We start from the raw sequence: 44,860 nt of genomic DNA, 5'->3' as shown, positions 1-44,860 counted from the left end.
TCAGGCGTATCGGAGCCAGAACCTTCGACCAGATGTTCGACGCGCTTGCCGAAGTCTGCGACCTCTTCACCCCAGACGAATGCTACAACTACTTCTGCGATGCAGGATATGCCTCAACATAAGGGCTCAATGCATTAGGGTCAGCAACCGGACGAACGCTGACGTCTCGCCTGACAGGCCCAGACAATTGGCAAACCTTACGTCTGCGCCACCCGGCGGGTTTCGCTATCCGGCACTTTTCACCAGTGTTCTGAACGTCTGCAACGTCAGCCCGACGCTCCCTAGTGGCGCGCCAACAGCACCTTAAGCGTCGCGCGCCAGCCGTTGTTCCAGGACGTCAAACGGCACACCGGGTTCGTCTTTTGCACCGCGGATCACAAGCGATGTTTTCACGCTTGCCACATTCGGGGTGGTCAAAAGATCATTGGTCAGAAAGCTCTGGAACGTGCTGAGATCAGGCGCAACGCATTTCAGAATGAAGTCAACTTCGCCGTTCAGCATGTGACATTCGCGAACCAGCGGCCAATCACGGCATTTGCCTTCAAACGCGCTCAGTTCCGCTTCTGCCTGACTTTCCAGCCCGACCATCGCAAACACCTGAACCTCGAAGCCCAGCTCTCGCGAGTTGACCTCAGCATGATAGCCGCGGATCAACCCCGCCTCTTCGAGCGAGCGGACCCGGCGCAAACAGGGCGGCGCGGAAATTCCAACACGTTTGGCCAATTCAACATTGGTCATACGACCATCAGCCTGCAGCTCCGACAAAATCTTGCGATCAATCGGATCAAGACGTGTTGTGACCATATGAAGACTCCTGATTTCTTATTGCGTTTATTATAGCCACATCGACAAAGTGCGCAATATTGTTTCAAAACTGCGCAACATTCTTCTGCAGCTGACAGGATTTAGGCGAAAGCGCCGCGGAAACAAGACGCGCTGCTTTGATTTGTGGAATAACCGGCTTTGCCTTTGCGGGGCTTTAAGACGGTGCATCCTGCAGCTATATGCTTTGCCTGACGGCGGCAAGACCGCCTATGCGTCTATTGGGGATATGAGATGAGCGAAACGCGCCACACCAAGGTTCTGATCATTGGGTCCGGCCCAGCCGGATATACAGCCGGCGTCTACGCCAGCCGTGCCATGCTGGAGCCGATTCTGGTTCAGGGCATCGAGCCGGGCGGGCAGCTGACCACCACCACCGAGGTGGAAAACTGGCCGGGCAACACCGAAATTCAGGGCCCAGACCTGATGGTCAACATGGAAGCCCACGCCCGCGCCATGGGCACCGAAATCATCGGTGACATCATTTCGTCCCTCGACACCAGCCAGCGCCCCTTCGTGGCCAAAGGTGACAGCGGCACGACCTACACCGCAGACGCAGTCATTCTGGCGACGGGCGCACGGGCCAAATGGCTCGGCCTGCCATCGGAGGAGAAGTTCAAAGGATTCGGCGTTTCTGCCTGTGCCACCTGCGACGGGTTCTTCTACCGCGGCCAGGAAATCGTTGTCATTGGCGGCGGCAACACAGCGGTCGAAGAGGCACTGTTCCTGACCAACTTTGCCTCCAAGGTCACTCTGATCCACCGCCGGGACGAACTGCGGGCAGAGAAAATCCTGCAGGACCGGTTGATGAAGAACGAAAAGATCGAGCCGCTGTGGTTTCATGAACTGGATGAGGTCTATGGCTCCGAAAGCCCGCTGGGCGTCGAAGGCGTTCGGGTAAAACACGTCGAAACCGGTGAGATCACCGATATCCCCTGCAAAGGTGTGTTTGTCGCCATCGGCCACGCGCCTGCCAATGAACTGGTCAAAGATGTTCTGGAGACCCACAACGGCGGCTACATCCAGGTCACACCTGGCACATCGGAGACGTCGATCCCCGGCATCTTCGCTGCGGGCGACCTGACCGATCACAAGTACCGTCAGGCTGTTACATCCGCGGGCATGGGCTGTATGGCTGCTCTGGATGCCGAGCGCTTCCTAGCCGAGCAGGAGTGAGCGCAGTGTCGCATGATTTTGACACCCAAAAGGCCGAGACACTCTCGGCCTTTTCTGATTTGCAAGCAGAAGGCCCGATCCCTGCTGAGGCGGATCTGGATCTGTTTTTCCTGCCCGGTGCAGGCGATACGGATTGGCAACCCCTCGCGCACGCCCTTGCTGATCTTGGCTTTGTCACCCAATGGGCCGAGGCGGAGGGCGATGAGCCTGCGACCCTGATCGCGACAATGCCCGATCAGATCCTGTCGGGTACTGCCATTTGGATGGTGGAAGAACTGGCCACCCGCACCGCACTTGAATTTGGCTTCCGACCTGATGGCTGGGGCTTCGCGGCTGAGTAACTGGGCCTGAACGCACATTTTTTGGCAAACCACTGTTCCACCCACATGCGCAATGACTGATCGCTGTTCTTTGGGCGTTGCAGATTGGGGACAGCAGTCTTTTTCACACACGCCTTGGTGGAATTATCTTTGCCACCAAGGCAATTCGTGAAATGTGTTCACGCATGAACACACTCTGAGTCGCCGCAATGACGCCTAAACCCGCCCAACCAAGCCTGGAAGACGAAGACCTGCTCTTTCGTATTCTGGCACAGCTCGACAAAGCGCCCGATGCTTCGCAGCGGGCCACGGCTGCTGCATTGGGCATTTCCCTTGGGCGACTGAACGCACAGCTGCGCGCAGCAGCGACGGCCGGACTGGTCAAAATCAGCGAGCGGCCCGGCCCAGATCGACGCCAGCGGTTTGCCTATGCGCTCACCACCCGTGGAGCGGCTGAAAAGATCCGGCTGACCGACCAGTTTCTCGCCCGCAAATTTGCCGAATATGACGCCCTGCATGCCGAACTCACTGGCACAACCAGCGGCCTCGCCCCTTTCAAATACAGGACCAAGTTGATGCAAAACAACCTTGCCCCCATCCCCGAGCTTTATGTGTCTTATGACTCTGCTCAGAAACTGAAAGTCGAGGCTGCCGCCTTGAAAAGCCACGATCTGAGCCCGCGCCAGATCTGCGACCTCGAATTGCTGATGAACGGCGGCTTCAACCCGCTCAAAGGCTTTCTGAGCGAAGCCGACTACAACGGCGTCGTCGACAACATGCGCCTGGCCGACGGCACCCTGTGGCCGATGCCAATCACCCTCGACGTATCCGAAGACTTTGCCGCATCGCTTGAAATCGGTGAAGACATTGCCCTGCGCGACCAGGAAGGCGTGATCCTGGGCACGATGACCGTGACCGATCGCTGGGAGCCAAACAAATCCCACGAAGCCGAAAAAGTGTTTGGCGCCGACGACGATGCCCATCCGGCAGTGAACTACCTGCACAATCAGGCCGGGAAAATCTATCTCGGTGGCCCGGTGACCGGGATCCAACAGCCGGTCCACTATGATTTCCGTGGTCGCCGCGACACCCCCAACGAGTTGCGCGCCTATTTCCGCAAAATGGGCTGGCGCAAAGTTGTGGCGTTCCAGACCCGCAACCCGCTGCACCGCGCCCACCAGGAGCTGACGTTCCGTGCCGCCCGCGAAGCCCAGGCAAACCTGCTGATCCACCCGGTTGTCGGCATGACCAAACCTGGTGACGTGGACCACTTCACCCGCGTGCGTTGCTATGAAGCCGTGCTGGACAAATACCCGGCGGCCACAACCTCCATGTCGCTGCTGAACCTGGCCATGCGCATGGCAGGCCCACGCGAAGCCGTCTGGCACGGCATCATCCGCCGCAACCACGGGTGCACCCATTTCATCGTGGGCCGTGATCACGCGGGTCCGGGCAAAAACTCCGCAGGCGAAGATTTCTATGGTCCCTATGATGCCCAGGATCTGTTCCGCGAACACGAAGATGAAATCGGCATCACCATGGTCGACTTCAAACACATGGTCTACGTGCAGGAACGCGCCCAATATGAACCGGCTGACGAGATCGAGGACAAAGATTCCGTCACCATCCTGAACATCTCGGGCACCGAATTGCGCCGCCGCTTGGCCGAAGGCCTGGAAATCCCGGAATGGTTCTCCTTCCCTGAGGTTGTGAAGGAACTGCGCCGCACCAAGCCACCGCGCTCACAGCAGGGTTTCACTGTGTTCTTCACTGGCTTTTCCGGTTCCGGCAAATCCACCATTGCCAACGCGTTGATGGTGAAGCTGATGGAAATGGGCGGCCGGCCCGTGACGCTGCTGGACGGCGACATCGTGCGCAAGAACCTCAGCTCCGAACTCGGCTTTTCCAAAGAGCACCGGGATCTGAACATTCGCCGCATCGGCTATGTGGCGAGCGAGATCACCAAGAACGGCGGTATCGCCATCTGTGCGCCGATTGCGCCCTATGCGACCACCCGTCGTGCAGTGCGTGAGGATGTTGAGAACTTTGGCGCATTTGTGGAGGTTCACGTCGCCACCTCGATCGAGGAATGCGAGCGCCGCGACCGCAAAGGGCTCTACAAATTGGCCCGCGAAGGCAAGATCAAGGAATTCACTGGTATTTCCGACCCCTATGATGTGCCCCAGAACCCGGAGCTGTCGGTCGAGACCGAGAACGTCGATGTCGACAACTGCGCCCATCAGGTTCTGCTGAAACTGGAAAACATGGGGCTGATCGCCGGGTGATCCCCGCTGGTTTTGAAACAAGAGAAGGCCGCCCTGATGGGCGGCCTTTGCTGCATTTGGACCAATGCAATAAGCGGTGCGGCTGATCCCCTGTTCTGTGCAGCTATCGCGGCAGCTGATCCGGCAGATCGACGCTCCCGCGCATAAGCACGAAGCCCTGCCCCGCGACTTTGACACCTTGGATATCATCTGGCGTGCCAACCCGCGTCACCTGCGCCTGTCCAGGGCGACCAAGCCCATGCCCCTGCTCGGCGACAAACTGCGCTTTCTCCATCAGGCCATGCCGCCAAAGATAAGCCGCCATTGCCCCTGTAGCCGAGCCGGTAAATGGATCCTCAGGCGGGCTTGGCGGGGCCATCAAAAGACGGGAATACGTATCACCGGCCGCTGTTGCGCCCCCAAGAGCCACCAAAAACGGCTCCATCATATCGATGCCACTGGCACCGATAGACTGACCCAGTCGCGCCATGGCCTCCAGATTCAAACGCGCCGCCGCCAGATCCTCATGGCTGCGCAACACTGTGATGCAAAACGGCAGGCCAGTAGACACTTTCTGTGGTCGGCCCAAAATCGCCTCGCGTGGCAAGGAAACAGCGGCAGCAACCAGCTCTAGGTCGGCAAACACCCCAAACTGCGGGGCGATCTGGGTCATTTCGAACATACCGCCATCAGCAACCACCCGGACCAGCCCCGCGCCGGTTTCCAGCGTGATCTCATCGCCCTTCATAAATCCGCGATCCCGCAGCGCGGCCACCGTTGCGAGCGTCGGGTGACCCGCAAATGGAATTTCACGAGAGGCCAGAAAGTAACGCACTTTGACGTCGGCAATAGTCGAAGGGCCGGTAAATGTGCATTCAACCAAGGATGTCTCACGCACATAGGCGGTGCACACCTCCTCTGGCAGATGCGCTGCCTCATGCACAACGGCGCAACCGTTGCCGCCAAAGGCGCGGTCCGCAAAGGCATCCACCCAATCAAACGAAAACTGCATTGTAGCCCCCATATTTGTTTTGTCGTCAAACTTATCGTGCCGGGTATCACCACGGGTGACCGGCACTCTGACATAACGCACTGGTGTCTGCCCAACTAGGCTCAGGTCCGGGCGATCTGGGGCCGCAACTGGCCATAGCTGCGGAGGCTAAGCTGCGCGCCATACCGCAGGATCAAAGCATCAAAAAAGGGCGCTGAACCTGCGCCCTCAACACTCTTCGAGATCAGAATACGAGACTAAGCCCGCAGCAGCAGGTCAGTGCACCGGCACCGGCGCGTAATCATGCTGACGCGCCAAGACAAACGCCATGCGCCTGTCGCTTACCAGTGCGAGCTGCGCGCCTGCCGCATCATGCAATGCATAAAGCTGCGTTTGCCCATTTGCGCCTGCCTGCACCTCTTCGGGGAGATCGGCAACCTCAACCGTTTTGACATAGACAACGCGGCTGTCGAGATCCTCTGCGAATTTTGGTGTCTGCATATCAATTACCCCTTTCTGATGTTTATGGTCTGCACAACGGTCTCTGGCCGAGCCCGTGTTAGATCAACGTGCAACAGACCGTTTTCCATCACCGCCTCACCAACTTCGACACCATCGGCCAGCACAAACATGCGCTGGAATTGACGGGCCGCGATGCCACGATGCAGGAACACACGCCCCTCGCTGTCATCGCCCTGACGGCCACGGATCACCAATTGACGGTCCTCTACCGTGATCGCGAGATCCGCCTCTGCAAATCCGGCGACGGCCAGGGTGATCCGATAGGAATGATCGGAGGTCTGTTCGATATTGTAAGGGGGATAGCCTTCGTTGCCCGACTTCGCCGAGCGCTCCAAGAGGCGTTCCAATTGCTCAAACCCCAACATATGCGGGTACGAGCCAAGTGTAAGTTTCGACACGATGTTCGTCCTTGATTCCAAAGCGACGTCTGTTGTTGGCCCCAATTTGGCAGCCACATGGTTAAGAATATGGGTGTTTTCAGTATTTTCACAAGCCCAACACGTTGCAACGCTAGCGCAAATGGCCTCAAGAGCGTATCTTCTGCCAAAATCACAGCCGCCGCCAAACGAGTCGCTTATGAACGCCCCCACCGATGTTTCCATGAAAACCGACGAAGTTCTGAAGGTGGAGCTGGAGGTTTTCCGCACCCAGCATCGCGATCTGGACGAGGCTATCACAGCGCTGCAAGAGCGCGGGACCAGCGATCAGCTGACGATACAGCGGCTCAAGAAACAGAAACTGGTGCTGAAAGACAAGATCTCGATCATCGAAGATCGCCTGACACCGGACATCATCGCCTGATTCTCTTGGCGGGAGGCAGAACCAGGTTGGCTGCAGACCAGGCGCCCGGCAAAACACCCCACCGAACGAACGACCGTGACACGCCGGAACCGCAGCGTGAATTGCCCATCTGCTTGCGATAACATGCGCTCGCAACGCCGCAGAATGCCTGTCGCATGCATTGCTGCATTGCGTGATATGACTCACCCACTATAGTGCGCGCTTCCTCCACCTGAGCGGAATAACGCTCCGCCGCATGACAGGATTCGCGCCGATGGCAGAGACCAGCAACGACATCAAAGTAGGCATAATCATGGGCAGCCAGTCAGACTGGCCCACGATGAAAGAAGCGGCGACCATATTGGGCGAGCTGGGCATCACCTATGAGGCAAAAATCGTATCGGCCCACCGCACGCCAGACCGGCTGTGGGACTATGGTAAGACCGCCGCAGATCGCGGCCTGCAGGTGATCATTGCGGGCGCCGGTGGTGCCGCGCATTTGCCGGGCATGGTTGCCTCCAAAACCCGCGTGCCAGTGGTGGGTGTCCCGGTTCAGACCCGCGCGCTGTCTGGTGTTGATTCGCTCTATTCCATCGTCCAGATGCCAAAGGGGTTCCCCGTCGCAACCATGGCCATCGGCAGCGCTGGCGCCGCAAATGCAGGATTGATGGCCGCCGGAATTCTGGCTCTGCAGGATGCAGCCCTGGCAACGCGCCTCGACCAGTGGCGCAGCGACCTGTCGGCATCCATTCCGGAGGAGCCAAGCAATGACTGATGCGCTGACACCCGGAGCAACCATCGGCATCCTTGGCGGTGGACAACTTGGCAGAATGCTGTCGGTCGCAGCCTCGCGACTCGGTTTCAAGGCGCATATCTTTGAACCCAGCGCGCAATGCCCGGCCAGCCAGGTTGCGGACCAGGTCACCACCGCGAGCTATGAAGACCACGCCGCGCTGACAGATTTTGCTGCCGCCGTTGATGTCATCACCTATGAATTTGAAAACATCCCGACATCTGCACTGGATCTGCTGGAGACGCTGAAACCGATCCGTCCGGGCCGCGAAGCGCTGCGCATCAGCCAAGATCGCCTGACGGAAAAGACGTTTCTGCAAGATCTCGGCCTGAAAACCGCGCCGTTTGCTGCGGTTGACGATGACCAAAGCCTGGCAGCGGCGCTTGCATCAATTGGCGCCCCATCGATCCTGAAAACCCGCCGGTTCGGCTATGATGGCAAGGGGCAGGCTCGGATCAAATCCGCCGACGAGGCTGAAACCGCGCTCGCAGCGATGGCGGGTGCGCCTTCGATCCTGGAGGGGTTTGTGGACTTCAGCCACGAAGTGTCCGTGATTGCAGCCCGCGGCGTGGCCGGTGACATCGCCTGTTTTGATCCCGGCGAGAATGTGCACCGCGACGGCATTCTCCACACCACAACCGTGCCCGCCCGGTTGAACACCAGCCTACGGATGGATGCCGTGCTCATGGCCGGCAAGATTTTGAACGCGCTTGATTATGTCGGCGTTCTGGGGGTGGAACTGTTTGTGACCCCTGCGGGCCTGATCGTGAATGAAATCGCACCCAGGGTACACAACTCCGGCCACTGGACGCAGAATGGCTGCTGCGTGGATCAGTTCGAGCAACATATCCGCGCTGTGGTCGGCTGGCCGCTTGGGGACGGGCAACGACACAGCGATGTGGTGATGGAAAACCTGATCGGCGCAGACGTGGACCGTGTTGCAGAACTGGCGGCAACCGCTGACTGCGCCATTCACCTCTATGGCAAAGCCGACGCAAAGCCTGGGCGCAAGATGGGCCATGTGAACCGGGTCAGCCGCACCGCCAACTGACCCTTTCGTCCACACAACACAGATAGGCTGTGATGGCGTTGGCTGGTCGGCCCACCGGCCAATGCCCATTCGGTGCCCACGAGGATCGCTCTCGCAGCGACCAATGGCACCTTGCGTTCGGCCAAGGCAGCGATCAGGACATAAACCGCGTGGCAATCTCGCCGGACATATAGCTCACACGCCCGCCAACGATGGTGGCTGCGATTTGACCGCTGGCATCCAAAATCACCAGATCCGCCCGTTTGCCAACCTCAAGCCGCCCGCGGTCTTGAAGGCCAAGTATCCGGGCAGGCCCTTCTGAGATCAACGCCCACGCCTGCTCAATCGGCAAGAGCCCCGTGGCCGCCAGCATCAGGGCAGCCCGCCGCGGGCTTGGGTAGTGGTAGTCCGACGCCAGCGCATCACAAAGCCCCATTGCGATCAGATCAATGGCCGAGGCATTGCCCTTATGGGAGCCTCCGCGCACCACATTCGGAGAGCCGAGAATGATGGCATCCCCACCATCGCGGGCCGCAGACGCGGCCTCCAGTGTTTCGGGAAACTCCGAAATCGATACTCCGCGGTTGCGCCATGTCGCGCGATCTGCCGCCCCCTGATCGTCATGACTGCCGAGGCACACACCATTGGCCCGCAGCTCCGCCGTAAGCTGGTCCAAGGCCGGTGCGACCTGTGATTTCTGCGCATGGAGGTCCTTCAGCATTTGCCAATGCACCTCCGGATTGCGACCGGCCTTCAGCGCCTGACCGGTCAACCGTGGTGGCTTTTTCCCCGCTGCCAATCGGTCATGCGGGAGATGATCGTTGAACACGACATAGGGAATGTCCCAATGCGCGATCTGCGCGGGCAACGTGGCATAGGCGTCCAGCAGGTGAATTTCGAACCGCAACTGCGGGATCAGCTCCGTCACGACCTTTGGCCGCGCGGATTGAATGCCCTCGAACACCTGCCCAGCAAACTCGGGCCCACGCAGCCCACCCTCCCAGGAATAGAACTGCGCCAGAACAGCGGTAGTGATGCCGTTTGCCGCCAGCTCTGCAGCGGCGGCAATGATGCCTTCGCCCATCTGTTTCATGGCACCGCGGCGCGGAGCGAGATGGCGTTCGAACCCATCACCGTGCGGATCCACAATGCCCGGCATCACACGAAACCCGTGCAGATCGACACAGCGCGCCGCACGGTCCGGTTGGATGAGACCGTCTGCGAAACTGATCTCTCCGCCATGCTCCAGCCCGTCTGGGCGCAGGATATCCCCACCCGTCAGCGTCAGCGCCAGACTGCTCGTGTTCATTCCGTATCGCTCCTGTCCTGATCCTCTGAACATGGCCGTCTGTCACAAGCTTCGCTCTCTTGTCCAGCCACTGAATCAAACCAGGTCATGTTCGGATCAAAGCGGCCGTGTTCAAGAAAATGAATCGTTTGCGCAATGACCTGCGGGTTGTTCATCATGAAGGTATGGGTCACGGGCAGCACGAGATGATCCGCCATGCCTGCGACCTTTGTGCTGGTGACGGACACCTTACCATCATCTGGCCCGGGGATAATGTTCGAGAACACAGGGTTCAGCGACACATCGCCTGCGATGACCCCAACGGGGAAATCGACATCGGGCAAACGCTTGGGAACGCTCTGCTCGCCTGTTCCCAACTGCAAACCTGCAGGACCGTTGATCAGACCAAACACCTCCCAATCGCCCAACGCGTCGACCAGTTCGCTGCCCTGATTGGGCGGTGCCAGCATTACTGTGCGACCCAATCGATCGGGTTTTGCGCTCTGCAGCCAGTGGCGCAGCAAAATCGCGCCCATGGAATGGGTCACCACATGGATCGCCTCGCCCAGCTCCAGCTCTGCCTCGCAGCGCGCAAATGCGGCGGGCAAAGTGCTGTCTGCCAACGCGGCGACCGCCTTTTCCGTTGAGGGATAGCCCGGCGTTACAACGGACCAGCCCTGCGCCTCGAGCACGGTTTCCATAACCGCAAGGGAGTATTCGCTGCGCGCCAAACCATGCAGTAAAACAGCACAATCCGCCGCCGCAGATACGGGCAGCACTGTCGCCGCGAGCCCAATAACGCCGGTCAGCGCGCGTCGAAGGGCCAGGAACGAATTTGCAGGAACGGGTTTTGTCATGCCCCCTGACATAGGTCGCCGGTTGATGGATCAAAAGGGGAAATGATGGCACCCGCGCGCCAGCTCTCAGCGTTTCACCATTGCCTCAGGTGAGACAGGCTTTGGCTTCGGTGGAGCAAGCCGTATGACGACAGCGATCCCGCCTAGCACAGCAACAGACCCAAGCGCCAGGCGCAGACCGATATCTTCCCCAAGCAACAGCGCTCCGGCCAGAATTGCCAGGACTGGCACCGACAGCTGCACGGTTGCCGCAACAGCGGCGGAAAGCGCAGGTAACACTGCATACCACAGCGCATAGCCCAGCCCAGATGTCACAGCCCCCGACAGCAGGGCGAGCAACACGCCCTCGACAGAAACAACCACGTCTGTCGCCAGCACAAAGGATAACGGCAGCATGATCACGGTCGCCGCAGCAAAATTGATCGCTGTTGTCGCCAAAGGCGCCGTGGCACTGCGCCCAAGAAGGCTGTAGGCAGCCCAGCCGATCCCTGCCAATGTCATCAATACAGTCGCTGTAAACGGAGCCACGACCGCATCGCTGGTGGGCCAGACCACAATAGCGAGCCCCATAAGAGCCAATACCGCGCCAGCAATCTGGCCAGCAGAGACCACAGCCCCGCGCATTGCCCCCCAGCCGAACATGGCCACCTGAACAACACCAAACAGGATCAATGCGCCCAACCCAGCGTCGAGATCCTGATACGCCATCGAAAACCCGACAATATAAAGGGTCAGTGCACCGCCCCCCCATAGGGTCTGCACAGGTGCCCAGGGCAGCGCCACGTTTTGCAAACGACACAGCAGCAACAGAACCCCTGCCCCAGACAACAGCCGCAGCAAACCGAAGAGGTTGGCCTCCATATAGCTGCCACCGATGGCCAATCGGCCCAGCACAGAGTTCGCGGCAAAAGCCACCATGGTGAGAGAGACAAGAGAGATCAAACGCATATGGCGCAGCTACCGCCTGTGCCCCCGTCACGCCAGAGAAAAATACGCGGGGCAGCGCGTATGCCAATGAACATGTCGTGGTCATCCACGCCCGACAGTCTGCCTGGACGCAGAATTTACAGGCACGCCAAATTCCCGGCCCAAGGACGCCCAGCCCCACAAAACCAAAGGACCACAAATTGACAAGTACCAAAGTTGACAGGACCTGAAACAGAAAAAGGGCCGCCCGAAAGCAGCCCCAAATCTTGCAGTCATTAGCGGTGGGCACCTAGCGAGTTGACCTTCTGGCCAACCAGCTGTCGCCGCATCACAAATCCCGTTGGGATCCGTGATTACATCATGCCGCCCATGCCGCCCATGCCGCCCATGTCGGGCATGCCGCCGCCTGCTGCGCCACCGTCTTTGGACGGTTTGTCAGCAACCATGGCTTCGGTGGTGATCAGCAGGCCTGCAACCGATGCCGCGTCTTCCAGAGCGGTGCGGGTCACTTTGGCCGGATCGATCACGCCGAAGGAGAACATGTCGCCATATTCTTCGGTCTGAGCGTTGAAGCCGAAGGAAGATTCGCTGCTTTCGCGGATCTTGCCTGCAACCACGGCACCGTCGACGCCTGCGTTTTCTGCGATCTGACGCAGAGGCGCTTCGATTGCCTTGCGGACAATTGCGATACCGGCGTTTTGGTCGGCGTTTGCTGCTTCCAGACCGTCCAGCGCTTTGCCAGCCTGAACCAGAGCAACACCACCACCAACGATGACGCCTTCCTGTACCGCAGCACGGGTTGCGTTCAGTGCATCGTCAACGCGGTCTTTGCGCTCTTTCACTTCCACTTCGGTCATGCCACCGACGCGGATCACAGCAACACCGCCTGCCAGTTTGGCAACGCGCTCTTGCAGCTTTTCACGGTCGTAATCGGAAGAGGTCTCTTCGATTTGGGCACGGATCTGACCCACGCGGGCTTCGATCTCTGCTTTCTCACCGGCACCGTCCACGATGGTGGTTTCGTCTTTGGTGATTTCGACCTTCTTGGCGGTGCCCAGCATGTCCATGGTGACATTTTCGAGCTTCATGCCCAGATCTTCGGAGATGACCTGACCACCGGTCAGGATCGCGATGTCCTGCAGCATGGCTTTACGGCGGTCACCGAAGCCAGGTGCTTTCACAGCAGCGATTTTCAGGCCACCGCGCAGCTTGTTCACCACGAGGGTTGCCAGCGCTTCACCTTCGACATCTTCTGCGATGATCAGCAGCGGCTTCTGCGACTGGATCACTTGCTCCAGCAGCGGCACCATTGCCTGCAGCGAAGACAGTTTCTTCTCGTGCAGCAGGATCATGCAGTCATCGAGGTCCGCGACCATTTTGTCTGCGTTGGTGACGAAGTAAGGGGACAGGTAGCCACGGTCGAACTGCATGCCTTCGACAACAGTTGTCTCGGTTTCCAGGCCTTTGTTCTCTTCGACGGTGATCACACCTTCGTTGCCGACTTTCTGCATCGCGTCAGCAATCTGGTTGCCGATTTCTGCTTCGCCGTTGGCGGAGATGGTGCCGACCTGTGCAACTTCAGCAGAGTCTTTGACTTCGCGTGCCATGTCTTTCAGGCTCTCAACCACTTTGGCGGTTGCGGTGTCGATGCCGCGCTTGAGGTCCATCGGGTTCAGGCCGGCTGCAACCTGCTTCAGGCCTTCTTTGACGATTGCCTGAGCCAGAACGGTTGCAGTGGTGGTGCCGTCGCCGGCTTCGTCGTTGGTGCGGGAAGCAACTTCCTTCACCATCTGGGCGCCCATGTTCTCGAACTTGTCTTCCAGCTCGATTTCCTTCGCCACGGACACACCGTCTTTGGTGATGCGCGGAGCGCCGAAGGATTTGTCCAGAACCACGTTGCGGCCTTTGGGGCCCAGGGTCACTTTCACAGCATCAGCCAGAATGTTGACGCCGTTCAGCATACGGTTACGGGCATCGGTGTCGAATTTGACGTCCTTAGCAGCCATTATTCACTCTCCTTGAGAATATGTGTTTTGCGAACTTGAATGAATCGGAGCGTCAGCTCAGACGATCACACCCATGATGTCGCTTTCTTTCATCATCAGCAGCTCTTCGCCGTCGACGTTGACTTCGGTGCCGGACCACTTGCCGAACAGGATGCGGTCACCCTCGTTCACGGCCATTGCGATCAGCTCACCGCTGTCCTTGCGAGCGCCTTCGCCGGTTGCAACGACAACGCCTTCGCTCGGCTTTTCTTTGGCGGAATCAGGAATGATCAGGCCACCGGCGGTTTTTTCTTCGCTTTCGGTGCGACGCACCAGCACGCGGTCGTGAAGCGGTTTCAATGCCATCTTTGTAGCTCCTTAAAGGCTCAAAGGTTGTTTTCTCCCCCCAGGCTCGAGGCCCGGAGTATTAGCACTCCCCTCTAATGAGTGCTAACAGCGAAATAGCTAGGCAGCCAATCTGAGCGTGTCAACAGGAGCGGATCATTTTTTTTAGACGTTTGCGCGGGTTTTTTCCGCCGCTCACAGAATGCAGCCAAGCTGCAGTCAGAGTTCACCTGCTTCTCCAACGGGCTCGAAACTATAGGCCCAGTGCACAAGCCCCTGCTGTCCCGCCTCCGTCAGCTGATAAATGCCGGTTTTGACCCGTTCGAACCAACCATAGTGGTTGTCCGCCATCAACCGCGTTGCCGTAGGCACCTGTGCGGCCTTTGCCACCTCAGCACCTTTGCTGGGCCCGTGCACCGCAAGATAGCTTGCACAGCGCAGGGCGTCCTGACGATAGGCTGTGACCAGCCCATGTCGTGTGGCACCGCCCGCGTTGGGATCACCCTGCAGCCTGTCAAATTCACGCAGCAGCCGGGCCTGTTTCTGGCGCGACTTACGCGGGGCATAAGGTCCCGGATCGCAAGGCACCTCTGTGCGCCCATCAGGCAGGACAGTGATCAGACCCAGGCCCAAACGCCGACACAGCGCCAGATTGTCCTTCATCATCCGCCGGGCCTGACGGCCACTGGGCTTTGGCACGGCGATGTATACCAAATCCGTGACTGCCAGCCGTGTGATCGCCTGATGAAACAAGGATAAGGAAAACCGCAGCTTCATTTCGACAATCACCGGAGGTTCCGTGCCACGCACGGCCACGACATCGGCGGCGCCCACCTCGCCTTTGACGGTGTAACCTTGGCGTTCCAACAGAGCCTTCACAGGCGGGTAAAGCTGATCTTCGCGGTCCATGGCCACATGGTATCTGCGTCCCGGGGCAAGGGAAACCCGTTCGCGCAGCTACCATGCGCGACCGATATACCAACCGTATGGCACCAGTGCCCCCGATCCCATCGGCCCTACCCCACCGATCATATCCACAAGGAACAAAGGGCCGGGGTGACAAGCCAACAGCCCGCCCCTATAAGACCGCCAAATTCCGGCTTCTGCATAGGACACATGTTATGACCACCTTCGTCTTCGGCCATAAATCCCCCGACACCGACTCCACCGGCTCTGCTATTGTCTGGTCCTGGTATCTCAACCAGATCAAAGGCACTGACGCGGCCCCCAAACTGTTGGGTGAGCCCAACACAGAAGCGGCGTTCATGCTGCAGCACTGGGGCCTCGACAAGCCAGAGATCATCGCGGACGTCGCCGATGATCAGCCTGTTGTGATTGTGGACACAAACAACCCAGCTGAGCTGCCTGCCAATATCAACGGCGCGGACATCCGGGAAATCATCGACCACCACAAACTGGTGGGTGGCCTGGAGACCAAAGGTCCGATCAACATTCGCATCGAACCCGTAGCCTGCACCGCGACCATCATGTGGAAAATGATCGGCGCAGACCTGGCGCAAGCCCCACGCGAGATCAAAGGCGCGATGCTGACCTGCATTCTCAGCGATACTCTGGAATTCCGCTCGCCAACCACCACACAGGAAGACAAGGCCATTGCCTACAGCCTGGCCGAGGATCTGGGCGTTGAGATTTCTGACTACGCAGCTGACATGTTTGCCGCCAAATCTGATGTCTCGGCCTTCTCGGATGCTGAACTGCTGCGGATGGATTCCAAAGAATACGAAGTCGACGGCACAAAATTCCGCGTCTCCGTCCTGGAGACCACTGCGCCTGGCGTCGTTTTGGATCGCAAAGCGTCCTTGATGGAAACAATGACCACAGTCGCAACAGAAGATGGCGTCGATCAGGTGTTGCTGTTTGTGGTCGATATCCTGAACGAAGAAGCGACGCTGCTTGTTCCGAATGACCTGGTTAAGACCGTCGCCGCCAAGAGCTTCGATGCAACCGCCGAAGGCGACACTGTTGTTCTGCCGGGCGTGATGTCCCGCAAGAAACAGATCATTCCAAACCTGAAGGTCTGATCACAGCCGCTGGGGCTGCGATCATAAAGGCCTGACTGTTCAAAAGGCGCCACATCTGGCGCCTTTTTTCTGTCTCGAACCCGCTCACACGGCACTTTGGGCATAGCCTTAGCTGCAAACCTGTGGCGGATAGACACCGGATCCATCCGCCCTAGCTGCAGACAAACAGTGACGGCGCACACTAACCGCTCTGCTCGACCACCTGCCCGCCACTGGCCAAAGATCTCCCTGCGTGGCATAGCACCCATAGAAATCTTCCCTGAACCATCCCGGCGAAAGGCTTACATATGTCTCAGATCATTTCCTCTCTCGCAGACGTGTCCCACCAGTATAAGGCGCTGTTTGTGGACCTCTGGGGCTGTGTGCACAACGGGATCACCGCCTATCCAGAGGCCGTCGCCGCGCTGCAAAACTATCGCGCCGGGGGGGGCATTGTCGTTCTGGTGACAAACTCGCCCAAACCACGCGCTGGCGTTGCGGCGCAGCTGGGGCAATTCGGTGTCCCCGATGACGCCTATGACACGATTGCAACCTCCGGCGATTCCGCGCGAGCGGCCATGCTCAGCGGTGCAGTGGGCGAGAAAGTCTATTTCATGGGCGAATGGGAACGGGACTCGGGTTTCTTCGACCCAATGAAAGTGATCGAAAACCCGGTTGAGATCACCCGTGTGCCCCTGCAGGAAGCAGAGGGGATCGTCTGCTGCGGTCCGTTTGACACGCTGGCCGACCCGGAGGTCAATCGCGCTGACTTTCTCTTTGCCAAACAAAAAGGCATGAAATTGCTCTGCGCCAACCCGGACATCATCGTTGACCGTGGCGAGGTGCGGGAATGGTGTGCCGGTGCCCTGGCACAGCTTTACACCGAAATGGGTGGAGAAAGCCTGTATTTCGGGAAACCTCACCCACCGATCTATGATCTTGCCCGCCGCCGCTTGGCAGATATGGATGCAGATATCGCAGATCGGGACATTCTTGCGATTGGCGACGGGCCACAAACCGACATTGCGGGCGCCATGGGCGAAGGTCTGGACTCACTCTTCATCACAGGTGGACTGGCCGCAAAAGAAACAAAAACCGACAAACAGCCCGACCCCGCTGCGCTAGAGCTTTACCTTCAAAAGGAAAAATCTGCGCCAACCTATTTTATCGGGAAATTGCGCTGAAATAGAAAACACTTGATTTTCTGCAGTTGCGAAGTAATAAAATTACCCGAAGATAGCATAATGGGTGGTTTTGTTGCCTCGCAACTGTCGCCTCCCGCGCACCAGACAACGGGAGACCCAAATGTTGGATAATTTTCCACGCGGCACCATCTGCATCGAAGATATCGAAATGGGCATGGTGCGATACCTGCGCAAAGAGATCACCGATCAGGACATCCAGATGTTTGCTCAGGTCTCGACCGACCACAATCCGGTGCACCTGGACGAGGCATATGCCCAGGATACGATGTTTCAGGGGCGCATCGCGCACGGGATGCTGACCGCCGGGCTGATATCAGCCGTGATTGGCGAACAGTTGCCCGGTCATGGCACCATCTACATGAGCCAGTCGCTCAAATTCCTCGCACCGGTGCGCCCGGGTGATCTGGTTTTGGCTGAGGTCGAGGTCACTGGAATTGAAATCGACAAACGACGGGTCAAGCTGGATTGCCGCTGCATGGTGGATGGCAAAAAGGTTCTGCTCGGCGAAGCCATGGTCATGGCGCCTTCACGGAAGTTCGACTAAGCCAGCCTCTGCTGCGCCTTGCCTCTTGCAAGAGGCAGGCGGCACGGCTAGGCAAAGCGCATGCGCATTATCCGTGATTTTCAATTCATCGACCCGCAGGATCGCGGAGCCTCCGTCGCCATCGGCAATTTCGATGGTGTTCACAGAGGCCACCAATCCGTCATCGACATCGCCCGGGCTGCCTCCCCTGATGCACCATTGGGTGTGATGACGTTCGAACCACATCCACGCGAGTATTTTGCACCAGACGCGCCCGCATTTCGGTTGATGTCGGCTGAGGCGCGCGCCTCTCGACTGGAAAAGCTTGGCGTTGAGAAGCTGTATCAGTTGAATTTCAATGCAGCGCTTTCGAGCCTTTCGCCCGAAGACTTTGCGAGAAAAGTCATCGCCGAGGGCCTTGGCCTGCGCCATGTTGTGGTTGGCGCCGACTTCTGTTTTGGCAAAGGCCGCAAAGGCACCGCCGAAGATTTGCAGCGCTTCGGTGCCGACATGGGATTTGGTGTCACCATCGCACCCTTGATGGAATACTCAGAAGATACCGTATCTTCCACCGCCATTCGCCGCGCCCTCAGCGACGGGCGGCCGCGCGATGCGGCAAATATGCTGGGCCATTGGCACCGGATCGAGGGCGAGGTCATCGGCGGCGAACAGCGTGGCCGGGAGCTGGGTTATCCGACCGCCAACATGTCCATCGACGGGCTCCATCAGCCTGCTTTTGGCGTTTACGCCGTACTGGTCGATGTGCTGGACGGACCATTTGTAGGTACCTACCATGGTGCTGCCTCGATTGGTGTGCGGCCCATGTTTGACGGCAGCCACCCAAATATCGAGACCTTTTTGTTCGATTTCACCGGCAATCTCTATGGATCGACGCTATCGGTTGGTTTGGTCGAATATTTGCGCCCTGAAATGACATTCGACGGGCTCGAAGGCCTGCTGCAGCAAATGCAGAAAGACTGCGCAGACGCGCGTGATATCCTGGCCGCGCTATGAGCGACGGGATCAACCGCGACGGGCTTTCAAAAAAGTTCTGGGAAAAAAAGCCCCTTCACGCGCTCAACCAGCAGGAATGGGAAGCGCTCTGTGATGGCTGCGGCAAGTGTTGCCTCAACAAACTGGAAGACGAAGACAGCGGCGAGGTCGCTCTGACCCGTGTTGCCTGTCGGCTGTTGGATGATGCCTCCTGCCGCTGCGTTCACTATGAAATTCGCCATCAGTTCGTGCCGGAATGCATCGTGTTGAAACCCGACAATCTGGACAGCCACGCCTATTGGATGCCGCAAACCTGCGCCTACCGATTACTGTGGGAGAACAAACCGCTCCCCCAGTGGCACCCGCTGATCACCGGCGATCCAGACAGCGTACACAAAGCAGGGGTTTCCGTTCAAGGCTGGACAGTGTCAGAATTTGAGACGCCGGAAGAGGAATGGGAAGACCATATTATTGAGGAGCCGATTTAATGTATTTTGCATCTGACAATTCAGGCCCTGCCAATCCAGAGGTCCTCGCAGCGATCGCAGCCGCAAATGAAGGCTTCGCAATGGGCTATGGCGCCGACAAGGAAATGGCCGCCGTCACCAACCGTCTGCGCCAGATATTTGAGGCCCCTCAGGCGGCTGTTTATCTTGTGGCCACCGGCACCGCTGCCAACGTGTTGGCGTTGTCCACCCTGTCGCAGCCCTGGCAGACGATCTTCTGCACCGGTCCTGCACACGTCAATATGGATGAATGCAACGCCCCGGAATTCTACACCAGCGGTGCCAAGCTGACGCTGGTCACCCCAGAGGACAAGATTACACCGCAGAGCCTGCGCGCCGCCATTGAGGGCGAAGAGACCAGAGGCGTCCACGGCCCGCAGCGCGGCCCCGTGTCCATCACTCAGGTCACCGAGTTTGGCACCGTCTATTCGCTGGAAGAGCTGCGCGCATTGTGTGACACGGCCAAATCCTTTGGGCTGCCCATCCATCTGGATGGCGCACGCTTCACCAATGCGATGGTCTCATTGGGCTGCACCGCAGCTGAAATGACGTGGAAAGCCGGAGTGGATGCTGTGTCTTTTGGCGGCACCAAGAACGGCTGTATGGGGGTCGAAGCGGTCATATTTTTTGATCCTGCTGCCGCGCAGGAGTTCGAGTATCGTCGCAAACGTGGCGCGCATCTGTTTTCCAAACACCGTTACCTGTCAGCGCAGATGTTGGCCTATCTCACCGATGATTTGTGGATCCAGAATGCCAAAGCCGCCAATGCCAAAGCCGCGCGCCTTGCGGCCGGGCTGGAAGCCGCGGGTGCCACGCTCACACATCCGGTGCAGGCCAATATGATCTTTGCCTCCATGCCCCGCGCCACACATAAAAAACTGTTTGATGCAGGCGCGGTCTACCACCTTTGGGATGGTGAGCTTGATGGGGATCCAGAGGCACATGTGACCGCGCGGTTTGTTTGCGACTGGTCGATTGGTGACGATCAGATCGACACCTTCCTGGCGCACCTCTGAGCCACCGCGTATCTGCGTTCGGGCACTGGACGGGTTGATGATCAGGTCCAGAACTGTCGCAAATGGTCTGCAACATCAGCAGCGTGGGTGATCGGGGCCATGTGCCCCGCACCGGCGATGCGCACATGCCGCCCGTCCGGCAGGCGCTGCATCAACGCCCTGGTGACAACCTGCATGATCGGCTGCGACTCGCTGCCGTCCACCACCAGAACCGGGACAGACAGCGTCTCCAACTGCCCCTCGGCCACCAACCCGGCCTCATCCTCGTAAACCTGTTTGTCGCAATCCATCACCGCCGGAAAACTGCGCATCATGGCTGCACGGCTCTGCTCCGGCAAATCCGGCCATTTAGGATGCCCTGCCCCCCAAGCCCTGTTGAACAGACGGGTGGCGTGCTCCAACTGCCCTTGGGCATAGGCATCACGGATCTCGAGATGCTCCTCGCGCATTTGAACCAGTGACTTAGGCTCGATCTGGCCGGCGGCGGCAAAGAGCACCGGTTCGATCAAGGTCAAACTGCGGACCAGCTCGGGACGGCGTTGCGCCACAGCCAGGGCGACGGTTGCACCGAATGAATGCCCAACCAGATCCAGCGAGGCGGCTTCGCTTGCGTCGAGGTCTGCCAGTAACGCCAGCGCCAGATCGGCGTTGCGCAGCTGAAACACGCCCGCACCATCCCAGTCTGGGCTACGCCCATGGCTCAGCATGTCGAAAGCGTGGAGCGTCGCCTCTTCTGCCATCACTGAACCAAGCCCCCGCCAGGCCCCCGAATGCGCCAGCGAGCAATGGATCGCCAAGACCGGCCGTGGCCCGGCACCGAAACTGCGGGAAAATGCACTCTGTGGTGGTATGCTCGGATGGTCGTTCACGGAAAAGAACCCTATTGCCTCCACTGGATCGCGTTCCAGATGCAAGCACTTGTAATTTGTCCATTTGTGAACGCAAGCGAGGGTCCATTCAATCGGATTAATTCTAGGCGCGACGTGGCGTGCGTGTTAAGCGGTGCGCACCATCACGAATCTGTCACACTGCCATTGCTGCCTGGGGATTACAGCCAATGCCGACCTTGAACGAACCCAAGCTGATCGCTGGGAACGCAAACCTTCCGCTCGCCCAATCTATTACCCGCCGCATGTCCATGCACCGCGGTGTTGATCAAGGTCTGGTCGATGCCCGTGTCGAACGCTTCAATGACGGCGAGATTTTCGTCGAAGTCTATGAAAACGTCCGCGGCGAAGACATGTTCATCATTCAGCCGACCTCAAACCCGGCGAATGACAATCTGATGGAACTGCTGATCATCGCTGACGCCCTGCGCCGTTCCTCGGCGCAGCGTATCACCGCAGTCATCCCCTATTTCGGCTATGCCCGCCAGGATCGCCGCACCAAGGCACGGACCCCGATTTCCGCCAAACTGGTCGCCAACATGCTGACCGGCGCCGGGATTGAACGGGTTCTGACGATGGATCTGCACGCCGCACAGATTCAAGGCTTCTTCGATATTCCCGTCGACAACCTCTACGCCTCTCCGATCTTTGCGCTGGATGTGAAAAACCAGTTCAAAGACAACATCGGCGACATCATGGTGGTATCGCCTGACGTGGGCGGCGTGGCCCGTGCGCGTGAACTGGCCAAACGTATCAACGCTCCGCTGTCGATCGTGGACAAGCGCCGCGAAAAGCCGGGTGAAATCGCTGAAATGACCGTGATTGGCGATGTGAAAGACAAAATCTGTCTGATCGTTGACGACATGTGCGACACCGCCGGAACCCTGTGCAAAGCGGCTCAGGTGCTGTTGGACAACGGCGCGCGTGAAGTCCATGCCTATATTACGCACGGCGTCATGAGCGGCCCGGCTGTTGAGCGCGTCACCAATTCCGTGATGAAATCGCTGGTGCTGACAGACACCATTCAGCCGACCGAAGCGGTGCTGGGCGCGCCAAACATTCGCATCCTGCCGACTGCGCCACTGTTCACGCAGGCAATCCTGAACATCTGGCACGGCACCTCCGTGTCCTCGCTGTTCGAAGACAAGACCCTGCTGCCGATCTACGAGTCGCTCACACACGGCGGTTGATCCGGCCTGCGGCGGAAGCCGCCTGGCAAACGAACTGCTTTGAAACCCTCGCACGATTGCCGGGGTTTTTCTTTGCAATATAGCCGACCTGATCTGCCCCTGCTCTGACCGATGGTGGACGCAGCGCATCCCCCTCCCCTAGGATCTAGGGTCTAGGCTCTAAGCTACAGATGGAGAGGAGACCCAAATGGCCCATCAGTACGACGCAGGCTGCTTGTGTGGCGCCATTCATGTGCAGGTGGAAGGATCACCGCTTAGAGTGGGCCTGTGCCATTGCAAAGACTGCAGGCGTCATCACGGAGCCCTGTTTTATGCCGCCGCGATCTTTCCCTCATCCTCCGTGCGCGTAACGGGTGTCACGGCGCACTACGAAGGGCGTCATTTCTGCCCCACATGCGGTTCATCAGTCTTTGCCACAACAGAAGATGAGATCGAGATACACTTGGGCTGTATGAACAGCACAGAGGATTTAAGACCGAGCTATGAGCTGTGGTGCCAAAATCGCGAGCGTTGGTTACCGCCGTTCCCCGGCACCACCTGCCACCAGCGGAACAGAGACGAAGCCTAGGTCACGTCCCAATCATCCGCATAAGAGAGGTTGCCAATGGACATCCAAGCCGCGCGAATACGTGCGACGCGGGTGTCGTTCCAACTGCGGAACACCACCTCGAAGCCCTCTTCTGTGATGTGCTCTGCGACCAGCTCGGCGCGATAAGCGGTGCCAGCAGCCATGTCGACCAATGAGCAAGACAGATGGACCACAGGTGGCTGATTGAAGGGTTCTGAAAATTGGACCCGTTGGCGCCGCTCACGCGGCCCCGCACCTGCCCACATTGTGCCCCCATCTTCGAATTCGGAAAAAATCTCGATATCGCCCTGATCCACGCCGATCCGGGGACTTTCTATTCGTTGCATTCAACTTTGCAGCACACCCGCTGCATCCCTCAAAATTAACAAAGACCTCTTGGTTCAACCGCAAGATGCCAAAAAACAAAACCGGCCCGCAAGGGGCCGGTTTCAAAAGTCGTAAAGGTTGCCCGGTTCAGAGGCTCATATGGGTGCCGAGGGCTTCCATATCGGCGAGCAACTTTGCCGCATCTTCCACCAAACCGTGGGGTTGATCGGTTTCCTGCACGGTCTTGTAAGTCGCGCGCGCTTCTTCGATCAGCTCATCCAGATGGGCTCGGGTCATCTGGTCCATCGGAATTGCTTTTTCAGCAAGGACAGACAGACCGTCAGCGCCGATTTCAGCAAACCCACCAGTTACCAGATACTCGGATGCGCCTTCGGGGCTTTCGACCCGCAGGACACCAGGACGCAGCGTGGTAATGGTCGGCGCATGATTGGCCATAGCCGTCATGTCGCCTTCCGCGCCGGGGATCATGACCGCGGTCACCGGGAGCGACGCCAAGCGGCGCTCCGGGCTTACGAGGTCGAATTGCATCGTATCAGCCATCAGGGCCCTCCTTAGGCCGCTTCAGCAGCCATTTTCTCGGCTTTAGCGATCACCTCGTCGATGCCGCCTACCATGTAGAAGGCGCCTTCGGGCAGGTGGTCGTATTCGCCAGCCACAACGGCTTTGAACGACGCGATTGTGTCTTCCAGCGGAACCTGCTTGCCGTCTGCGCCGGTGAAGACCTTCGCAACGTCGAACGGCTGAGACAGGAAGCGCTGGATCTTACGAGCGCGGCTCACGGTCAGCTTGTCCTCTTCGGACAGTTCGTCCATGCCGAGAATCGCGATGATGTCTTGCAGCGACTTGTAGCGCTGAAGGATCTGCTGAACGTCGGATGCAACCGCATAGTGCTCTTCACCCACGATGGACGGGTCCATCAGGCGCGATGTAGAATCGAGCGGGTCCACCGCAGGGTAGATGCCCAGCTCGGAGATCGCACGGTTCAAAACGGTGGTTGCGTCGAGGTGCGCAAAGGTGGTCGCTGGTGCCGGGTCGGTAAGGTCGTCCGCGGGAACATAAACCGCCTGGATCGAGGTGATCGAACCATTTTTGGTGGAGGTAATGCGTTCCTGCATCGCACCCATGTCGGTGGCCAGTGTTGGCTGGTAGCCCACCGCCGAAGGAATACGGCCGAGCAAAGCGGACACCTCGGAACCCGCCTGAGTAAAGCGGAAGATGTTGTCCACGAAGAACAGAACGTCGGTACCGGACTGGTCACGGAACTGTTCCGCAAGGGTCAAACCGGTCAGAGCAACACGTGCACGCGCACCCGGAGGCTCGTTCATCTGGCCGTAGACCAGAGCCACCTGCGATTCTTCCAGGTTATCAGGCTTGATAACGTTGGATTCGATCATCTCGTGGTACAGGTCGTTCCCTTCACGGGTCCGCTCACCAACACCTGCGAACACGGAGAAGCCCGAGTGCACTTTTGCGATGTTGTTGATCAGTTCCATGATCAAAACGGTTTTACCAACACCCGCACCACCGAACAGGCCGATTTTACCGCCCTTCGCGTAGGGTGCCAGCAGGTCGATAACCTTGATGCCGGTAACCAGAACTTCGGACTCAGTCGACTGGTCGCTGAATTCCGGTGCTGGCTGGTGGATCGCGCGGGTTTCGCTAGCGTCAACCGGGCCCTGCTCGTCCACGGGCGCGCCCACGACGTTCAGGATGCGGCCCAGGGTCGCGTTACCAACGGGGATCGAGATCGGCGCGCCGGTGTCGGCAACGTCCTGACCGCGAACCAGACCTTCGGTCGCGTCCATCGCGATGGTACGGACGGTGTTTTCGCCCAGGTGTTGTGCAACTTCCAGAACCAGCTGCTTGCCGTTGTTGTCGGTGGTCAGCGCGTTCAGAATTGCGGGCAGGTGGTCGTCAAATTGAACGTCCACAACGGCGCCGATGATCTGGGTCACCTTGCCTTTTGCTTGTGCCATGTTTCGTCTCCGGTTGTCTCTTAGAGCGCCTCGGCGCCCGAAATAATTTCAATCAGCTCGTTGGTGATCACGGCCTGGCGCGAACGGTTGAATTCGATGGTCAGCTTGTCGATCATATCGCCCGCGTTGCGGGTTGCGTTGTCCATCGCGCTCATCCGCGCACCTTGCTCAGAAGCTCCGTTTTCCAACAGCGCTGCAAAGATCTGCGTTGCCACACCACGCGGCAGCAAGTCAGCCAGGATGGCCTCTTCGCCGGGCTCGTAGTCGTAGTCAGCAGTTCCCGCTGCAGCCCCATCTTCCGCGGCCTCAAAGGACGCTGGGATCACCTGCTGGGCGGTCGGAACCTGGGTCACAACGTTCACGAACTTCGCATAGAAGATCGTTGCAACGTCGAATTCCCCACCGTCGAAGCGCGCCAGCACGTCTTTGGCGATGTCTTGTGCGTTGACATAGCCCACGCGCTTGACTTCGCTCAGATCCACGTGGCCGACAAAATGATCGCCCAGATCACGCTTCAGCGCGTCCCGGCCCTTTTTGCCGACTGTCAGGATCTTGACGGTCTTGCCCGCCGCGACCAGCTCCTGGGCTTTCACCCGAGCCAGCTTGGCGATGTTGGAGTTGAAGCCCCCGCAGAGCCCGCGTTCGGCGGTCATCACGACCAGGAGGTGAACCTGGTCGTTACCGGTGCCGGCAAGCAGTTTGGGTGCAGAATCGCTACCACCGACAGAGGCGGCGAGCCCTGCCATCACGGCGTTGAAACGCTCGGCGTAGGGACGCGCATCTTCGGCAGCTTCCTGGGCGCGGCGAAGTTTCGCCGCGGCCACCATCTGCATGGCTTTGGTGATCTTGCGGGTCGATTTGACCGACTCGATCCTGATTTTAAGGTCCTTAAGACTCGGCATTGCCTCGTCCCCCCTTAAGCGAAGTCAGCGGCGAACGCGTCCAGAGCTGCTTTGATCTTGTCGGCGGCGTCGCCTTTGATCTTCGGATCTTCGTTGGTGATCCAATCCAGCAGGTCCTGGTGCTTGCCACGCAGGTGCGCCAGCAGGCCAGCCTCATAGCGGCCAACATCTTTGACGTCGACTTTGTCGAGGTAGCCGTTGGTGCCTGCAAAGATCACGCAGACGATTTCCGCGTTGGTCAGCGGTGCGTACTGTGGCTGTTTCATCAGCTCGGTCAGACGCGCACCACGGTTCAGCAGCTGCTGAGTTGCGGCATCAAGGTCGGAGCCGAACTGAGCAAAGGCAGCCATTTCGCGGTACTGAGCGAGTTCCAGTTTCACCGGACCAGCAACGGATTTCATTGCGTTGGTCTGAGCGGAGGAGCCCACACGCGAAACCGACAGACCGGTGTTCACAGCAGGACGGATGCCCTGGTAGAACAGTTCGGTTTCCAGGAAGATCTGACCGTCGGTGATCGAGATCACGTTGGTCGGAATAAACGCAGACACGTCGCCGCCCTGTGTTTCGATGACCGGCAGAGCGGTCAGAGAGCCCGCGCCGAACTCTTCGTTCAGTTTCGCGGAACGCTCCAGCAGACGGGAGTGCAGGTAGAAAACGTCACCAGGATAAGCTTCACGGCCCGGCGGACGGCGCAGCAGCAGGGACATCTGACGGTAAGCAACAGCCTGCTTGGACAGGTCATCATAGATGATCAGGGCGTGCTTGCCGCTGTCGCGGAAGTACTCTGCCATTGCAGTCGCGGCATAAGGTGCCAGGAACTGCAGCGGTGCAGGCTCGGATGCGGTAGCTGCAACCACGATGGAGTATTCCATCGCACCGGTTTCTTCCAGCTTCTTCACCAGCTGTGCAACGGTGGAGCGCTTCTGGCCCACAGCAACGTACACACAGTATAGTTTCTTGGAATCGTCGTCGCCAGCCGCGTCGTTGTAGACTTTCTGGTTCAGGATCGCGTCCAGAGCCACAGCAGTCTTACCGGTCTGACGGTCGCCAATGATCAGCTCACGCTGGCCACGGCCGATCGGGATCATCGCGTCAACGGACTTCAGGCCAGTTGCCATCGGCTCGTGAACCGATTTACGCGGGATGATGCCTGGCGCCTTGACGTCTGCCACTTTGCGCTCAGCAGTTTTGATCGGGCCTTTGCCGTCCAGCGGGTTGCCGAGGCCGTCCACAACGCGACCCAGCAGCTCGGGGCCAGCAGGCACGTCCACGATGGAGTTGGTCCGCTTAACAGTGTCGCCTTCTTTAATGTCCCGGTCGGAACCAAAGATAACCACACCAACGTTGTCGGCTTCGAGGTTCAGCGCCATACCCATGATGCCGCCGGGGAACTCGACCATTTCACCGGCCTGAACGTTGTCGAGGCCATAGACGCGGGCAATACCGTCACCGACGGACAGCACGCGGCCAATTTCTGCCACCTCGGCTTCTTGACCAAAATTCTTGATCTGGTCTTTCAGGATCGCAGAAATCTCTGCTGCTTGGATACCCATTTATCCGACCTCTTTCATTGCGTTCTGTAGGGAGTTGAGCTTGGAGCGGATCGAGTTGTCGATCATCTTCGAGCCCACTTTAACGACAAGACCGCCGATGATGCTGGCATCGACGGTTGCATTGATAACGACCTTTTTGCCCGTGCGCTCTGCCAGGGTCTTGGCCAGTTTCTCACTTTGAGTTTTCGTCAGAGGTTTTGCCGATGTGACGTCGGCAGTGATCTCGCCGCGGGTCTCCGCAAGGCGTGCGCGCAGCGCTTCGATCAAGGCCGGTACGGCAAACAGACGGCGTTTCTGCGCCATCAAAGACAGACCATTGCTTAAAACTGGCGCCAGGCCCATTTTGTCTGCAATCGCTGCCACAGCTGCGCCTTGCTCTTCACGGGACACCAGAGGCGAGACAATCAGATCGCGCAGTTCTGCGCTGTCAGCCAATGCGGCGGACAGATCATTGATCCCGGTTTCAAGGCCTTCAAGCGCCTTGCTCTCCTCTGCGATCTCAAAGATCGCTGTGGCATAGCGCGCGGCGATGCCTGCTGAAATCGAAGCTGGTTCGGACACGTCCACCCTTCCGATATTGGCCCCGGTTGGCGACCAAAAAGGTGGCGTCCGGGGGCGTGAGGTCTCCCCACAGACCAGTGGGGCGTCAAAATCAGCGTGGATGTAGCAGAGCGGCGTCAACCTATCAACAGGCTTGGCAGCACTTACAAAAAACGAACTATTGTTTAAATTCAGTGCGATAGGCCAGAACCTTGCAAGATGGACAAAATGTAGCGTCAAAAAAACCGACTTTGGAGGTTAATTTTGATCGCCAAATCCGGCCAAAACACCGTCTGAGCAGTCAGAAATCAGCGAAATTGTCGAAAATAATACCTGAACCCGCGGTTTTGAACCTCGGCTGGGAATCATGCTGCTGGCCTGCACCTTTGAACATCTCGGTCGATCCGCTCGGCAAGCCGCACCCTACTGTCACCACCTCTCAGGTCGCGATCCAATAGATGTGGACAGCAGGCTTCGGGTCATGCTCGGTCTCTCAGCGCCCAGCGCTGATGTCCGCCAAGGCGCCACGTTCCCCGAGAGATCGGTGGACAGATTTGGGCCTAAGCAGGCTCCGGCATTGGATTGGAGAGGCCCTCCAGGACACGGATCGGGCTGGGGGTTCGCAGCCGCATCATCTCGCCACGTCGCGGATGGACTTGCTTGCTAACCTCTACCAGAAACACCCCGCCCCCGATCATCGCAGGCAGCCGTTCACCCACCCGCTCCAGAAGACGCGCGGTGCGCAACCAAAACCGACGTTGGCTTGGCGGTTGATACAAGGCGCCAAAGTGACGCTCGATCGTGAAATGATGATGCCGCAGCTGGTTCTCCACCTGACTGAGCGTATAGGGGCGACCAAATCCGAACGGCGTCCCATCAGACCGAGCCCATAGTCCAGAGCGATTGGGCACGATGAACACCGCTTTGCCGCCCGGTCCCAACACGCGCCAACACTCCTCTAGCAGCTTGGAAGGATGGTCCGAGGTTTCCAACCCATGCAGCACCACAAGCCGATCAACGTGACCGGTTTCCAAAGGCCAGCGGGTTTCGTCAGACAGCACAGACACATTTGGCAGTCCGGCCGGCCATTGCATGACCCCCTGTGGCCCCGGCATCAGCGCAATCACCCGGCGCGCATCCGGCAGGTAAGGTCGCAGCAGCGGCGCTGCGAAGCCAAAACCAGCAACCGCCTGCCCCGCAGCTTCTGGCCAGATATCCAACAGACGCCCACGGATCGACGCCTGAACGGAACGGCCCAGTGTGCTGCGATAGTAGAAGTTCCTCAGATCCTGAACATCAAGATGCATTGCGGGCGTCCGTCACTTGGGCCAATCTGGGGCCAGTCGCCCCCACTTTACCTATTAGGACGCGAATGACCATGCCTCTTGAAATTGTGACTGTGCCATGTCTCTCGGACAACTATGCATTCCTGCTGCACAACCCAGATACCGCCGAAACAGCCGTGGTTGATGCGCCGGAGGCAGAGGCGCTGACATCTGCCTTGTCTGAGCGCGGCTGGGGGCTCGACCATATCCTCCTGACCCACCATCATTGGGATCATATCGGCGGTGTCGCCGCGCTGCGGGATCAATATGGCGCCCAGGTTATCGGAGCAGCCGCAGATGCCCATCGCCTGCCGCCGCTGGATATCGCGGTGTCGGAGGGGGATCAAATCACGCTGCTTGGCGCGGATATCGACATCCTTGATGTCTCTGGGCACACGGTCGGCCACATCGCCTTTCATATGCCGCAGGCAAAAGCACTGTTTACCGCCGACAGCCTTATGGCCCTGGGATGCGGGCGACTGTTCGAAGGAACGCCGGGCCAGATGTGGGGTTCCTTGCAAAAGATGGCAGCACTGCCTGCAGACACCATCGTCTATCCCGGTCATGAGTATACCGAGGCCAATGCGCGCTTTGCGATCACGATCGAACCGGGGAATGACATGCTGGTACGCCGCATTCACGACATCGAAGACGCCCGCGCTGCGAACAAGCCAACCGTGCCCAGCCGCCTTTCGGAGGAGCTGGCCACCAACCCGTTTCTGCGCCCCCATGTTGGCGAGGTGAAAAAATCGGCAGGCCTGCCGAATGGCACTGAGGCAGAGGTATTTGCCCAAATCCGTGCCATGAAAGATAATTTTTGAACCAAGGCCCCCGGCCTCACGGTACAGTGACAAGAAATATGACATATAAATGAAAGAAAGAACTTGAAGCTGGGCCGCTATCAACCAAACTCTAATACTATGAGGACATGGTTGGATTGTGGAAGGCAAGGCAATTCCACCGCAGCCGACACGCCAACCCAAGATCAAGAGGAGCACGCCCGTGCCTTCATTCTCGAGCACATTGGAACAGGCCATTCACGCCGCGCTTGCGCTGGCAAATGAACGGCGTCACGAATTTGCAACCCTGGAGCATTTGCTGCTGGCTTTGCTGGATGAACCAGAGGCCTCACGCGTTATGCGTGCCTGCAGCGTCGACCTGACAGAACTGCGCGCCACGCTGGTCGAATTCATCGACGAAGATCTGTCAAACTTGGTGACAGACGTCGACGGATCCGAAGCCGTCCCGACAGCCGCCTTCCAGCGGGTGATCCAGCGCGCCGCGATCCATGTCCAGAGTTCTGGCAGAACCGAAGTGACCGGCGCAAACGTCCTGGTCGCTATTTTTGCCGAACGGGAAAGCGATGCGGCCTACTTCCTGCAGGATCAGGACATGTCGCGCTATGACGCGGTGAATTTCATCGCCCATGGTGTGGCCAAGGACCCTGCGTTTGGGGAAACACGTCAGGTCTCTGGCGCACCCGAAATCGAAGAGGAAGCCCAGGCCACCACCGAAGGCGACAAAAAAGAAAGCGCACTGGCGAAATACTGCGTTGATCTGAACGCGAAATCGCGTGAGGGCGATATCGATCCCCTGATCGGACGCGGCCATGAGGTCGAGCGCTGCATTCAGGTTCTCTGCCGCCGCCGCAAGAATAACCCGCTGCTCGTCGGTGACCCCGGCGTTGGCAAGACCGCGATTGCAGAAGGTCTGGCACGCAAAATCGTCGCGGGCGAAACACCGGACGTGTTGGCCAACACCACGATCTACTCACTCGATATGGGCGCACTGCTCGCAGGCACCCGCTACCGCGGTGATTTCGAGGAACGTCTAAAGGCTGTCGTAACTGAACTCGAAGAGCACCCGGACGCTGTCCTATTTATCGACGAAATCCACACGGTGATCGGTGCAGGTGCGACCTCTGGTGGTGCCATGGATGCATCAAACCTGCTGAAACCTGCGTTGCAGGGCGGCAAACTGCGCACCATGGGGTCAACAACCTACAAGGAATTCCGCCAGCATTTTGAAAAGGACCGCGCGCTGTCGCGCCGGTTCCAGAAAATCGATGTGAGTGAACCTTCAGTGGAAGATTCCGTCCAAATCCTCAAAGGGCTTAAACCCTATTTCGAGGATCATCACGGGATCAAATTCACCTCTGATGCGATCAAATCCGCGGTCGAACTCTCGGCACGCTACATTAATGATCGCAAACTGCCGGATAAAGCCATCGATGTGATCGATGAGGCTGGTGCCGCGCAACACTTGGTCGCGGAAAGCAAGCGTCGTAAAACCATCGGCGTCAAAGAGATCGAGGCCGTGGTTGCCAAGATCGCACGCATCCCGCCAAAGAACGTGTCCAAAGACGACGCCGAAGTGCTGAAAGACCTGGAACGCTCCCTGAAACGGGTGGTGTTCGGACAGGACGCCGCAATCGAAGCGTTGTCCAGCGCGATCAAACTGGCACGTGCAGGTCTGCGCGAGCCAGAGAAACCAATTGGCAACTATCTTTTCGCTGGTCCAACCGGTGTGGGTAAAACCGAGGTTGCCAAGCAGCTAGCAGACACGCTGGGCGTGGAGCTTCTCCGCTTTGACATGTCCGAGTACATGGAAAAACACGCGGTGTCCCGCCTGATTGGCGCGCCTCCCGGCTATGTCGGCTTCGATCAGGGCGGCCTGCTGACCGATGGTGTGGATCAGCATCCGCATTGTGTTCTGCTGCTGGATGAGATCGAAAAAGCGCACCCGGACGTGTTCAACATCCTCTTGCAGGTGATGGACAATGGTCAGCTGACCGACCACAACGGTCGGACGGTGAATTTCCGGAATGTTGTCTTGATCATGACATCAAATGCCGGAGCGGCCGAACAAGCCAAATCCGCCATCGGCTTTGGCCGTGATCGTCGCGAAGGCGAAGACACCGCCGCCATTGAACGGACCTTCAGCCCGGAATTCCGCAACCGTCTGGACGCCGTGATCTCCTTTGGCGCGCTGCCAAAAGAGGTTATCCTGCAGGTGGTTGAGAAATTCGTCCTCCAGCTTGAAGCTCAGTTGATGGACCGCAATGTCTCGATCGAACTGACCCGCAAAGCGGCAGAGTGGCTTGCTGACAAAGGCTATGATGATCGCATGGGCGCACGGCCCCTTGGCCGCGTCATCCAAGAGCACATCAAGAAGCCGCTGGCCGAGGAACTGCTGTTTGGCAAATTGTCCAAAGGCGGCCTGGTCAAGGTCGGCATCAAGGACGGCAAACTGGATCTACGTATCGAAGGCCCGGCAAAGCCGCGCATTTCCGGGGACAAGCCGCCACTGCTGACGGCAGAGTGATCCATGCGGCTCTGGCCAATCGGATTGATTTTCTCGCTCGCCGCACCTGTTGCGGCGAGCGATCTTGTTTTGGACTGGCCGGTTGACTGCACTTTGGGCAGCGACTGCCACATCCAGCAATATGTCGATCATGATCCTTCCCCCGCGACGCGGGATTTCACCTGCAACGGACTGACGTATGACGGCCATAAGGGCACGGATATCGCCCTGCCCTCTCTCGCGGAGATGCGATCAGGCGTCTCAGTGCTGGCAGCAGCAGGTGGGGTCGTGGCAGGCGCCCGTGACAGCATGGCAGACCAATACGCCACTGGCGAAAACGCGGCCGCTGTCCGGGGCCGGGAATGCGGCAATGGGGTGCTCATCCGCCATGACGGAGGGTGGGAAACCCAATATTGTCATATGCGGCGCGGCTCCATCGCAGTGTCCCAGGGCGACAGGGTAGAACCTGGCACGATCCTTGGGCAGGTCGGCCTGTCTGGCAATACAGAGTTTCCGCATCTCCACCTGACTGTGCGCCACAACGGCAAGACAATCGACCCGTTCATCCCGAGCATGACCGCTGATTGCCGAACCGCGCCTGACGCCGACGCTTTGTGGCGGGACGACATTCCATATGAACCCGGCGGCTTCATTGCGTCAGGGTTTTCTGACCATGTCCCGAAGTTCGCCACCATCAAAGAGGGAACCGCTGATCAAGCGCCGCTGCCTGCGGGCGCAAGTGCGCTGGTCTATTGGGCCTATGCCTTCGGCAGCCGGACCGGCGATCGGCTGCAACTGGACATCACCGGGCCAAATGGCCCCGTGCTGCAACAGGAAGATCAGCTGGAGAAACCACAGGCGCAATTGTTTCGCGCAGCCGGACGCCGCATCCGCGGTGTAGGCCTGCAACCAGGATTGTATCAGGCCACCGCAACACTGATCCGCGCAGGCAAAATTATCGATACAGCGCAGCGATCCATGCTGGTGGAGTGATGCCTTATCTTTGCCCCTTCCCCTTGCGGGCAGGCCATGTCTTTCATAGGCTCAGCCTACGGTCGGCAGTCACCGAGGCGTCGCTGCTCCTACGGGAGAGCTAAACCTGCCAAGGCACAAAAACGCAAATCTCCCAATGGGGCGCGTATCGTCAAGACAGCGACCACCGATCCGGCAAACGCCCATGTGGATACTTGCATGACCAGACTGACTTTACCGTTGCACATCGAAGATGTGTCACGATTTTCCAAAACCCTTGCCGAGCAATTAGGCCAGCAAAGCCCCGGCCATTTGCGATTGCTGAACATGATTGCCCGCGCTGCGGGCTTTCAAAACCATCAGCACCTGCGCGCGCACCAGACGGCAGCGCAGATACCGCAACCAGACCATCAGCGACATATCCCCAAAGCCCCGGTTGATGAACGTCTCGTTCAAAGGACACTGGCGCAATTCGACGCAGAGGGACAGTTGCGCCAATGGCCATCCCGCCGTGCGGTTCAAACCCTGGCTCTATTTGCGCTGTGGTCACAGGTTCCGGCCCGAACACCTTTGTCGGAGGCGCAGCTCAACGAAATCCTGGACGGATCTCACCGGTTTGGCGATCCCGCCACACTGCGCCGCACCATGATTGGATGTGGTCTGTTGCAACGCGAACGCGATGGCAGTGTTTATGAACGGATTGAGCAGGCTCCTCCGGCGGAGGCATGCCGGCTGATCTCACTCCTCAAACTGCGGCATGCCGCGCAGGTTGCGCCGTAAGGGGCGTCATCGGCGGGAGTCATCGTTCGGTGAACTTCAACTCAATGCGTCGGTTTTGGGCACGGGCCTCGGCGGTCTGTGCCCGATCCACCGGCTGATACTCCCCAAACCCGTTGGCGGACAAACGCGCGGGCGGGATACCCAGCTGCTCCACCATAAAGCGCACAACCGACAAGGCGCGCCCTTGGCTGAGCTCCCAATTGTCGGCAAACCGTGGGTGCGCGCCCAGTGGAGTGTCATCGGTGTGACCGTCGACACGGATGATCCAGTTGATTTCGGGAGGAATGGCTGCAGCAACGGTCTGCAGAATGCGGGCCACTTTGGCAATTTCCGTTTCACCCTCGAGCGACAGGTCGGCACTGGCCGGGGCAAACAGCACTTCTGAGGCAAAGACAAAACGATCCCCTTCGATCCGCACGCCTTCTTGATTTCCCAGCACATCGCGCAGGCGGCCAAAAAACTCTGACCGGTATTGCTCCAGATCTGCTGCGCGATCGGACAAGGCAGCAGTTTCGGCCTCAAGGCGTTTGCGTTCTTCTTCCTCAAGGCGCCGACGACGACGTTCTTCTGCAGCTGCCCGGGCCAAGGCCGCATTCAGATCACGTCCGAGGTTTTGAACCTGAACGGATTGGGCTGCGTCTCGCGCTTCGTAATCATCAAGGATCGCCTGCAATCCACCCAATTGGTCCCGCAAAGCCGCGATCTGCTGGTTCAACAATGCCGCCTCTCGCTGGGCTTTGGCGGAGATCTGTTGTTCCTGCGCCAGCGTTTCGCGCGCCTGCGCCAGAAGCGCCGCACGCTGGGCTGCCAAATCGGTTTGTTCCGCCGCCGCCGCGGCAGCGTCATCACCTTCGCTCAAAGCGGCCAGAAGACGTTGTTGCAGCAGTTCTTTGTCGGCGGCCGCAGCCGTTGCCAGTTCTAGCTGGGCCAGGGCTGCGAGCAGCTTCTGCTCTGTTTCCGCCTGCTCCGCTTGGGCTGCTGCGACTTCGCCCTCTGCTGCGTCCTTTCCGGCCTGCAGCTCGGTCAGATCTTCTGACAGGGCAGCAATCCGTTCATCGGCACTGCGCTGCGCCAGATCCAGCTGCGCCAGAACGCGGCTCAGCCGCTCGGCGAGCGCATCGCGATCTTTGGTTGCGGCATTTGCGGCCTCAAGGTCGGAAAGCACCTGCGACAACCGGGTCTCCAACTGTGCCTTTGCAGTGTCTGCTGCCGCCAAGAGTGTGAGCGTGTTCTCAGCCTCCTTGCGCTGTTGTTCCAGCGCCAGTGTCATGGCAGTGAGTTCTGCATCGGCGTCCGTCAAACGGCGGCGCAGCAGATCAGCTGCGGCGGCTTCTGCGAGCCGATCTGCCTCTGCCTGGCTCAACTGCTCCTGCAGTCCCTGCAGCTCGAAGGCTTGGCGGTCTTTGTCTGTTTCCAACTCCGCCACCAGCGCCTCGAGCGCTTCACGGCGGGCCGCCGCCAGCCGCGCCGCTTCGGCCTGCGCATCAATTTCATCCCGCGTGGCTGCAAGAGCATGGTTGAGGGAGTCACGCTCTCCTTCGAGGACTGCGCGATCCGCCTGCAATTGGTCGCGTTCTGCGGACAGCGACTGGATCTGCTGGTCGGCCAGTTGCTGTCGCCGCAGCAATGCTGCAACCTGGCTTTCGAATTCATCAATCCGCTGAGCCGATGCAGCAAGGGCATCCTGCGTCTCTTCAAGTGCGCCTTGCGTTGTGCCCAAGGTCGCGCTGAGGGCACCCAGTCGCGCTTCGAGCTGGCGATTGTCGCGTTCCTCTAGCCCTAGAGCATCAGCAAGGGCGCTGACCTCCGCGGCAAGCTCATCAAGCTGATTTTCCTGACCCGAGATGGTTTCCCGCAGCACGAATTGCACAACCATGAAAATGGTCAGCAGAAACATCAAAACAAGCAGAAGACCGGTCATCGCATCCACGAACCCCGGCCAGATGGACGCCTGAAACCGTTGTCCTGTGCGACGCGAAAGAGCCATTGCTTAGTCCTCGCCACCGCTGCGGGGCGTGCGACCAAGTCCTTGCGGGCGGGCAAAGGCCTTTACCAGGAGATCAATATCTTTGCGCAATTCCGACAGGCTTTCTTGTCGCCCGGCAGAAATCTCTTCGAGTATGCGCAGCATTTGCACATCGATTGATCGCAGCCGCATACGGCTTTCCGCGTCCAGACCGCTGTCACCGTGGGCACGCATCAATTCGGTCAGGGCCTCCTGGCCCACAGCAACGCGTTCAAGGGCCCGGTTTGTGTTCTCCCCATCGGCTTGGCGTTGGTTCATATCAGTAATGCTGTCGACCAAGGCTGACAGTTTTTGGTCCACCTGATTGCTTGCTTCTGTGGATTGCACAAACAGGTCCTGCAGCGTCTCCATCTGCTGGCTCATCGTGTCGAGCACGGACACCATGGCACCGGACTCGCCGCCGCCGCCCTCTTCGGAAGACAGGCTGACACGGGTGAAGGACGACAGCCATTCTTCCAGCTCGCGGTAGAACCGGTTCTGCCCGTGTCCCGCGAACAACTCCAGCAGGCCGACAATCAACGAGCCCGCGAGCCCCAGCAAGGAGGATGCAAAGGCCACGCCCATGCCGCCCAGCTGCGCCTCCAAGCCGGTCATCAAACGGTTGAAAACTGCGATGCCTTCTTCGCCTTCCTGTGGGGCCAGACTGCGGATCGTGTCGACGACCGCTGGCACCGTTGTGGCCAGGCCATAGAACGTGCCCAGAAGACCCAGAAAAATCAGAAGGTTGACGATGTATCGCGTGATTTCGCGTTCTTCGTCGATGCGCGTCGCAACGGAGTCCAGAATGGAGCGTGTCGAGGATGACCCCAACTGCATGCGCGCCCCGCGTGACCGCAGCAAAGAGGCCAAGGGAGCAAGCATCGACGGTGGGCGATCATCTGCCCGTGTCACACCGCCTGCGAACCCTTCGATCCAGCGGACCGAGCCGATCAGCTGAATGACCTGCCAGAAACAGGCCAGCACACCAAAAACGAACACCAGCAGAATGAAGCCGTTGAGCCAGGGGTTCGCTTCGAACACCGGCAAAACCCGCGGCAAGGCAACAAAGGCACCAAACCCTGACAGGCCCAACGCAATCAGCATCATAATGATCTGGCGGACCGGCTGGGAAAACTGCGGCCTGCTGTCACGATCTGCCTGCGCCATGTTCTGCGGCTCCTGAAGGTTTTATCGGTCCTCAACAACCGGAGACTATAGGCAAAACCTCAGAAGCGCCAAGGCTTTATGCTGTCAGATCGCGGACTCTGCGCGCCAGCCAGTCCAAATCGGCATCTGCCAGACCGATCTCGGCCAAATGTGCAGCAGTGTTGTAAAGATATTCCGGATTGGGGCCCCGGCCGCCGATTGCACCTGCGATGATCTGGGCCTGTTCCTCCAGGCTGATGCCGCCACAATACTGGTCATGATCGGGATCGATAACGTAGGTGACAGCGGTCACCGTCTCGCCTGTGTTTAGCGTGATCGCAAGGTTGCGTTCGACATAGGCCGAAGAAATCAGCTCGCGCTCCCGCAGCCCCTCCAGGGTCTGTGCCTCATGCCCCGCTTCGACGGCCAGGCACAATCCGCTGCAACGGGCGCCCGCCACCTCGTCCAAGGCCAGAACCAAACCCGGTTTTTCAACACTGCCGCGGTGATGAATCGATTTCATGCAGAACGAACGTGCATAGCCAGCCAATTCTGCCGTTTCGCTACGCGCGACTGGGAAGCCAGGATTCCACAGCAGGGATCCATATCCAAACACCCACATGGTCATTAAAGCTGTTTCATCCTTTTGCCTGACGTTCCCATGCCCGCCTGTGTCGGGCCGGTTTCTTGGTTGCGATCAATGTAGGTTGGTGTTTTGCCCACTGACGCGTCATCTGCAATAGGGTCCGCCGCGGTGGCGGGCAACATCAAGATGGAAATGATCCTGGTGATATCGATCCGCATTCGGCCCCAATACGGTGCCAAAGGGACCGCAGGCTTTTTTCCAAATTCGCCGCATCGCTTTGCGTGTCTTGCGAGCGCCCCAGCCTTCGCTGACCGTAATCACCCGACCGCTCTCAAGCACAAAACCGGAGATGTCGATGGCCTTGGCCCGGCCGTGTTCCGATAGTTTGGCGCCAGGGCGGTTGTTGCGGGTCCGGCAGGCGTAGTGAGCGGCGACCCGAAGAGACACAACCTTGTCACGGCGGCCGAAGGCTTTGATGACATCACGTTCGACCCAGGTCTTCAGCGCTTTGGCAGTTTCGCATGTCATCAAAGATTGCTGCGAAAGCCCGACACCGGCAACGGATTGCACCCGCACTGCATCAGATGCACCACATCCATTCAGATGACCGGCGATGGCGCCTGCGGCCTCTCCCTGAATGTCGATATCCCCGCACACAGACGTTTTGCGGCGTTTGCGTTTGCCAAATAAAACCGGCTGCGGCTGAACTGTCCTGAGTGCCGGATGCGTCCCGCCAGAGAGCATAGTCTGCGGCATCACACTCTGCGGCAGAACGGCGACTTTGATATCGACGGGTCCGGCGACTTCATGGGCCTTGCTGGGACCTGCAACAGCCATCCCACCGACCGCCAATCCGATGGATAAAATCCAACGAAGGGCTGTGCGGCGCAGCATGTTCTGGCGGTTGGGCGTCATGGCTTTCCACCGCGGCCAAAGTCGGGCGCGGCGGTGTCTTGACCTGCTTCGATGATCCCACGGCGGATGGCCCGCGTGCGGGTGAAGTAATCAAACAGATGATCACCATCGCCAGTCCGGATCGCCCGCTGCAGCGCAAACAGCTCCTCTGTGAAGCGGCCAAGGATCTCCAGTGTCGCGTCTTTGTTGGTCAAAAACACGTCGCGCCACATGGTCGGATCAGAGGCGGCAATGCGGGTGAAATCGCGAAATCCGGCAGCGGAGTATTTGATCACTTCACTATCGGTCACCCGCCGCAGATCATCTGCCACGCCAACCATGGTGTAGGCGATCAAATGCGGGGCATGGGAGGTAACGGCCAAAACCAAATCGTGGTGATCGGCGTCCATTTCATCAACATTCGCGCCCATCCCTTCCCAAAGGCGGCGCAGGCGGTCCACGGCATCTGGATCGCTGCCCTCAACCGGGACCAACAGACACCAACGATTGTCGTAGAGTTCTGCAAAGCCTGCTTCCGGTCCGGAATGCTCGGTCCCAGCCAGCGGGTGGGCAGGCACAAAATGGACACCCTCGGGAATATGCGGCTGCACAGCCTCGATCACATGACGCTTGACAGAGCCCACGTCGGAAACCGTGGCGCCTGGCTGCAGCACCGGCGCGATTTCTTCCATCACCGGTCCCATGGCTCCAACCGGAACACACAGAACAACAAGATCCGCACCTTTGACCGCATCCGCGGCGGTGTCGCAGACCCGGTCACACAACGAAATCTGCCGCGCGGTTTCGCGGGTGGCTTCACTACGGGCATAGCCCGTGATTTCCTGCGCCAGGTTACCACGCCGGATCGCATGGGCCATGGAAGACGCAATCAATCCCAATCCGATCAAAGCGATGCGGTTATAGACATGCGTGCTCATGACCGGCTTTCCTTAAACGCTTTGACCGCGTCGGCCAGAGCACGGCAGGAGGCCTCATCTCCGACCGTCATGCGCAATGCTGCAGGCAGTTTATAGCCTGCAACCCGCCGCACAATCAGACCCCGGCTCTGCAAGAAAACATCACAGGCTTCGGCCTCTTCGGGGCTGGCAAATCGCGCGAGAACAAAGTTGGCACAAGATGTGTCCGAGGGCACGCCAAGTTCCGCCAAAGCGTCTGCGAGCCAGCTGCGCCACTTGGCATTTTCGACCCGACAATGGTCTGTATATGCTGTGTCACGCACCGCAGCCTCTGCACCGGCAAGCGCCGTGGACGACAGGTTGAACGGACCGCGGACGCGGTTCAGCACATCAATAATCGGTTTCGGCGCATAGCCCCAACCAACCCTTGCGCCGCCAAGGCCATAAATCTTCGAAAACGTCCGCGTCATGACAACATTGTCGCGGCTGTTGACCAGCGAAGCGCCGGCATCATAGCCTTCGACATATTCGGCATAAGCGCCGTCGATTACCAAAATGGCTGTCTTGGGGATGCCATCGGCAAGGCGGGTCAACTCCGCAGAGCTGATCATCGTACCGGTTGGATTGTTGGGATTGGCCAGGAACACAAGACGGGTCCGCTCGGTGCAACCGGCAATCAGCGCATCCACATCGGTGACACGCTCGCGCTCCGGCACTTCAACGGGGGTTGCGCCAGCAGCGCGTGCACTGATGCGATACATTGCAAATCCGTGTTCGGTAAAGAGCACTTCGTCACCGGGGCCCGCGTAGGCCTGGCACAGGAAGGCGATGATCTCATCGCTGCCTGCACCACAGATGATCTGCGCCATCGGCAGGTTGTAGACCTCGCCAATGGCCTGGCGCAGTGCCGTATGATCCGCGCTTGGATAGCGATGCATGTCGGCAACGGCAGCCTGCATGGCATCAATCGCCATTGGGCTCGGGCCGAGAGGATTTTCATTTGAGGAGAGCTTGGTCACATTGCTCACCCCCTTCACATGGGCAGCCCCACCCTCATAGAGGGCGATGTCCATAATTCCTGGCTGCGGCGCGATGTGGGTCATGGTTGATGCTCCTTAATGCCGCACCGTCATAACCCCACTCACCTCAATGGGAAAGCCGCAAGACAGAGGTTCCGTCTTTGCCGAGACGATATGTCGTGGGCAAAGGCAGAAATCCAACGTTGAACTGTGGCTTTTGCGCCATTTAATGTGACGCATGACCCAGAAACTCGATCAAATCGACCTCAGCCTTCTGCGGGCGCTGCAAAAAGACGGCGGCCTGTCGCAACGTGATCTGGCAGAACAGGTTGGGCTGTCCCAAAACGCCTGCTGGCGCCGCCTGAAAGCCCTCAATGAACGCGGTGTTCTGCAGGGGTCAACAGTGCGGCTGGACCGCAAGCAGCTGGGGCTCGACCTTGTGGTGTTTGTGATGTTGCGGACCCGGCATCATTCCGCAGATTGGCTGCAGACGTTCCGGCGCCATGTGCTCACGATTCCGGAGGTTGTTGATTTTCACAGGATCGGGGGTGACTACGACTATCAGCTTAAGGTCGTGACCGAAGATATGGCGAGCTATGACAAAGTATACCAGCGACTGATTTCAGGCGTTGAGCTGGACAGTGTAACGTCCTACTTCGCCATGGAATCAATCGCAGAGGGTCGAGCCCTGCCGCTGTGACCTGCCGCAGAGCCCTGACAAAGGATCAGTTTCGCCCAAATGCGCTGTCTGCCATCCACGTCGGTCTGCTGCCCTTAGGGGCCATACGCATGTGCAAGCAAGATGTGTTCAGGCGCTGAAAATAGAGAATTTGCAGATCGTACCATCCGGCGACGGGCACCTCGACCTCTTCGGCAAATGTACTGTCACAGGGCTGACGACCATCGAATTTGCCAACCACCTGACCGCCAATGACCGCTCGCATGCCATCATTGGTCAAAAAATCGATCGTGTAGGTTCCGGGCGCATCGAATTTCACATAGCCACGAATATCTGCTGCAACCTGCTCCGCGCGTTTTGACGTCAGCGCGTTTTCCCCAATCGCTGTGTCCCTGTAATCCAACCCGGTGAGCGGCGGGCCCGCTTCTGACCCGGCTTCCAATGCCTTCGCTGCAGCGCGCAGTGTTTTGACCTCTTTGGGATAAGCGTAGCGCACGGATAAGCCAGGCTTTAGGCCTGTGGGCTGTGGATTTGCAGGCTGCAGCGTCAATGACCCTGAAACACCCATCGTCGCAGTCACCGACAGGCTGATGGCCGCCGCCGCTGTCAGCGACAAAACGCGGAAAAATGACATATGTTTACCTTCCTGATGTCCGCCTCTGAACGGGCGTGTCCGGTTAGAATAGGTGGGGGACAGGCCAGATGACAAATGGAAAGTCAGAGCAATAACAAAAGTGAACGGCGCGCAGATCACGCGACAACGAAAAAGGGCCGCCAAATGGCGACCCTTCCGTCTGGCAAAATCGCGAGACTTAGTTCTTGGCGTAGAATTCGACGACCAGGTTTGGCTCCATGACCACAGGATATGGCACATCGGCCAGGCCTGGTGCGCGCACGAAAGTCGCGGTCATTTTGGAGTGGTCGGCGTCGATGTAGTCAGGGACGTCACGCTCGGCCAACTGAACGGCTTCCAGCAGTGCGGTCATCTGCTTGGACTTCTCGCGAACCTCAATAACGTCGCCTTCTTTGACGCGGTAGGATGGGATGTTCACACGCTTGCCGTTCACCAGGACGTGGCCGTGGTTCACGAACTGACGAGCCGCGAAGACGGTCGGAACGAATTTGGCGCGATACACAACCGCGTCCAGACGACGCTCCAGCAGACCGATCAGGTTTTCACCGGTGTCGCCCTTGACCCGCTCAGCTTCGCCATAGATGCGGCGGAACTGCTTCTCGGTCAGGTCACCGTAATAGCCTTTCAGCTTCTGCTTGGCGCGCAGCTGGATACCGAAGTCGGACAGTTTTCCCTTGCGGCGCTGGCCGTGCTGGCCGGGGCCATATTCACGACGGTTCACTGGGGACTTCGGACGACCCCAGATGTTTTCGCCCATACGGCGGTCAATTTTGTACTTGGCAGACGTGCGTTTGGTCACGGCTGATCTCCTTCGTTTGGAACACTGCCCAAGGGGCAGCTATGAAGGGCGTTGTCCTCTTGCAATTTGCATGACAGGAATCCCCTTGCGGGGGCCACCAACACCAATGAAGCGCCGATATACCCGAGCGTTCACGGGTGTCAACACCGTTTTCAGATCCAGCGCTCAAGACCAATGGATAACGGACATCCACAAACAACGCTGCACGGTCATGCTGCGAATTTGAACAGCTCGGCCTCTGCGCGGGCCAGCCTGCGACGCACGCTTGTCCCGTAACGCTGCGGATCGGCCAGTACCCCAGGACAAACACGGTCCAGGCTTTCTTGATCCTGTGCAGGCAGGCAAGCCAAGGCATCTGTTTCTGGCAGAAAACTCTCCGTTGGAACGGAGTTCGCCCAAATCACCTCATGCTGTGGCAACAGCAACTGCACATAGGTTACATCGCAGACGGACAAATCCACGCGTATGTCTGCGACCCCAAGCAAATCCACGGCCTTCACAAACACCTCTGGCGCATTGAACAGACAAGCGACCTGCTCCCCCTTGACCAATATGCGCTGGTCCGGTGACAGCAGCAACTGCCCGTCAGGCTGACCGCTGCCCAAAGCACCGGATGGGACCAGGATGGGGCGCAGGCCCGGCTCGGCAAACAATCGCGCACCACTGACCCGCTGATGGGCCACCCATGTTACCTGTTGCGCACTGCTATCGCGGGTTGTCACCCAGTCCCCTGGCTGCAGCTCTTCGACCAATCGGGTGCCATCCGGCGTCGCAACAGATGTGCCCGCAGCCAGACCGGAACGTCGCCCCATACGACGCCGTCGACTGTATGGTTGTGAAAGCTCCCAAGCCCCATCCGTGACCGGTAGCGCGGTTTTCACCACCCAAAGATCGCGCGCCCGCGGTGGCACATCATCGACAAAGACCAAGATGGGGCCCGCTCCGCTCTCCACAGGGATCACAAACACCGTGTAATTCGCAATGCCATCCGAAACGACAAAATATGCATCGCGCAACAGGCGCTCGTCATGCGCATCGCGCGGCGCGCCACCACGAGGCCTCAGTGCCCCCTTTGGCCGATCCTCCCGGACCATACCCATGACCCGGTTTGCACCAAGGGCTGCACGATGGCGAAAATCAGCTGCTGCTGCATAGGGTTGCAGGTTCATGACAGTGGTCGGACCATCCAAACGACGCAAGTCGCCTGTCCAGCGCCAGCAGGCACCGGGGACGACAGCGGCGAGCGATGCGCCCCAGCGGCCATCCACTTCCGCCTGTCCCCCTGCAATCGCATAGGTGCCCTTTAGTCCTGAGATCATCGTGATGCCTGCTATGTAAGTGCCGGATGTAATCTCCCCAAAAGGGGCGTTTGAAATTTCCCCAGTTGGTAGCGTCCTGGGCGATTTTTGAACCTTAAATATTCAAAAATCGAACGGGGCGCGGGCCGTTAAGCTCGAAGCTCAAGAAGAAGGA

At 58.7% G+C, this 44,860-nt stretch carries 46 protein-coding genes; 19 read left to right on the top strand and 27 right to left on the bottom strand.

Features of this window, described 5'->3' with window-relative positions; all coding sequences use genetic code 11:
• Positions 1-303 precede the first annotated feature (303 nt).
• On the bottom strand, positions 304-804 hold the full coding sequence (locus Q0C28_RS12310; protein WP_293576198.1) for an Lrp/AsnC family transcriptional regulator: 501 nt from the start codon (positions 802-804) through the stop codon (positions 304-306).
• Positions 805-1,056: 252 nt separating this feature from the next.
• Between Q0C28_RS12310 and trxB the strand changes: the two genes are divergently transcribed.
• The 3 genes from trxB to Q0C28_RS12295 all read left to right on the top strand — a co-directional run bounded on the left by trxB (position 1,057) and on the right by Q0C28_RS12295 (position 4,603).
• Positions 1,057-1,998, top strand: a complete 942-nt coding sequence (trxB, locus tag Q0C28_RS12305; protein WP_293576196.1) for a thioredoxin-disulfide reductase — start codon at positions 1,057-1,059, stop codon at positions 1,996-1,998.
• A 5-nt stretch (positions 1,999-2,003) separates the two neighbouring features.
• Positions 2,004-2,339 carry a hypothetical protein gene (locus Q0C28_RS12300; protein WP_293576194.1) on the top strand — a complete coding sequence of 112 codons (336 nt, stop codon included), beginning with the start codon at positions 2,004-2,006 and terminating at the stop codon, positions 2,337-2,339.
• A gap of 188 nt (positions 2,340-2,527) precedes the next feature.
• Positions 2,528-4,603, top strand: coding sequence for a bifunctional sulfate adenylyltransferase/adenylylsulfate kinase (locus Q0C28_RS12295; protein ID WP_293576192.1), 2,076 nt, complete (start codon positions 2,528-2,530; stop codon positions 4,601-4,603).
• Positions 4,604-4,706: 103 nt separating this feature from the next.
• Here Q0C28_RS12295 and Q0C28_RS12290 read toward each other — a convergent pair whose 3' ends face one another.
• The 3 genes from Q0C28_RS12290 to Q0C28_RS12280 all read right to left on the bottom strand — a co-directional run bounded on the left by Q0C28_RS12290 (position 4,707) and on the right by Q0C28_RS12280 (position 6,493).
• Positions 4,707-5,594: a PhzF family phenazine biosynthesis protein gene (locus Q0C28_RS12290; RefSeq protein ID WP_293576190.1), complete on the bottom strand. Its 888-nt coding sequence runs from the start codon at positions 5,592-5,594 to the stop codon at positions 4,707-4,709.
• A 255-nt stretch (positions 5,595-5,849) separates the two neighbouring features.
• Positions 5,850-6,074: a DUF1150 family protein gene (locus Q0C28_RS12285; protein WP_293576188.1), complete on the bottom strand. Its 225-nt coding sequence runs from the start codon at positions 6,072-6,074 to the stop codon at positions 5,850-5,852.
• 5 nt (positions 6,075-6,079) lie between these two features.
• Positions 6,080-6,493, bottom strand: a complete 414-nt coding sequence (locus Q0C28_RS12280) for an Hsp20 family protein (protein WP_293576187.1) — start codon at positions 6,491-6,493, stop codon at positions 6,080-6,082.
• A 178-nt stretch (positions 6,494-6,671) separates the two neighbouring features.
• Here Q0C28_RS12280 and Q0C28_RS12275 point away from each other — a divergent pair, with 178 nt between their 5' ends.
• From Q0C28_RS12275 to Q0C28_RS12265, 3 genes are all read left to right on the top strand, one after another.
• Complete coding sequence (locus Q0C28_RS12275) at positions 6,672-6,896, top strand: DUF465 domain-containing protein (protein ID WP_293576185.1); 225 nt, start codon at positions 6,672-6,674, stop codon at positions 6,894-6,896.
• A gap of 253 nt (positions 6,897-7,149) precedes the next feature.
• Complete coding sequence (gene purE, locus Q0C28_RS12270) at positions 7,150-7,650, top strand: 5-(carboxyamino)imidazole ribonucleotide mutase (RefSeq protein WP_293576183.1); 501 nt, start codon at positions 7,150-7,152, stop codon at positions 7,648-7,650.
• Complete coding sequence (locus Q0C28_RS12265) at positions 7,643-8,719, top strand: 5-(carboxyamino)imidazole ribonucleotide synthase (RefSeq protein WP_293576181.1); 1,077 nt, start codon at positions 7,643-7,645, stop codon at positions 8,717-8,719. Before purE ends, Q0C28_RS12265 begins: the two co-directional genes overlap by 8 nt.
• 133 nt (positions 8,720-8,852) lie before the next feature.
• On the opposite strand, the gene Q0C28_RS12260 is transcribed toward Q0C28_RS12265, so the two are convergent.
• The 6 genes from Q0C28_RS12260 to Q0C28_RS12235 all read right to left on the bottom strand — a co-directional run bounded on the left by Q0C28_RS12260 (position 8,853) and on the right by Q0C28_RS12235 (position 15,009).
• Positions 8,853-10,007: an alpha-D-ribose 1-methylphosphonate 5-triphosphate diphosphatase gene (locus tag Q0C28_RS12260; protein ID WP_293576179.1), complete on the bottom strand. Its 1,155-nt coding sequence runs from the start codon at positions 10,005-10,007 to the stop codon at positions 8,853-8,855.
• The gene (locus tag Q0C28_RS12255; protein ID WP_293576177.1) at positions 10,004-10,843 is read right to left on the bottom strand and encodes an alpha/beta fold hydrolase; all 840 of its coding nucleotides are present in this window, start codon (positions 10,841-10,843) and stop codon (positions 10,004-10,006) included. Before Q0C28_RS12255 ends, Q0C28_RS12260 begins: the two co-directional genes overlap by 4 nt.
• Positions 10,844-10,909: 66 nt before the next feature.
• A complete protein-coding gene (locus Q0C28_RS12250; protein WP_293576175.1) occupies positions 10,910-11,791 on the bottom strand; it encodes a DMT family transporter in 882 nt (293 codons plus the stop codon).
• Between the two features lie 332 nt (positions 11,792-12,123).
• The gene (groL, locus tag Q0C28_RS12245; protein ID WP_293576173.1) at positions 12,124-13,776 is read right to left on the bottom strand and encodes a chaperonin GroEL; all 1,653 of its coding nucleotides are present in this window, start codon (positions 13,774-13,776) and stop codon (positions 12,124-12,126) included.
• A gap of 57 nt (positions 13,777-13,833) precedes the next feature.
• Entirely contained in the window at positions 13,834-14,121 is a 288-nt protein-coding gene (locus Q0C28_RS12240; protein ID WP_293576171.1) for a co-chaperone GroES, read from the bottom strand.
• Positions 14,122-14,319: 198 nt separating this feature from the next.
• Entirely contained in the window at positions 14,320-15,009 is a 690-nt protein-coding gene (locus Q0C28_RS12235) for a DUF2161 domain-containing phosphodiesterase (protein ID WP_293576169.1), read from the bottom strand.
• 212 nt (positions 15,010-15,221) lie between these two features.
• Here Q0C28_RS12235 and Q0C28_RS12230 point away from each other — a divergent pair, with 212 nt between their 5' ends.
• The 6 genes from Q0C28_RS12230 to Q0C28_RS12205 all read left to right on the top strand — a co-directional run bounded on the left by Q0C28_RS12230 (position 15,222) and on the right by Q0C28_RS12205 (position 20,364).
• Positions 15,222-16,142: a manganese-dependent inorganic pyrophosphatase gene (locus Q0C28_RS12230; RefSeq protein WP_293576167.1), complete on the top strand. Its 921-nt coding sequence runs from the start codon at positions 15,222-15,224 to the stop codon at positions 16,140-16,142.
• 287 nt (positions 16,143-16,429) lie between these two features.
• Entirely contained in the window at positions 16,430-17,305 is an 876-nt protein-coding gene (locus tag Q0C28_RS12225; protein WP_293576165.1) for a TIGR01459 family HAD-type hydrolase, read from the top strand.
• A 121-nt stretch (positions 17,306-17,426) separates the two neighbouring features.
• Positions 17,427-17,870 carry a MaoC family dehydratase gene (locus Q0C28_RS12220; protein ID WP_293576163.1) on the top strand — a complete coding sequence of 148 codons (444 nt, stop codon included), beginning with the start codon at positions 17,427-17,429 and terminating at the stop codon, positions 17,868-17,870.
• A 60-nt stretch (positions 17,871-17,930) separates the two neighbouring features.
• Positions 17,931-18,863: a bifunctional riboflavin kinase/FAD synthetase gene (locus tag Q0C28_RS12215; protein ID WP_293576161.1), complete on the top strand. Its 933-nt coding sequence runs from the start codon at positions 17,931-17,933 to the stop codon at positions 18,861-18,863.
• The gene (locus Q0C28_RS12210; RefSeq protein ID WP_293576159.1) at positions 18,860-19,330 is read left to right on the top strand and encodes a YcgN family cysteine cluster protein; all 471 of its coding nucleotides are present in this window, start codon (positions 18,860-18,862) and stop codon (positions 19,328-19,330) included. Before Q0C28_RS12215 ends, Q0C28_RS12210 begins: the two co-directional genes overlap by 4 nt.
• On the top strand, positions 19,330-20,364 hold the full coding sequence (locus Q0C28_RS12205) for a low specificity L-threonine aldolase (protein ID WP_293576157.1): 1,035 nt from the start codon (positions 19,330-19,332) through the stop codon (positions 20,362-20,364). Before Q0C28_RS12210 ends, Q0C28_RS12205 begins: the two co-directional genes overlap by 1 nt.
• Positions 20,365-20,405: 41 nt before the next feature.
• On the opposite strand, the gene Q0C28_RS12200 is transcribed toward Q0C28_RS12205, so the two are convergent.
• On the bottom strand, positions 20,406-21,233 hold the full coding sequence (locus Q0C28_RS12200; protein WP_293576155.1) for an alpha/beta hydrolase: 828 nt from the start codon (positions 21,231-21,233) through the stop codon (positions 20,406-20,408).
• 188 nt (positions 21,234-21,421) lie between these two features.
• On the opposite strand from Q0C28_RS12200, the gene Q0C28_RS12195 reads away from it, so the two are divergent.
• Both Q0C28_RS12195 and Q0C28_RS12190 read left to right on the top strand, forming a co-directional pair.
• Positions 21,422-22,441 (top strand): ribose-phosphate pyrophosphokinase, encoded by a 1,020-nt coding sequence (locus tag Q0C28_RS12195; protein ID WP_293576153.1) that lies wholly within the window; start codon positions 21,422-21,424, stop codon positions 22,439-22,441.
• Between the two features lie 187 nt (positions 22,442-22,628).
• A complete protein-coding gene (locus tag Q0C28_RS12190; protein ID WP_293576152.1) occupies positions 22,629-23,009 on the top strand; it encodes a GFA family protein in 381 nt (126 codons plus the stop codon).
• Here Q0C28_RS12190 and Q0C28_RS12185 read toward each other — a convergent pair.
• The 7 genes from Q0C28_RS12185 to Q0C28_RS12155 form a co-directional block, all read right to left on the bottom strand.
• Positions 23,006-23,356, bottom strand: a complete 351-nt coding sequence (locus Q0C28_RS12185) for an H-type lectin domain-containing protein (RefSeq protein ID WP_293576151.1) — start codon at positions 23,354-23,356, stop codon at positions 23,006-23,008. The genes Q0C28_RS12190 and Q0C28_RS12185 overlap by 4 nt on opposite strands.
• 127 nt (positions 23,357-23,483) lie before the next feature.
• Positions 23,484-23,897, bottom strand: coding sequence for a F0F1 ATP synthase subunit epsilon (locus Q0C28_RS12180; RefSeq protein WP_293576150.1), 414 nt, complete (start codon positions 23,895-23,897; stop codon positions 23,484-23,486).
• Between the two features lie 11 nt (positions 23,898-23,908).
• Complete coding sequence (gene atpD, locus Q0C28_RS12175; RefSeq protein WP_293576148.1) at positions 23,909-25,333, bottom strand: F0F1 ATP synthase subunit beta; 1,425 nt, start codon at positions 25,331-25,333, stop codon at positions 23,909-23,911.
• Positions 25,334-25,353: 20 nt separating this feature from the next.
• Positions 25,354-26,235 (bottom strand): F0F1 ATP synthase subunit gamma, encoded by an 882-nt coding sequence (locus Q0C28_RS12170; RefSeq protein WP_293576146.1) that lies wholly within the window; start codon positions 26,233-26,235, stop codon positions 25,354-25,356.
• A gap of 14 nt (positions 26,236-26,249) precedes the next feature.
• A complete protein-coding gene (atpA, locus tag Q0C28_RS12165) occupies positions 26,250-27,788 on the bottom strand; it encodes a F0F1 ATP synthase subunit alpha (protein WP_293576144.1) in 1,539 nt (512 codons plus the stop codon).
• Positions 27,789-28,349, bottom strand: coding sequence for a F0F1 ATP synthase subunit delta (locus Q0C28_RS12160; protein ID WP_293576142.1), 561 nt, complete (start codon positions 28,347-28,349; stop codon positions 27,789-27,791). It lies immediately after the preceding gene.
• Between the two features lie 539 nt (positions 28,350-28,888).
• Positions 28,889-29,635: a methyltransferase domain-containing protein gene (locus Q0C28_RS12155; protein WP_293576140.1), complete on the bottom strand. Its 747-nt coding sequence runs from the start codon at positions 29,633-29,635 to the stop codon at positions 28,889-28,891.
• Positions 29,636-29,700: 65 nt separating this feature from the next.
• Here Q0C28_RS12155 and gloB point away from each other — a divergent pair, with 65 nt between their 5' ends.
• The 4 genes from gloB to Q0C28_RS12135 all read left to right on the top strand — a co-directional run bounded on the left by gloB (position 29,701) and on the right by Q0C28_RS12135 (position 34,708).
• Positions 29,701-30,474 carry a hydroxyacylglutathione hydrolase gene (gene gloB / locus Q0C28_RS12150; RefSeq protein ID WP_293576138.1) on the top strand — a complete coding sequence of 258 codons (774 nt, stop codon included), beginning with the start codon at positions 29,701-29,703 and terminating at the stop codon, positions 30,472-30,474.
• A gap of 181 nt (positions 30,475-30,655) precedes the next feature.
• Positions 30,656-32,977 carry an ATP-dependent Clp protease ATP-binding subunit ClpA gene (clpA, locus tag Q0C28_RS12145; protein WP_293576136.1) on the top strand — a complete coding sequence of 774 codons (2,322 nt, stop codon included), beginning with the start codon at positions 30,656-30,658 and terminating at the stop codon, positions 32,975-32,977.
• A 3-nt stretch (positions 32,978-32,980) separates the two neighbouring features.
• Positions 32,981-33,949 (top strand): M23 family metallopeptidase, encoded by a 969-nt coding sequence (locus tag Q0C28_RS12140; protein ID WP_293576134.1) that lies wholly within the window; start codon positions 32,981-32,983, stop codon positions 33,947-33,949.
• A gap of 198 nt (positions 33,950-34,147) precedes the next feature.
• Positions 34,148-34,708 (top strand): DUF2087 domain-containing protein, encoded by a 561-nt coding sequence (locus tag Q0C28_RS12135; protein ID WP_293576132.1) that lies wholly within the window; start codon positions 34,148-34,150, stop codon positions 34,706-34,708.
• A 19-nt stretch (positions 34,709-34,727) separates the two neighbouring features.
• On the opposite strand, the gene Q0C28_RS12130 is transcribed toward Q0C28_RS12135, so the two are convergent.
• The 6 genes from Q0C28_RS12130 to hisC form a co-directional block, all read right to left on the bottom strand.
• A complete protein-coding gene (locus tag Q0C28_RS12130; protein WP_293576131.1) occupies positions 34,728-36,695 on the bottom strand; it encodes a peptidoglycan -binding protein in 1,968 nt (655 codons plus the stop codon).
• A gap of 3 nt (positions 36,696-36,698) precedes the next feature.
• Positions 36,699-37,880, bottom strand: a complete 1,182-nt coding sequence (locus Q0C28_RS12125) for a biopolymer transporter ExbB (RefSeq protein WP_293576129.1) — start codon at positions 37,878-37,880, stop codon at positions 36,699-36,701.
• Between the two features lie 76 nt (positions 37,881-37,956).
• Complete coding sequence (locus tag Q0C28_RS12120; protein WP_293576127.1) at positions 37,957-38,487, bottom strand: gamma-glutamylcyclotransferase; 531 nt, start codon at positions 38,485-38,487, stop codon at positions 37,957-37,959.
• A gap of 102 nt (positions 38,488-38,589) precedes the next feature.
• Positions 38,590-39,360: an extensin family protein gene (locus Q0C28_RS12115; protein ID WP_293576125.1), complete on the bottom strand. Its 771-nt coding sequence runs from the start codon at positions 39,358-39,360 to the stop codon at positions 38,590-38,592.
• Positions 39,357-40,277, bottom strand: coding sequence for a prephenate/arogenate dehydrogenase family protein (locus tag Q0C28_RS12110; protein WP_293576123.1), 921 nt, complete (start codon positions 40,275-40,277; stop codon positions 39,357-39,359). The genes Q0C28_RS12115 and Q0C28_RS12110 overlap by 4 nt, the downstream gene beginning before the upstream one ends.
• Complete coding sequence (gene hisC, locus Q0C28_RS12105; RefSeq protein WP_293576121.1) at positions 40,274-41,359, bottom strand: histidinol-phosphate transaminase; 1,086 nt, start codon at positions 41,357-41,359, stop codon at positions 40,274-40,276. Before hisC ends, Q0C28_RS12110 begins: the two co-directional genes overlap by 4 nt.
• A gap of 154 nt (positions 41,360-41,513) precedes the next feature.
• On the opposite strand from hisC, the gene Q0C28_RS12100 reads away from it, so the two are divergent.
• Entirely contained in the window at positions 41,514-41,975 is a 462-nt protein-coding gene (locus Q0C28_RS12100; protein WP_293576120.1) for an Lrp/AsnC family transcriptional regulator, read from the top strand.
• Between the two features lie 25 nt (positions 41,976-42,000).
• On the opposite strand, the gene Q0C28_RS12095 is transcribed toward Q0C28_RS12100, so the two are convergent.
• The 3 genes from Q0C28_RS12095 to Q0C28_RS12085 all read right to left on the bottom strand — a co-directional run bounded on the left by Q0C28_RS12095 (position 42,001) and on the right by Q0C28_RS12085 (position 44,706).
• Positions 42,001-42,588: a PA14 domain-containing protein gene (locus Q0C28_RS12095; protein ID WP_293576118.1), complete on the bottom strand. Its 588-nt coding sequence runs from the start codon at positions 42,586-42,588 to the stop codon at positions 42,001-42,003.
• A gap of 178 nt (positions 42,589-42,766) precedes the next feature.
• Positions 42,767-43,387 carry a 30S ribosomal protein S4 gene (rpsD, locus tag Q0C28_RS12090; RefSeq protein ID WP_293576116.1) on the bottom strand — a complete coding sequence of 207 codons (621 nt, stop codon included), beginning with the start codon at positions 43,385-43,387 and terminating at the stop codon, positions 42,767-42,769.
• A 209-nt stretch (positions 43,388-43,596) separates the two neighbouring features.
• Positions 43,597-44,706 (bottom strand): Hint domain-containing protein, encoded by a 1,110-nt coding sequence (locus Q0C28_RS12085; protein ID WP_293576114.1) that lies wholly within the window; start codon positions 44,704-44,706, stop codon positions 43,597-43,599.
• Positions 44,707-44,860 lie beyond the last annotated feature (154 nt).

It is taken from the genome of Phaeobacter sp. (genome assembly GCF_022825805.1).
GTDB lineage: Bacteria > Pseudomonadota > Alphaproteobacteria > Rhodobacterales > Rhodobacteraceae > Phaeobacter.
The sequence above is the reverse complement of the archived record's forward strand: the minus strand, read 5'-3'. Positions and strand labels throughout refer to the sequence as shown.

What these genes read in the sequence shown, in the direction of transcription:
- Q0C28_RS12275 (WP_293576185.1), top strand. Translation starts at nt 6,672, where the DNA reads ATGAACGCCCCCACCGATGTTTCCATGAAAACCGACGAAGTTCTGAAG.
- purE (WP_293576183.1), top strand. Translation starts at nt 7,150, where the DNA reads ATGGCAGAGACCAGCAACGACATCAAAGTAGGCATAATCATGGGCAGC.
- Q0C28_RS12135 (WP_293576132.1), top strand. Translation starts at nt 34,148, where the DNA reads ATGACCAGACTGACTTTACCGTTGCACATCGAAGATGTGTCACGATTT.
- Q0C28_RS12155 (WP_293576140.1), bottom strand. Translation starts at nt 29,635, where the DNA reads ATGCATCTTGATGTTCAGGATCTGAGGAACTTCTACTATCGCAGCACA.
- Q0C28_RS12215 (WP_293576161.1), top strand. Translation starts at nt 17,931, where the DNA reads ATGCGCATTATCCGTGATTTTCAATTCATCGACCCGCAGGATCGCGGA.
- Q0C28_RS12115 (WP_293576125.1), bottom strand. Translation starts at nt 39,360, where the DNA reads ATGACGCCCAACCGCCAGAACATGCTGCGCCGCACAGCCCTTCGTTGG.
- Q0C28_RS12225 (WP_293576165.1), top strand. Translation starts at nt 16,430, where the DNA reads ATGTCTCAGATCATTTCCTCTCTCGCAGACGTGTCCCACCAGTATAAG.
- Q0C28_RS12095 (WP_293576118.1), bottom strand. Translation starts at nt 42,588, where the DNA reads ATGTCATTTTTCCGCGTTTTGTCGCTGACAGCGGCGGCGGCCATCAGC.
- Q0C28_RS12240 (WP_293576171.1), bottom strand. Translation starts at nt 14,121, where the DNA reads ATGGCATTGAAACCGCTTCACGACCGCGTGCTGGTGCGTCGCACCGAA.
- Q0C28_RS12255 (WP_293576177.1), bottom strand. Translation starts at nt 10,843, where the DNA reads ATGACAAAACCCGTTCCTGCAAATTCGTTCCTGGCCCTTCGACGCGCG.
- Q0C28_RS12140 (WP_293576134.1), top strand. Translation starts at nt 32,981, where the DNA reads ATGCGGCTCTGGCCAATCGGATTGATTTTCTCGCTCGCCGCACCTGTT.
- Q0C28_RS12205 (WP_293576157.1), top strand. Translation starts at nt 19,330, where the DNA reads ATGTATTTTGCATCTGACAATTCAGGCCCTGCCAATCCAGAGGTCCTC.
- atpA (WP_293576144.1), bottom strand. Translation starts at nt 27,788, where the DNA reads ATGGGTATCCAAGCAGCAGAGATTTCTGCGATCCTGAAAGACCAGATC.
- hisC (WP_293576121.1), bottom strand. Translation starts at nt 41,359, where the DNA reads ATGACCCACATCGCGCCGCAGCCAGGAATTATGGACATCGCCCTCTAT.
- Q0C28_RS12110 (WP_293576123.1), bottom strand. Translation starts at nt 40,277, where the DNA reads ATGAGCACGCATGTCTATAACCGCATCGCTTTGATCGGATTGGGATTG.
- Q0C28_RS12190 (WP_293576152.1), top strand. Translation starts at nt 22,629, where the DNA reads ATGGCCCATCAGTACGACGCAGGCTGCTTGTGTGGCGCCATTCATGTG.
- Q0C28_RS12100 (WP_293576120.1), top strand. Translation starts at nt 41,514, where the DNA reads ATGACCCAGAAACTCGATCAAATCGACCTCAGCCTTCTGCGGGCGCTG.
- Q0C28_RS12170 (WP_293576146.1), bottom strand. Translation starts at nt 26,235, where the DNA reads ATGCCGAGTCTTAAGGACCTTAAAATCAGGATCGAGTCGGTCAAATCG.
- Q0C28_RS12195 (WP_293576153.1), top strand. Translation starts at nt 21,422, where the DNA reads ATGCCGACCTTGAACGAACCCAAGCTGATCGCTGGGAACGCAAACCTT.
- Q0C28_RS12220 (WP_293576163.1), top strand. Translation starts at nt 17,427, where the DNA reads ATGTTGGATAATTTTCCACGCGGCACCATCTGCATCGAAGATATCGAA.
- Q0C28_RS12210 (WP_293576159.1), top strand. Translation starts at nt 18,860, where the DNA reads ATGAGCGACGGGATCAACCGCGACGGGCTTTCAAAAAAGTTCTGGGAA.
- atpD (WP_293576148.1), bottom strand. Translation starts at nt 25,333, where the DNA reads ATGGCACAAGCAAAAGGCAAGGTGACCCAGATCATCGGCGCCGTTGTG.
- Q0C28_RS12185 (WP_293576151.1), bottom strand. Translation starts at nt 23,356, where the DNA reads ATGCAACGAATAGAAAGTCCCCGGATCGGCGTGGATCAGGGCGATATC.
- Q0C28_RS12260 (WP_293576179.1), bottom strand. Translation starts at nt 10,007, where the DNA reads ATGAACACGAGCAGTCTGGCGCTGACGCTGACGGGTGGGGATATCCTG.
- gloB (WP_293576138.1), top strand. Translation starts at nt 29,701, where the DNA reads ATGACCATGCCTCTTGAAATTGTGACTGTGCCATGTCTCTCGGACAAC.
- Q0C28_RS12265 (WP_293576181.1), top strand. Translation starts at nt 7,643, where the DNA reads ATGACTGATGCGCTGACACCCGGAGCAACCATCGGCATCCTTGGCGGT.
- groL (WP_293576173.1), bottom strand. Translation starts at nt 13,776, where the DNA reads ATGGCTGCTAAGGACGTCAAATTCGACACCGATGCCCGTAACCGTATG.
- Q0C28_RS12295 (WP_293576192.1), top strand. Translation starts at nt 2,528, where the DNA reads ATGACGCCTAAACCCGCCCAACCAAGCCTGGAAGACGAAGACCTGCTC.
- Q0C28_RS12285 (WP_293576188.1), bottom strand. Translation starts at nt 6,074, where the DNA reads ATGCAGACACCAAAATTCGCAGAGGATCTCGACAGCCGCGTTGTCTAT.
- Q0C28_RS12250 (WP_293576175.1), bottom strand. Translation starts at nt 11,791, where the DNA reads ATGCGTTTGATCTCTCTTGTCTCTCTCACCATGGTGGCTTTTGCCGCG.
- Q0C28_RS12290 (WP_293576190.1), bottom strand. Translation starts at nt 5,594, where the DNA reads ATGCAGTTTTCGTTTGATTGGGTGGATGCCTTTGCGGACCGCGCCTTT.
- Q0C28_RS12130 (WP_293576131.1), bottom strand. Translation starts at nt 36,695, where the DNA reads ATGGCTCTTTCGCGTCGCACAGGACAACGGTTTCAGGCGTCCATCTGG.
- Q0C28_RS12125 (WP_293576129.1), bottom strand. Translation starts at nt 37,880, where the DNA reads ATGGCGCAGGCAGATCGTGACAGCAGGCCGCAGTTTTCCCAGCCGGTC.
- Q0C28_RS12235 (WP_293576169.1), bottom strand. Translation starts at nt 15,009, where the DNA reads ATGGACCGCGAAGATCAGCTTTACCCGCCTGTGAAGGCTCTGTTGGAA.
- Q0C28_RS12120 (WP_293576127.1), bottom strand. Translation starts at nt 38,487, where the DNA reads ATGACCATGTGGGTGTTTGGATATGGATCCCTGCTGTGGAATCCTGGC.
- Q0C28_RS12085 (WP_293576114.1), bottom strand. Translation starts at nt 44,706, where the DNA reads ATGATCTCAGGACTAAAGGGCACCTATGCGATTGCAGGGGGACAGGCG.
- trxB (WP_293576196.1), top strand. Translation starts at nt 1,057, where the DNA reads ATGAGCGAAACGCGCCACACCAAGGTTCTGATCATTGGGTCCGGCCCA.
- Q0C28_RS12310 (WP_293576198.1), bottom strand. Translation starts at nt 804, where the DNA reads ATGGTCACAACACGTCTTGATCCGATTGATCGCAAGATTTTGTCGGAG.
- Q0C28_RS12230 (WP_293576167.1), top strand. Translation starts at nt 15,222, where the DNA reads ATGACCACCTTCGTCTTCGGCCATAAATCCCCCGACACCGACTCCACC.
- Q0C28_RS12180 (WP_293576150.1), bottom strand. Translation starts at nt 23,897, where the DNA reads ATGGCTGATACGATGCAATTCGACCTCGTAAGCCCGGAGCGCCGCTTG.